Source organism: Staphylococcus sp. HMSC063F05, assembly GCF_001837075.1.
In the GTDB taxonomy this organism is placed as follows: Bacteria; Bacillota; Bacilli; order Staphylococcales; family Staphylococcaceae; genus Staphylococcus; species Staphylococcus epidermidis.
In genome coordinates, this window is record NZ_KV831355.1 from 1 (window position 1) to 42,464 (window position 42,464).

The window sequence follows — 42,464 nt, forward strand, 5'->3', positions numbered from 1 at the left end:
TACTTATCTTGAACCTTTTTGTCCCAGCCTCTTCTTAATATAAAAACTTTGTCTTTTATAATTTTTTTCTTTATTTTTAACAGCTTTTATTACAAAAATGCTCAAGCTTTATAATTTACAAAGCCTGAGCATTTGAATCTTAATTATTTATTTTTAACCATGTTGTCTGCTTCGCCGAATATTTTACGTTTAATTTCTTCGCCAGTAGGTGTACCTGCTAAACCGCCTAAACCTGTTTCTCTTAATGATGCAGGTAAATTACGACCTACTCTATCCATAGCACCTATGACTTCATCAACTGGAATTTGACTTTCAACTCCAGCTAGTGCAAGGTCTGCAGATATTAATGCATTTCCTGAACCAATAGCATTACGCATTACACATGGAATTTCAACTAAACCAGCAACTGGATCGCAAACTAAGCCTAATAAGTTACTAATTGCCAATGCCATGGCATGTCCTGATTGTTCTGGTGACCCGTTAAAAATTGATACTGCAGCAGCTGCAGCCATTGCAGATGCCGAACCCACTTCGGCTTGACAACCACCAGTTGCACCGGCAACGCTCGCGTTGTTTGCAACTACTCGCCCGAATAAAGCTGATGTGAATAGAAAATCTATCATTTGATCTTCAGTGATATTATGAGTTTTTTCTAATTTAAATATTACGCCGGGAATCGTTCCCGAGGAACCAGCTGTCGGAGTAGCACAAATAATACCCATTGCTGCATTGACTTCGTTCGTTGCAACTGCACCTTTGACTGCATCAATCATTTCATGACCTGATAATGCATGATTATTCTCGTTGTAATCTCGAAGTTTAGCAGCATCATGACCTGTATAACCTGTTACACTTTCCACACCATCGCCAGTCGTACCTTTTTCAACTGCCTCACGCATAACATTTAAGTTTTGTCTCATTAAATCACGCACTTCTTCGCGAGATTTACCTTCTCTTTCCATTTCATCATTAATCATCATATCAGCAAAACTGATGTTATTTTCAACTGAATAATCTATTGTCTCTCTAATTGAATCAAACATGTTAATCCCCCTCTATTTGATATAGGAAACGTTTAAATCACTATGTTTATCTTTAATAATATTTAATGCTGATTCTGAGATTGCTTTATTTAAAGGAAATACAACTAAACCTTCATTATCATTTGTTTCTATTAATTCTTCACCTAAGTCTAAGTCCATATCTGATAAATCATTAATAAGATGATTTATTTTAGCTTTATTCATATTTCCATCTATAACTAACATTGGAAGCCCATGATTCAGTTCCACATTTAAACCATTTACATTGATACCTTTTAGTTTGATTGTACCGCCACCAATAGAAATACCTATCACTTCTATATAACGTCCGTCTTTCGTATTTGCTTTGATATAAGCACAGTTAGGATGTTGACCAATACTTTCTCCTTCATCTTCAATAATATCAATTGTAATATTTTCATCTTTTGCTATGTCTAAGGATGATTTAATTCTACTATCGAAAGTGCTGTAGCCCATAGCACCTCCGACAATAGCAACGTCTGTACCATGCCCTTGATGCGTTTTAGCAAAAGATTCATAATAACGAATTTCTATATGCTTAGGCATATCTCCTAACACAGCTCTCGCTGAATTACCAATTTTTACTGCACCTGCTGTATGAGAACTTGAAGGTCCCATCATTACTGGTCCAATAATATCGAAAGCACTTTGATAATCATAGCTTTTAGCCATCATTAAACACTCTCCTTAACTTGGTTTTTTCTACGTGGTAACTTGAATCCGACATTCATCAAGTTAAATTTATTAATAATAGCACTAATAACGTACGCTAATATCACACTTGCAATTGCTACTGCGATAATTGTAATTGTAGATCTTACAGCGTCGTTAAAGCCATAAAGTACAATAGCACCTGCTATAGGTGTTGCCATACCTTTAATATCAATAATTAGTCCACTGTATGTGACAATACAAGCATTTACAACACCAATAATGGCATTCGCACCAAACAGTTGTAGTGGATATTTGGCAATTAAGTCAATTTGAGTTAACGGTTCTACAAATACCGCGAAGGCATTACCTTTATTACCAATTTTTAATTTGCTAAATAAGATTCCATTAACAAAAGATGCTCCTGTACATGTTAATGCACCAATTGCCATTGGAATACCAGTTAAACCTAATAAGCTTGTAAGTACCATTGAGCTTAATGGCGTCATACCAGTTACAGGAATAACAAGTCCTAAAATGACTGCTAATGCATATGGGTTGTTATCACCTACTGAAGTGATTGCACTACCAATTTGTTTAAGTACTGCAATAACCCCTGGAGAAATTAAGTTTGCAAGACCAAATGTAACTGCTGGAGCCAATAAAATAACAACAATTAAATCTAGTCCCTCTGGAACTTTTTTCTCAACAAACTTGATTCCAAATGCAACAACATACGCTGCGATAAACGCAGGTAATAATTTTGAGTCATGTAATACTAAACCTACAATGACTGCAAATACTGGAGACACTTCTAACTTTAGACAAGTTAATATACCAACAGCTATACCACTTAAACTCCCTGCTAGATCACCAATTTCTTGGAAAAATTTAACATGGAATACGCCACCAATTGCGTAACTTAAGAACGCCTGTGGTAAAAACGTGGCACAAGCAGCCCCTGATAAAGCTTGTAAACCTTGTTTACCATATGGCGCAAAATTTAAGAAAAGCGTCATGATAATAAGAACGAGTACTAAAGTCCCTACTCCTAAAATAATATCCATTTCCCCAAAACCTTCTTTCTTTATTTTTAGGCCATAGTTATCGTACACCCTAAAGAAAGCGATTTCAACAATTTATTGAACACAATTAAGTCTATATTGTGAATTAATTCACAAAATCGTTTTAATAGTCTTCCTAAAACATTTATATACACGAATTTTATATTTTACGATAGTTTCAAATTACTTTTTTTAGTTAATTGGTTTTATTTATCTACTTTAAATACTGTAAAAGTAAAAAGTTAATCACAATGATTCAATATTTTGTCAATGCATAACTAAGATGACTCCATGTATTCTAACGCTAAAAGTCATGTTTGTAAAAAATTAGTCACAATTAAAAAAGGAGCGGAACTGAATTCATCTAAAAATTCTATGTCCCGCTCTATCGCTCTTATTGACTGAGTTTATAAAAAACTTAATGAACCAAAAATTCCATTTCAATCAATGATTGCGAAAAGATTGAGAATCTACACGTAATTTTATGGTATAGATTCTAAGCAATATGAATGTTTATGTTAAATAATGTGTTTTAATGACTTAATATCAAATAAATGAAACGAATTTTATCATACTTTAACCTTCTTATAACTTACCTTTCGTACCTTTTATGGTGGTGCTCGACATCTCACTATCAAATATTTTAAGTGTCTATTTAATTTTTTGTATGGCATTGCGAGTAAAAATAATATTGACTCAATGAATATTCTTGTCTCGCGAGATGTTCAGGTAATTGAAATATAAGTAAAAAAAGCTTTTGTATATGGAAAATAAGATCATTCAAAGACGGTATTGTGAAGGTATTTGAGATTTCGAGATATTGGAAATCTCTATGCCATGCGTGGATGCTATATTGTAATGGATATAAATGGTCTTGCTGTTCGTGATAGTTTAAATCAACCTTTATGATATAGTTTGGTAGTTTTATTTCGAAAGAATTATTCTTTAGAGAAACAGGAACTTGACATTTGGTAATTTCGTTGATTAATTTTTGTAATAGACAAATTAAAATATCATTGTCTTAATCAGAGCTTTGAGGTGGTGTAATTTCTTTACGAATAGAATGCTGATCTAAGGGGAATTTGAGCTTTAAACAATGTTTTTGAGATTGTAACTTTAGACTTTTCATTCTAGAATAAGCACTCAAAATTAAATGTATTTGCTGACGTGGATAAAAATGCAGGAAACTTAATTGTTCATTGTTAATAGGGGTCGGAATTTCATCCTTTAAATGAATATAACAATTGTCTACGCGATTCTTAGGCTTCATAATTTTACTTCCTCGCAATGTTTTTCGAAGTTGATGAATCGGTGGAATAGATATTTGATGCTCTTCAATTATCATTAATAAGTTATAATAATCTATTTCATTCAAGTAGGCAAACGTTCTTGGCGTAACATATTGTAACTTTTCATATAATTCTTGTTTTGAAATAAACATAGTATCATCCTCTCGATGCTTATATAGTCTTGATTGCTCAAATCTTAAAAATGATACCTATATTAAACGTATAATTTAAATCAATGTCAATATTCATTTTAATAATTAAATTTTTACTTATCATTTTTAGTAGACAGTTTTTCAATTTTTGAACTTTTCTTCGACAAAATTGTATTTACTGTTAATAAATATAATTATTTTTTTCATTTCCTTATAATTGACTATAATAAAAAGACTCATCGCCATTAAAAGTGAGCGATAAGTCTTTAATATTTTAATTCGTTATCGTTAACAAATCAGCAGTAAGCTGTTTCGTTTGTTTATATATAGCTTCATAAACTGAATAGTATTGTTCATAAAGGTCATGATTTTCATTATTCGGCTCAAACACCTCGTCTACTTTAATAAATGCCTCTACACAAGACTCAATTGTTTTAAACCATCCTAGACCGTATGCCGCTAAAATTGCCGCTCCCATGCTTGGGCCTTCTTCATGCTTCAATCTTTTTATTTGCACATTAAAAATATCAGCTTGAAGTTGTAACCAAAATCTACTCTTAGCACCACCACCGATTGAAGTGATAGAGTTCATTTCATGACCAGCTCGTCTCATAATCTTTATAGAATCATATAAAGAATACGTTATGCCTTCGATTACTGCTCTCGCAAAGTCAGCTTTAGTATGTTGCCCACTGATACCTATAAAACTTCCACGTATTTGAGCATCACCATGTGGCGTACGTTCTCCAGCTAAGTAAGGTGTAAATAGTAGTCCATTGGCACCCATCTTTGAAGATGCAGCTAAATTTAAAATCTCTTCAAAAGATTCATTTTCAAAAAAAGTTTGTTTTAACCAGTTTAAACTATAGCCTGCTGCCAACGTTACTCCCATTGCGTAATAAGTATCTGGAACACTATGATTGAATAAGTGTAAATTACTATCATATGAGGTCACACGTTGGTATTCAACATTTAATACAACACCTGAAGTACCTATGCTACATAATGCACTTTTATCATGGATGACACCAGCACCAATTGCACCACATGCATTATCACCACCCCCAGCATATACAGCAACATCACTAGATAATCCTAATTCTTTAGCCAGTGATGAAGTTACATTTCCAACATACGAATGTGATTTTACTAAGGGTGGATAGATATCACCAATGTTAAATGTATCTCCAACATCTCTTGTCCATTCATAATTCTCAGGATTGAATAATAATGTACTACATGCATCACTATATTCCATATGAATTGTCTGCGTTAAGCAATAACGTAAATAATCTTTAGGCAACATAAAAACCTCAACTCGATTCCAAATTTCAGGTTCATGTTGTTGTACCCATAACATTTTAGGAAGTGTAAATCCTTCTAATATCGGATTGTAATTCAATCTTTCACCATATATATCTTCAATTTGTCTACATTGTATTGAATTTCTAGTATCATTCCATAAAATCGCTTTTCTCAAAGGAATGCCATTATCATCAACTATGACCAACCCATGCATTTGACCTGAAAAAGAAATCCCCTTTACTATCTTATCTGACATTTCTGTTGATTGAATTAATTCTTTTATCCCTTTCTTAGTAGCCTCAAACCATTCATTAGGGTCTTGTTCGCTATAACCAGGATGCTCTTGGTATAACTTTAATGTTTCGCTTACTGATTCAATGACATTTCCTAGTTGATCAACAGCAATAATTTTTATTGCGCTTGTGCCTAAATCAATTCCTAGAACTACTTCTTTCACCATCGTTCACCCTTTGTTTAAAAAGTTAATTAAGTATAAATATATCATAAATAGTTAGAACGAGAATTAAAACTTAAAATTAAAAGGTATTCATTACACTATATGAGGGTGTGGAGAAGAATTCGTGTTAAATTTCGTCATCGTCGTGCAACTGGCTTAATCTGTTCGATTTTTCTATAATCTCTTTTTATTGGGCCTTTGACATTATTTAAACAGTTATAAAATTTAGAGATTCCCTCTTTATAAGTGAAGAAAGTCTGCGACATTATTTCATGTCACAGACTCTTATTTCATTAATTATATTCTGCCTCTACTTCTTTACGTGTTGGTATAGAAGCTTGTGCTCCTTTTCGTTGTACCGTTAGAGACGACGCTTGATTTGCAAGTCGAATAGCCGATTCTAAATTGCTCAAATCTTTATTTAACTCACTTAAAAAAGCACCTATAAATGTATCTCCTGCTGCTGTCGTATCTATTGCTTTTACATTACACGCAGGAATCATTTTGTATTGTTCTTGATATGCACAATACGTGCCTTGCTCCCCTAAAGTAATTAATACTGCAGATATACCTAAATCGAGAAAATATGTTGCTGTTTCTTTCATATCACTTTCATTATTGATTGAAATACCTGTTAATAATTCTGCTTCCGTTTCGTTTGGAATAATTATATCAGTTAACTCTAAAAGTGACTTAGGCAATTCAATTGCCGGTGCAGGATTTAATACAGTAGTGATATTTTGTTTACGAGCAATTTTAAATGCTTGTTCTATCGCCTCAAATGGAACTTCAAGCTGCGCTACAACAAAGTCTGCACCAATAAACGCATCCACACTCATCTCAACATCAGTTGCACTTAATGTCATATTCGCACCACCGTAAACAAGAATCGTATTTTGTCCTGCTTCATCAACAGTGATAAATGCTTGCCCAGTTTCTTCACTTTCTGAAGTTAAAATATATTGTGTATGAATACCTGCTTTTTTGAAATCTTCCAATATAAAGTTGGCATTGCCATCTTTACCAACTTTACTGATAAATGTTGTATCTGCTGCTAATCTACTAGCTGCTATGGCTTGATTGGCTCCCTTGCCCCCACCAAACTCCTTTTGAGCTTGATTAATATGTAATGTCTCACCGGGTTTTGGAAACCTTTTAACATTAAGAAATTTATCTACATTTGTTGATCCAATTACAATCACTTTATTTTTATTCATTTCAACTTCACCTACTTTATCTTTTTAAAAGCACAATCACATGACTATTAAGCTTAAAAAGTCACATTAGATTCTAGGATAATGTTAGAAAAAGGGGTGATTTCACCAGTACGTATATTTCCTTTATTTAAAGGAGATTTTAACATTTCTTTCATCTCAGAATGCGCAATAAATTTAATTTCTACATCATCATTGATTAATTTCTTAATTGCTTTTAATTGCTGTGCATTCGCAGTTTTAATTTCTTCTGCTAAATATATTTTTTGTATTTCCATTTCAGTTAACACTGTCTCCAACACATCAATGAAACATGGCAATGACTTAGTCACTGCTAAATCTATACGTTTGTCATCATTAGGTATAGGCATACCCGCATCATTAATCGTTAATAAATCATAGTGACCTAGTGTGGAGATTGCGCTTGAAATGTGACTATTTAATACTGCTGTTTTCTTCATCTTATTCGTCCCTTCTTAATATTATTTAATAAACACTGTGATTGATGCTGCAACTAAAATAAGAACTAATCCCACAATTGTAATCATTAATTCTTTTGATGTTTTTTTCTGATTTAAGAAAAAAATGCCTGTTAGCGTTGCTAATACTACAGATGTTTGAGATAGAACAAATCCTGTTGCTAAACCATTCATATTAGGTTGTGCTGAAATTAAATAAGTTAAAGCAGCAAACGCAAAGAAAAATCCGGATATTGTTTGTTGCCAACTTACTTTCTCTTTAAAAGCATTACCTTTAGACATATTCATCAACGCATAGATGACAGCCACAATGACCATTCCTATAGCTTGAGGTAAAAAAGCTTTAAATCCACCAATATCCGTTGCTTGAGGTGCAGCAGAATATATCCAATAGCCAATTTCACCTACAAGTAATAAGATCACTGCACTTCGTAGATTTTTACTATATTCTTGTTGCTTTGTTTCAGTCCATACAGTCATACGTGCACCTATAAGGATTACGAGTAAAGCTAGAAATCCAATGATTTTGTTTGTTATACCGGGCCAGTTGCCAAGCGCAAAAACGCCCCATAAAGATGCACCAAGTAATTGAAATGCAGTAGTAATTGGCATCGCTCTTGATGAACCTACTAATTCGAACGCTTTAAAAGTAATAATTTGACCAAATGCCCATCCTGCACCTGATATGAGCGAAAATACTAATGCCATACCTCTTGGTAAACCTATACCTTTAAATAGTGCTAGAACAATTGCGAAGATCAAAGTACCAACAGTAGCACCAAAGATTTGATTGACTGGACGTCCACCAAACTTAGAAGCGATAGTTGGAAATAATCCCCAACCTAATAGTGGCCCTAATCCGATTAAAATAGCTATAAAGTCCATAAGACACCTCTATATATTTCATTTTTATATGTAATTCTTCCACTCAATCATCATACTACTTCTTTCATTCATTGTATACGCTTACACTCTTTGTCAAAAAATTGTCTTAAATTATATTCATATTTAAGTTATTTTTATCGTTAAACTTGAAAACAAATAAATATGTATATAAAATTTATAATTTAATACACACAAAAAAGCACCTTAAATGTTTTCATTACTCATTTAAGGTGCTTATTAAATTAAATATTTATTTTAACGGTTACCTACATCATGACCGACATCTACAGTATTTTTATCTTTATCATAAACAGCACCTTGGACACTGCCAAAGTTTGGATCATTATGCTTTTCTTCAACACCATAACCAAGACTTTTAAAGATATTTATATCTTCATCAGTCATAGCATTTTCGTAAAATATCGTGCCGCCGTCATTATAAAATCTTGGTTTATTAATAGATTCTTGTAATGAACCATCACTGTTTAAATAATCGACAATCACTTCATTAAGAATTGTTGGAATCTTGTTCCCACCTGGTGTACCAATACCCATATAGAAATTAGGGCCAACAATTACTGACGGAGAAATAAATGATCTAGGCGCCTTGTGAGGTTCACCATGATTAGGACTTGATTTATCCTTACTAAAGTCGCCTAAAGAGTTATTCATATAGAATCCCTCTTTCATATAGTCTCCTGTCCCGAAGTAACTGGATAGTGTATTAGTCGTACTTGCTAACTTACCATTCTTATCAATAACTACAAAATGGGTTGTACTTGTATTATCCGTTCTAATTTGATCAAAATCACTGCCATTATCTGTGTTTTCACCAATATTAACTTTGTTAAGTTCACCAAGTAAATAATCATCAGTCAGATGTTGTTCATTACTAGGCTCATTACCATTAACAATGTCTCTATTCTTATACATAACATCACGTGATTTAATCATTGCTGTGATAAAATTATTGCGATCCATATTGTCTACATTTTCTTTTTCATCAATTTTCAATCCTTGAAGCATTAATGTGCCTCCTAAAGGATTAGGTGCTGAATACACTTGATTATTCTTATAATCAGTACTTACCGCTTCTTTTTCTTCTGTTTTAAATTCTTTGAAATCTCTTTCAGTTAATTTATTATCTAATTGTTTTGAAACACTTTTACCAATATCTTCATAGAAGTAATCAGGACCTTTATCTTTGATTTTAGTTAATGTATTAGCGAGTTTGTCTTGTTTTACAATATCTCCTTCGCGAACACTTTTATTTCCTTTATAGAATGGTGAGTTGTGATCAATATCACGACCATATAATTTCAAACTTCTTTCTAGTTCTGAATCTACCTCAAAACCATCTTTAGCAAGCGGAATAACGTAATCTAAAATCTTTTTCTCATCCATTTTTCCTTCTTTCGCGTGCATATCATGTAATCCTCTCACGAAGCCAGGAACTCCAATTTTGTCGCCTTCTTTATATTCATATGAGGACATTGTTTTATATTCATAAGCTTTAGGCGTTTCATTCTCTTTACCATTATATGTAAGTGTCGCACCGCCACCTCCTAGTCCTGATGAATGAGGTTCTGTCACTGCTAGTGCATAAGAAACACCTATTGCCGCATCAACCGCATTTCCACCATCTTCAATAATCTTATTTCCGACTTTCGTAGCTATTTTATTATTAGATGCGACACCATAATTTTTAGGTTTACCTGCTTGTTTATGATTTGTAATTTTGTTTTCATACAATTTATCTTTGTCCACTTTTTTCTCTGTTGTATAAAAATAAAAGAGGAACGAAATGATAATTGTTATAACTAAAATGACAGATAATGTCACTTTATTATATATATTCATAATTAGCTTGCCCCTTTTGAAAGATATTGCTGTTCACCATTATTTAATTCATGTTGCTCATAATTATCTAAACCTTCATTTGCCCTAGCGAAAGTAACTAATAAAAAGATAACAACTACAAGAATGACTACAACAATTGGTAACCAATGCTTTTTAATATTCAAAAGTATAACCTCCATTTTGATCAGATTTTAAATCAATTGATTTATCTTTAATGTTATTTTTGAATCGAATATGATCCATTTTATTCATATTATCTTTAGAGATTTTTCCATCTTTTGATTGAATTGGTGTGATATGGAACTGATTATGCGAACCTTTCCAGTCTTGTTGTACAATCATTCCTTTCTGATTTTTTGATAAGAAGTTATCAGACGTTGTGTTACCTAAACTATAAAAAATAGGCGTTCGCTTATAATTTTCAACTTTTTGAATAACTGTATTATGACCAATAATGACATCTGCACCAGCATTCGCTAACGCATGTGCATATTCTTTTTGACGTGTAGTCACATTTCGTTCATTAGGTATCCCCCAATCTACATTGACTACGACGTAATCATTATTTTCCTTTAATTTTTTTATTAAAGGATAAAATATATCTGGATCTAAACTAATTGACGTCGTGTTTTTTAAAGAGTTAGTATAGTTAGATTCGATATCGGTAAATGAAACATTAGCTATTTTTTTACCTTTAATGTCTTGTTGTACAGTTTTACTATTAATTGGATTTGAACCATTACCTGTTAAAAAATTATAACCTGCTTGGGAATCTATTTTTCTCATCATTGCTGTCGCTTGAATATTATCCATAGATTCGTTGATTAAGTTAACACTTTTAACATTATGCTTGCGTAGAAACATGATATTTTCAATATTTTTATTTATGTTATCTTTTTGATTTCGTGAAAAATCATTTACTATTAATGAACCTGTTGAAAAATCACTATGATCTAAAGTATCTTGAATACCTTTAAAAACATCATTCAAGTTAGTTTGTCGAATATGTTTATTTAAAGTGACGTTACCTAAATAGGTGATACGAATGCTATCTTTGTCTCTCGTATCACTTTTTACAGGTTCTACTTGTATTGATTTAACAGCAAATATGAGTAGAACTAACGCTACTAAAAGTACAATTGCCGTGTAAAGTGTATTTTTCCTTTTATGTCTTTTAGATTGTTTAAGCAACCACTCACTAGGCGATAAACGTTTTTTCTTTGTCATTAGTACGCGCTCCTTGTTCGTGATTAATTAATAAAACTATATAAAAATAAGATGATATATGTAATACATGTTAATAACATTGTTGTAGAAAGTGTAATGACTACACCTTGTTTTTGAATTGTATTCGCAATAATACCAGGAATGACAACACCTATACCTGAAACTTCAACCATTTCAAATGGGGTCAATGGGTACAAGAGATCAAATATAAATTTAATCACCATTCCTGTCAGTATCATGGCAGCGAATTTTCTTCTACCATATAAAATAACCCACTTACTAATACCGTTGCTTACGATAAAATAAGTTAAGCAACTAATGATTAATACTGATAACAACATGATCGGTTGATCAAAAATCAAAGCTAAATAACCTGGAACGACTAACCCTGCTGGATTAATCCCAAATTTCTCAGCAAATATCAAACTGAGTACGACACCTACGAATAAGGAGAAATATAATTCTGAACCTATCATTTTATTCTATCCCTTCTATGAATTCCGCTATTCTACCACCCGGGCCGTGGATGTTTCCTACACAAAATACAAGTGCATTCTCAGCTTCATGTAAAATACCTTTTTCAATCTCTACAAAGTCTCGTCCTTCATAATTGATATATGTTTTTTCTGGCATAGTTTCCATAAACTGTGTCACCATTTGTGTACTTTTTCCTGTACAAATGAGAACATCGTAATCGACTTCACCTAAAAAGTTATCAACAAAGAGTTGTGTTCTATCAACCCTATCTGAACGACAATTGAGAATGATTATTTTCTTATCGTATGGATAATTATATGATTCCACTTTATTTAAAATCGCTTTTGTAGACTGCGGTTCATTAGCAGCGAATGCATTAACAAATACATTTTTTGTGCGATTTGCATGGAAATATTTAATTCTAACAGCACCTGGATCGGCTGGTGCATTTAACATACCTTGTAATGCAGTTTCTTCATCTACACCAACTGCTTGCGCTATTCCTAACACAATAGCTACATTATCAGGAAATACTAAATAATCGAACTTCCGTAAATATGATTCTGGTATGACGTCTTTATCTACAACAATGAGTTCTGAATTACGCTTTTTAGCTTCCTTTGCAAAGAAACTAGTATAGTTATCTTTCATTACAACTAATTTCCCGTTATATGGAATTGTTGCAGTAAAAGCTTGCGCTACATCTTTAAGTGTCGGTCCTAAGACATCCATATGGTCTTCCATCACATTAACAATTACACCGATATTTGCTTTTACTAAATCATTTTGAAAGGTAATTTGATAATCTGGATTTACAGCCATACACTCATTAACTAGGGCATTTGCTTTTTGTTTAACCACCTTACGAATAATATCTCGTTGTTCTCCAATGTTGGCGCCTTGTGGTTTTCTGATTACTGGATATTCCTTTTCAGTAAACCAATAGAGCATTCGTGCATCTGTTCCTGTTGTCTTACCAACAACTCTATACTGGTCCTCACGTAGAACACTGTAAGCCATCCGAGTAATCGTAGATTTCCCACGAATTCCATTTATGTTAATACGTAATGGAATTTTTTCAAGTCGATTTGCATGACGCTTCTTCTCTTTAATTCCTAGCCAAAGAATAAGCGCAACACACGCTATAATGAGTAACAATCTGCTTTACCTCTCTTTTCTTATGTATGTAAATCATGATACTTATAAATCTTTTTAATATTAAATTGTAAATTTTAAAGATAGTTAAATAACCTTAAATCATCAAATATAAATAAACTAACCATTTGTTAATTTAATATTCTACATATTTAAGACATCTACTATAAATGGCTTAATCTTTTGCTAGTAGTAGACTATCACTTCGATATTGATTCAGTTTTAAAAACTTTAAATCAATGTTATGTTAACGTAAATTTATGTAAATTCATACCATAATAACATTTTTTTTGTGAATACAAATTAAATTTCACAGAATTAAATTACGTTAATCACAATAATTATAGCTTATCATAGTTGGGTCATAATAAATTTACTTATAATTTACATTAGATTAAAACAACGATGTTACATTATATATGAAAGATATTACGACTTTAGGAGGAGAGGTATGGAGAAGTCAGTTAAACTTGCTGTTGGCATCTATCTAGCAATTATTTTAATTATTTGTAGTATTTACCTCGCATTTATACTTATTGGAAGCTTAAATGGTAAAGACATGAGTAATTCTGTTTTAGATACTGATCACTCTCGTATCAACAATACTTCAAGAAACAGTAACGAAGATGTTACGTCATCAAATAATGAGTCAAACAATACAAAAGCGCACTCATTTGCAAACTCTGAATATAAAGCTATTAACATAAACGAAGCATTTAAAAATAATAAGCAAATTAAAAAAGCGAATTCGAGTTATCAATACTATTGATAACAAGAGTTCGCTTTATTTTTGGGAATACATAATTATAATCTTTCATTAAGTATCCACATCTCATTTGATTATAACTCTTTTGTGACAATGATTTTTTTAAGCTGTTCTAAAAAGCGTTGACGCTCTGGGATAGGGAATAAGGGATAAATATGAAATAAATTGTAACCTGGGATAAACTGATGCTTTATTCCTTTATCATTTAACATGTGAGAGAACTTAACTGCATCAGGATATAATGTTTCTTTGGTTCCTACAGTAAGTGTAATATGTCCTAGGCCTTCTAAATCACCATTCATTGGAGACATCTTATAGTCATCTAGTGGTGCATCACCAGCCCATAACTCTACAAGATATTTACTGCCATCAATTCCAAGCATTGGATCTTCTTTTTCATATTTTCTTGCTTCTGGATTCTTAAATGTCGCATCAAGCACCGGTGAAATAAGAACAATATGGCCAGGTTGACTGAGTTGCTCTTTTTTTAACATTTGTGCAAAAGCTAATGCAATTTGTCCCCCGGCTGAATCTCCAATGATGACCAAGTTTTCAGGTTCATCAATTTTAGTCAATAATCGCTTATATATTTTTGTTAATAATTCAAATGTCGTACGATAATCTCTGTGTGGTATTTTAGGATATACGGGCATAATCACCCTAGCATCGAGCGCATCAACGAGTAAGTCTAAATATTCAAAATGATTTTCCAAAGGATCTTGGAACCATGCGCCTCCATGTACATATAAGACCGTGCGTTGATCTGGAAGACCATGATCATTAACAACATAGACTAAAGAACCATAATAATCTCTTATTTGAACTTTATGCTTAAATTCATATGTTGTTCCATTATATTTACCTGCAGTTTGATATTTAGTCTCATTCAAAGCTTTTTTCGCGTCATCTATACTTTCAAATGTCTTTTTCATTCCTGATATTCTAATCATTTTCTCTTGTAAAAAACTTTTATAACTACGCTTTTCTTTCACTTTTGCGAATAAAACTGTACCAAATAATGTCGAACCTATTATAGTAGCAATCTTTTTAAACATGAATGTGCCAACCTCCTCAATCTATAACCATTTTAAACCATCAGCGTCTAAACATTGAGTAATTGGCTCAATTTATTAAATCTTATTTAATATTAATAAATCCATTACCTAAGACATCACGCACATCATGAATCACTAAAAAGGCATTTTCATCATATTGATTAACAATCTTTTTTATTGCTCCAACTTGATTTTGGGATACCACGGCATATAGAACTTCTGTATCACTTTTTTGGTAAGCACCTTTACCACTTAATAAGGTTGCCCCTCTTCCAGTCATTTCATATATATCAGCACTGATTTCTTTATTATATTTTGAAATAACTGTCACAGCTTTTTTAGGATTAAATCCTTCAACAACAAAAGACATTGATTTTTCAACAATAAATAGCATCACAATAGTATATAATACATTCGTTATAGGTAAAACAACGATAAATGATAACACGATGATTGCATCTAATATAAGTAGTGCTTGTGACGTCTTCATCTCACTATATTTTGAAATGATACGTGCAATGACAGATGTACCACCCAATGTACTATGAGCAGTAATTACTAACCCAGAACCGATTCCCAACATTAAACCTGCAAAAATTGAATTAATAAAATTATCATGAATACCTAATCCGAATGTGTGAGTTAAATCAAGAAAAATTGAACTTGCGGTGATTGTTATAGCAGTGTAAATCGCTGTCGTTCTACTGAGAAATTTCCAACCTACAATAATTAATATTGCGTTAATGATGAAGGAACTGAGTGCGGGTGAAATACCTAGAGTATAATTCAGAATTAATGAAAGGCCTATAGAACCACCCTCACCTAAATTGCCCGGTATAACAAAACTATTTACTGCGATTGCAATAAGTAATGTCCCTATAAGGCATAAAGATATATTAATCATATGGACTTTATTCTGTTGCTTCTTCATTTTGGCCTCCTTCATCTATTGACTGTTTAATTTAAAATATACGAGATTAATCATAACACGAATGAAGATACAGCCCAATGATTAAAAATACAAAAAAATAAATGCCTGTGAAATCTACCGAATTAATTTCCCAGGCATTTTTAAATTTGCTATTTGATTTTCAATTATTATTTTAGAATAGCTTAATCGATGGCATTTTGCATTATATACAATTGTTTTTCAAACGATTGCATATCGATAAAACGTGCTTGTCTATGCATTTCTTTCCCTTTCAAAAAAATTAAATCAACAGGTACTGTAAAAATAGAAAGTTCTCCGGCAATAGCTTCAACATTAGATTGATTAATCACACCTAATTGTGCTTTCGGATAGTCCTTTAGTAAATCTTGAATTTGGGGTAATACTGCATGACATACTGTACAATTATCTCTCATAATATGAACAACAGCTAAAGCGTGTGCATTTATAAATCGGTAAAAATCTTCAATATTTTGTATATTCTCATACATGATATACACCTACTATCTTTCAAAGACTTAACTCAATCATAAATGATTTAAGTGTAAATGAACAATGTATCGCACTTCACTAATTTAAATACTCTATTTAATTTCATAAAAAACTGAACACACTGAGTAAAATGTATTTTTTCACAAAAATTATATATATCCATTCAACAAACGTGGTATAATTATTGTGAAAAAATTTCACATAATAAATGGAGGTATTGATATGAAAGCTTATGAATACTTAAAACCTGGTCATGCACAACTTACGGATAAAGAGAAGCCAACTATTACGAGCAGTACTGACGCTATTATTCGCATAGTTAAGACGACAATATGTGGTACAGATCTTCATATCATAAAAGGAGATACACCTGAAGTTAAATCACATACGACACTAGGTCACGAAGGTATTGGAATCATTGAAGAAATTGGTGACAACGTTAACAACTTCAAAGTTGGAGATAAAGTGATTATCTCTTGCATTTCATCATGTGGCAAATGCTACTATTGCAAAAAAGGTATCTATGCACATTGTGAAAACGGAGGAGGATGGATATTAGGACATTTAGTGAATGGTACTCAAGCAGAATATGTTAAAGTTCCTTTTGCAGATAATTCTTTATATCACGCCCCTTCAAATTTAAAAGAAGACGCCCTTGTAATGTTATCAGATATACTTCCAACAGGTTATGAAATTGGTGTTTTAAAAGGTAAAGTTAAACCTGGCTGTACAGTAGCCATTGTAGGTGCTGGTCCTGTAGGTTTAGCAGCATTACTTACAGCACAATTCTATTCACCTTCAAAAATTATTATGATTGATTTAGATGATAATAGATTAGAAACCGCTAAAGAACTAGGTGCTACGCATTTAATTAACTCTAAAGAGACTGAAACCGCAATTAAAAAGGTAAAATCGTTAAATCCACGTGGTGTTGATGTTGCTATTGAAGCTGTCGGAATTCCACAAACCTTTGATTTATGTCAAAATTTAATTGGTGTCGATGGTACGATTGCTAATGTTGGTGTGCATGGGTTACCTGTACAACTTGATATAGATAAATTATGGATTAAAAATATTAACGTAACTACTGGTTTAGTTTCAGGAAATACAACTGAAGAATTACTTGAAGCGTTAAAAAGCAAAATAATACAACCAGAACAACTCGTGACACATTATAGTAAACTGAGTGAAATCGAAAGTGCCTATGATTTATTTAGAAATGCAACAGATCATAAAGCGATTAAATTAATCATAGAGAATGATATCACAATTTAACATATAAAATTGACCTGATTAAAAGATAAATCTACTTTTAATCAGGTCTTTATTGTTATGTTTACTATCTAAAATATAGCCATAAATAACCAACAAATACCGGTAATGTTGAAACAGAATTATTCAACATGTGAACCATCATACTATCTTTGATATTACGTCTTCTGTTATAGGCAAGGTATAATACACAACCCATTAGAAAATAAATTGCATATGAAAATATATTTGTTGATAAATGTTGTGAACTAAAAATAATAGAAGATATAATGAATGGTAGCCAAAATCGATATTTCATAAATAATGTTTCTTTAAAAATTCCTCGGAAGAGTAATTCCTCTAAATACGGACCTATAATACATATCATTAAAACAACAGTTGCAACAATTGAAATATGTGGTAAATGGTCTTTTTGTAAAAGTAAATCTAAACTTTCATTGATTTCTTTCTCATTCGCTGTAGTATCGTTGCCAGTAAATATGACCATTAATACACTACTTAGAATACTAAAAACCATTGATAATACCAGAAAACCAATATTAATAAAGATATCTTTTCCCCTCATTGATTGATATTGTCTTTCATATGTATGACTCAAATAATAATTCCTAACTAACCATATGATTAATAGTGCTGTACCAGTTATTAGCATACTTAATGCGATGGATGTTAACTTACTGAATTTCACTGAAAAAGGTAAAGCTATTAGTGACACGCCAATAGGTATTTGAATTAATAAAATCATTCCGATGAATATCAAAATATTAATTATTTTATTACCTTTAGGTTTTTCGTTAGAAGATTGATTTTGTTTCAAGTCATCCATGATTACCATCTTTCCTTTCTCTTTAAAATGATATGTCCAATATCAACATTGCCTATAATTATCACGCTTGTCAACTTTGTAAAATTCCCCTTATTAAAATGAACGCTAAACTAGGATAGAATTCATTGTCCCCTGTCTTCTCCCCAACCCCAACTTGCTTTGTCCGTGGAATTTCTTCGGAAATTCTCTGTGTTGGACTCATCTCATAAGAATCTGTATATACATAAAGAAAGTCTGGGACATAATATATCCTTGTCCCAGACTTATTTGTTTTAGCCATTAAGTTATTCTTATAGGCTTTATTTAATTGTCATAATCGCTTTACCAGGATCGACTTGTTTTACATCTTCAATTGTTAATGTTTTGTCTTCTTGGTTTGTTATGATTACTGGTGTAATAATACTTGGAGCATGTTCCTTTAAGTATTCTAAATCAATCTTCATTAATGGTTGACCTTGTGTTACTGGTTCATCAGTATTTACCAAACTTTCAAAACCTTCACCATTTAATTTAACTGTATCGATACCAATGTGAATTAACACTTCAACACCACTATCAGACTCCAATCCTATCGCATGTTTTGTAGGGAAAATTGTTTTAACTGTACCATCAAATGGTGCTACAATTTCTCCTGAATCTGGTACAAATCCGATACCATCACCCATCATCTTTTCAGAGAAAACTTTATCAGGTACTTCAGATAACGGTATTATCTCACCATGTCCAGGTGCGTAAATTTCTGTTTCTACAATATCTTCCACATGTACAGGATCATCTGACACTTCTTCATCAATTGTTGTTTCACTTGGTTTTGTAATTTCTCCACTTATTATCTTAGCCATATCATGTTTGATTTGATCAGATTTAGGACCGAAAATAGCTTGCATATTGTTACCGACTTCAAGTACTCCTGAAGCACCTAATGATTTAAGGCCGGCAACATCAACTTTTGATTTTTCATTTACTTCTACTCTTAGTCTAGTAATACAAGCATCTAGATGTTTAATATTTTCTTTACCACCCATTGCTTTCAAAACATCGAATGGCAGTTGACTAGCCGATGTAGTTGTTACAGATGATTTTTTATCTTCACGACCTGGTGTTTTATAGTTAAATTTAACAATAAGGAATCTAAATACAAAGTAGTAAATCACTGCATAAATAATACCTACTGGGATGACAAGCCACCATGCTGTTTTATTAGGTAGAATACCTAATAAAACATAATCTATAAATCCTCCAGAGAAAGTATATCCTAAATGTACATTTAACAAGTATAGTGTCAAGAATGATAAACCATCTAATACTGCATGAATTACGAATAAGAATGGTGCTACAAATAAGAATGAGAATTCTAATGGTTCAGTAATACCAGTTAAAAATGATGTTAATGCAGCAGAAATCATTAAACCTGCAACTACTTTCTTATTCTCAGGTTTTGCTGTTTGATAAATAGCCAATGCTGCAGCTGGTAATCCAAACATCATGACTGGGAATTCCCCTTGCATGAATTTACCAGAAGTTAAATGAGCACCTTCACGGATTTGTTCAATAAAAATACGTTGGTCGCCTCTAATTATCTCTCCAGCAGCATTTTTCCAAGAACCAAATTCAAACCAGAATGGTGCATGGAAAATGTGATGTAAACCAAATGGTATTAATAATCGCTTAATAAATCCAAATAAAAATACAGCTAAACCTGTATTTGAATCTAATAACCCCTCACTAAATGCATTTAAACCGTTTTGAATCGTTGGCCAAATAATTGCCATCGGAAAGGCTAAAATGAAAGATGTTGTTGCCATCATAATTGGTACAAAACGTTTACCTGCAAAGAATCCTAAATATGATGGTAAGGTAATATTATAGAATTTGTTATAACACCAGGCTGCTAGTGCACCAATAATAATACCTCCGAACACACCTGTTTGAAGTGTAGGAATCCCTAATACATTTGCATATCCATTAGTTGGATCAGATAATTTATCTGGAGTTACATGCAAGAAAGCCCCCATTGTTTTATTTAAAATGATAAAACCAACAAATGCAGCAATAGCAGCTACACCATCTCCACCTGCAAGACCAATTGCTACACCTAAAGCAAAGATAATAGGTAGATTATCAAATATAATACCACCAGCACCTGTAAGCATATTAGCGATTTGTTGAACAATATCATTTTTTATAAATGGAAGATAATGTTGTAACGCTTCGCCTTGAAACGCAGTCCCAATTGCTAATAGCAACCCTGCAGCCGGTAAAATCGCAACTGGTAACATTAAAGCTTTACCGATACGTTGCATTTGACCAAATAGCTTTTTAAACATAATCAATTCATTCCTCTCTATCTTCTTATTTACGTGCCACAAAAAAAGCATGAACAAATAAGACTATCAATTTCATATCACGAAAGATAGACACTCTTATTTGCTCATGCCTGCATAACCAGTAACACGCAATGATTTTATTTACATCTAGTATACACATTCAATAAAGCGTTTACAATACTTTTTGAAAATTTTACATAAAAAAACTCGACTACTTAGAGTCGAGTTTCTAAAAATGTATTATTATAAGAAACGTTTAGCTGCTACAGAGATTGGTGGGATTTGATCAAAGTCTAAGTTTTTATCTTCAGTAATTGATCTATAAGCCCATTTACTGTAACCAAATGCTTCTTCGTTTACAATTTTACCTGGTAATGGTGCAGCATTAGGATCAACATGAACATCAACGATTGTTGGAACATCTTGAGCCATTGCCTCTTCAACGATGTCGTCAAGACGACTTACATCTCTCACAACATAGCCTTTACCACCAGCAGCTTCAGCAAATTTAGCATGATCCATATCAGAGAAATCAATGGCATACTCTAATTCACCAGCAGCTTGTTGTTCATATTTAATGAATGACAATTGTTTGTTATTTAATACGAAGATTGTCATTGGTAAGTTATATTGAACAGCTGTAGCAAAGTCTTGCATTACCATTTGGAACGCACCGTCACCTGTGATAGCTACTGCTTGACGGTTTGGATAAGCAATTTTAGCTGCCATCGCACCTGGTAAACCACAGCCCATAGTACCTAACCAACTAGAAATAATGAATTTATTATTTACAGATAAGTTTAAGTAACGCGTAGACCATACTGTAGAAGTACCAACATCTGCTGAGATAATTGCATCATCTTTTAAGTTAGCATTGATTGCTTTCATTAAACGTTCTGGACGTAATGGTGAATTGTCATTATTCAAATCTTGTTTCATCCATTTATCCCAAACTGCTTTACGTTCTAATGTCTTATCTAAGAATGGACGTTTTGCAACATGCTTAATGTTTTCAGTTAGTTGATGGAAAGCAACTTTACTATCACCTAAAATACCTACATTAATTTTAAAGCGTGCACCAATATTTTCTTCGTTCGTATCGATTTGAATAGCTTTAATGTTTTTCTTAGGTAAATAGTTAACATACGGATAGTTCGTACCAGCCATAATTAATAAGTCTGCATCTTGAATTGTTTGATAAGATGTTTTAGTACCAATTTTACCTAAGTTACCAATACTATAAGGATGATCGTCAGGTAAGATTGTTTTTGCAGGTAATGTGTGAATAACTGGAATTTTTGCAGCTTCAATAAATTCACGTAATTCATCTTTAGCGTGTTGTGTACCTAAACCAATAAGCATTACTGGTTTTTTAGCTTTATCAATTAATTTAGCTGCTTTTTTAATACTTTTGAATTTTGGTGAAGCTGGTTTTGGTTTAGTTGTATCAACTGCACGATTTGTAGTGTCTTTAATTTTTTGAGTTAATAAGTCATTTGGACAAATGATAACAGAGACACCTTTTTTCTCGTATGCCGTACGAATTGCTTCATTTGTAATTTCAAATACGTTATCACCTTTTTGAATTTGGTGGTGATATACAGCAACATCATCAACCATTTTAGAAATGTTTGTCTCTTGGAAGAATTTTGTACCTAATAATGTACTATTTGTTTGTCCAGCAATAATAAGTTGAGGTACATTATCCATTTTAGCATCGTACATACCATTTAATAAGTGTACAATACCAGGTCCTCCGATACTTAAAGCTACACCAATTTTCCCTGTCATTTTTGTGTAACTTGCAGCAGCTAAACTCGCTACCTCTTCATGACGTACGTGATAGAATTTAAATTGATCTCTGACCGTACGTAAGCTATCAACAACAGCATCTACTGAGTCGCCAGGAATACCATATAAATGATCAATATTCCAGGTTTGTAATGCCTTAACTAATGCTTCATTTGCTTTAATTTGTGCCATTTTTACAAATAGCCTCCCTTTCTATTAATATGAGTAAATCTTTTTCCCTTTAGTAAAACAATAAAATCAGTACTGGTATGAGAACAGAACTAATGACTGCTGTTAAAATCATACCAATTGAACTGAACGCTCCTGATTCAATATCAAGCTCTAATGCTTTTGCGGTACCAAATGCGTGAGAAGCATTCCCATAAGTTAGTCCTCGCGCAATGGAAGATTTAAAACCTCCCATACGTAAAAGCATTGAACCTAAAATACTGCCGATTAAACCTGTAGTTATGATAAAGAGCACAGTAATTGTATCTGTTCCTCCCAATTCTTGAGAAACCTCTATACCTACTGCTGCTGTAATTGATCTAGGTAACAGGGTAACAATTGTGTCTTTAGAATAACCAAAGATTTTCAACGTTGTAAATACTAACACAAAATTGAGAACTACACCAGTCAACACGCTTGTGAAAATAATTGTTAAATATTTTTTTATTTTCTTTTTATTTTGATAAAGTGGGTATGCAAGACATACAACTGTAGCGTTTAAAACATGGTTAATCCAGGTACCACCTTTCATATACCCCTTATAGCTTACTCCGCAAACCAATAAAACAATAATTATTGCAATTGATGCAATAAGAGCTGGATTTAATAGTGGATTATTGTATTTATCTTGAATCTTTTTGGAAACATAGTACAGAACAATAGTTAACAAAATCATTAGAACTGCTTGTAAGTATTCATTCATGAGTGATCAGTTCCTTTACGTGTATTGCTTTTTTCTAGCATTTTTTCAGCGATATAACCTGATGATAGTGCTACAAGGCATGTACCAATTATAATAACAATAAAGAATAATATATAATTCATCGTGATATTAGATGCAACATCCATAATTCCTACCACTGATGGGATAAAGAAGAAAACCATTGTTTTAAGTAAAAAGTCTGCTCCTACATTAATCCATGATTCAGGTACAATTTTAAATTGTAACAATAGGAAAAAAAGCATAAGCCCTACGATACTACCTGCTAGAGGTATATGAAGTAATTTTTGAACTTCTGTGCCTATAAAAGTAATAAGCATGATAAGGGCAAGTTGAAGTATTAACTTAATGACAAATTTTGCTTTTTCCATCAACAACACCCCTTTCTAAAAATGTGTCCAAATTGTTACTGTATTTTTTTAGTGACATTTTCTATTATAGTGTTTGCTATTATATATTAAAAATATTTATTCATGATATTTTATATTCCTTAAATCTATGAAAACGCTAGCAAATTAATAGTGCTGAGAACTAATTGATAGTAAAAAAACGTAGGGCAGAATTAATTTATAATTCAAAACCCTACGTTTTCGTTGTAATATGACTTTGTAAAAACATATTATTTCACATCTTTAACAACTTCGCTCTTTTATTAAATGCATTGTTTGTTATTATATTTATATTATTCTTCGGATAATCTTTCTTTCAAAAATTCTATCCATTTATTTGTAGCATGACTTAAACGTTTATCTTTTTTCCAAACGACACCAAGCTCCCAAGTTGTATGTGCATTTTCCAAATGTACAATTTTGACGTCATCATTAAGTAATTGTGCTATAGTGGCTGGCAATATGGAAATACCTAATTGATTAATGACAAGATTTTCAATCACATTCCATTGTGAGATTTGTGAGGCCATGTTCGGCACGAATCCAGCATTCTTCGCATTTTCAATAATTTTATCGTTGAGATAGAAATCTTCATTAAATAAAATGAAGTTCTCATCAGCTAATTCTTCCATTTTAATAGAAGATTTTTGTGCTAAAGGATGTTCTTTATTTAAAACTACAGTCAGTTCTTCTTTGTTTAAAGATATACATTCAAATTTTTGATGATCTACTGGCAATGTTGTCACACCAATATCCACTTCATCATTAAGTATAAGGTTTTCAGTCGTCTTACCACCACTTTCGATTAAGTTGTACGTAATATTCGGATAAAGTTGATGAAAGTCTCCTAATACGCCAATAAATTTACGCATGCTCATCACTGCAGACATACTAATAGTGATATGACCTGTTTCTAAACCATACAAACTATTAATTTCAGTGGGCAAATTATCATATAGTGCGATGATTTCTTGACATTTCTTGAAAAAAATTTTACCTGCATCAGTAAGTACTAAACTTCTTTTACTCCGGTCAAATAAAGGGACAGCCATCTCTGCTTCAATATCCTTAATTGCTTTACTGATAGTTGGTTGCGCAATATACAAGGATTTTGAAGCGTTTGTCATACCACCTTGTTTGACAACTTCAACAAAGTATTTCATGTGTTTTATATCCATGCATATCCCCCTAGTTTTGATATAATTCAATAGTAAGTTTAATTATACAACAAAATTGACCTTTCTAGCGATTAATATATTTAAAAACTATAATTCAAAACATTTTATTTAGTTTTTCAAGTATTTTAAAAAACGAAAATATGTTAAAATAAAAGTCGGCTCATAAAATATATTATGAGGTGAGATATTGAGCTTTTACGAATTTATGCAAAATTTCCTAGGTGATGACACGCCATTAGGTGAATTGGTTGATTGGATTAATCAAGATATCAATTTCCCTAAAGACGTGACGAGCCAAAAAGAAATCTTGACATATTTTCGAAATCATCCATGTCCGGAAAACATACCAGTGACGAGTATCAAACGGGCACTAGCTGTTTTCAACCAATTCACTAAAGTATAAATTGATGTTATGACATGACTTTAACATTTACGCATACTTATATACATGGAGTTAATCATCTCGTACCTGAGTGAGATTACATTTTATTTGAATGTAGTCTCACTCTTTTTTTACTCAAACGATTATTACGATAAAAATATGTATATTTCATTAATGTTACATTTACTTTGATAATTCATTTCTTATATTGTATAGCGCATTTTTAAATACTATTATTATTACTGTCATTAAATAAATACATTTTTTGGGAGAAAGAAATGAAATTCAAAAAATTATTATCTCGTATTATTATCGCTACAATGATTACATTTACTGGAACACTCTCATATCAAGCTATTGAACAAACGCATATTTCCCATGCTGCACATAATTATTATGGTAAAAAACAATGCACTTGGTGGGCATTTAAACGTCGTGCTCAATTAGGTAAACCTGTATCAAATCGATGGGGTAATGCTAAGAATTGGTATAGCAATGCACGTCGATCTGGTTATGCAACTGGACATAAGCCTCGAAAATACGCTGTTATGCAATCAACGAGAGGCTATTATGGGCACGTAGCAGTGGTTGAAAAAGTATATAAGAATGGAAAAATCAAAATTTCTGAATATAATTATAATGTGCCATTAGGCTACGGCACACGCATTATTAGTAAATCGTCTGCACGAAACTATAATTATATTTATTAATCAAATCAAACAAACCGTCAAATAAGTATATCCTTGAAGCTATATATCAAGATATACCCGTTTGACGGCTTTTTAATTATGACTTTCTTATATTCATCAAGATTTCTTGAGCTTTGGTAGTATTAGCTTGTGATTCATATTTGAGCGCTTCAGCTACTTGCGCAATTTCTTCGCCTTTTGCACCTACAACAATCGCTAATGATTTATATTGTAAACTCATATGTCCTTGTTGTATCCCCTCAGACACTAGCGCTCTACATGCAGAGAAATTTTGTGCTAATCCAACAGCAGCAACAACTTGCCCTAGTTCCTGTGCATTTTCAACATTAAGCAAATTTAATGAGGCTTTAGCAATAGGTAAAACTTTCGTACCTCCACCTACTGTCGCTAAAGTCATAGGAACTTCAATAGTTCCAACCAATTTATTACGTGAGCGATCATATTCCCAAGTAGCTATCCCTCTATAATGACCATCTTTGCTTGCATATGCATGAGCACTTGCTTCAACTCCTCTTGTATCATTGCCTGTAGCCAATACTACAGCGTGTATACCATTCATCACACCTTTGTTATGTGTTGCAGCACGATGTATATCTACTTGTGCAAGAACTGACGCTCGTTCCATACGTTGTGCTACCTCTTCGCCACTTCTCTCTCCTCTATGTAAATCTTCAATATCTATTTCCCCTTGTACTTTTACTACTGATGCTGTCGCATGATTAGATAAAATACTCATTAAAACATTTTGATTTGAAAATTTAACTTTTAGATGTGCAGTGATTGCTTCTAATATTGTATTTAACATATTAGCACCCATAGCATCTTTAGTATCAACAAAAACCTTCAAAGATAATAATCGATGATTAGGGAATGTATCTATTTCAATACGTTGATATCCTCCACCTCTTGCTTTAATAGAAGGGTAAGCTTCATCAGCGATTTGATGAATTTGTGATTCTATTTGATATATTGAGTTAGCTAATGTGCCTGTGTCTTCAACATCATCAAAGACAATTTGTCCAATCATTAGACGTTCACTTGAAATTGTCTTAAATCCACCACTTTGATTAACGAGTTTTGCGCCATAACTTGCTGCTGCTACGACAGAAGGTTCCTCTACCATCATAGGTACTACATATTCTTTATCATCAACTATAATTCGAGGTAATAACCCTACTGGTAGTGCACCTTGACCAATGACATTTTCAATTAAACTGTTTGCGACTTCCTCATTAATTAACGGATGATTAAGTAATATTTCATAGTTTTCATCATCTAGCCAACCGTATTCAACAAGTTTTTTTAATTTATCTTTTCGTGTTAAATGTCTAAATCCTTTATCTAAACTTTTCATTTATGTACTCCTTTAAAATATCTTTATATTACTGTAGTAATGTAACCTTTTAACTTTCGCTTTAAATATCAACTGCTAACATTGTCTTGCACTCAAATAATTCAAAACTTTTCACAATTTTTGTAAAGCGCTTACATATTTATTATATATTCCTGGTCATGTCTGTTATATTTCATTGTATAAAACGAATTTTCTTTGGTATGATACTAGTGCTACTTCAAAAAATGAAAGGATGTCACACCTTATGAATATAGGTATAGATAAAATAAGTTTCTATGTACCCAAATATTATGTAGACATGGCTAAACTTGCAGAAGCGCGCCAAGTCGATCCTATTAAATTTTTAATTGGAATTGGTCAAACTGAAATGACTGTGAGCCCAGTGAATCAAGATATCGTATCTATGGGAGCCAATGCTGCTAAAGATATTATAACAGAAGAAGATAAAAAGAATATTGGTATGGTTATAGTAGCAACTGAGTCTGCGATTGATAATGCCAAAGCAGCAGCCGTTCAAATTCACCATCTTTTAGGTATTCAACCCTTTGCAAGATGCTTTGAAATGAAAGAGGCTTGTTATGCAGCAACACCTGCAATTCAACTTGCCAAAGATTATCTTGCTCAACGCCCTAACGAAAAGGTTCTTGTCATTGCTAGTGACACAGCTCGTTATGGTATTCATTCTGGTGGTGAGCCTACTCAAGGTGCCGGTGCAGTTGCAATGATGATTTCACATAACCCAAGTATTTTAAAACTTAATGATGATGCCGTAGCATATACTGAAGACGTTTATGATTTCTGGCGTCCAACGGGTCATCAATATCCCTTAGTTGCTGGTGCATTGTCGAAAGATGCCTATATCAAGTCATTCCAAGAAAGTTGGAATGAATATGCACGTCGCCATAATAAAACACTCGCTGATTTCGCTTCACTATGTTTCCATGTACCATTCACCAAAATGGGACAAAAAGCTTTAGATTCTATTATTAATCATGCCGATGAAACTACACAAGACCGTCTTAACTCTAGTTACCAAGATGCAGTTGATTATAATCGTTATGTCGGTAATATTTACACAGGGTCCTTATATTTAAGTCTCATCTCTTTATTAGAAACACGTGATTTAAAAGGCGGACAAACGATTGGTCTCTTTAGTTATGGTTCTGGTTCTGTAGGCGAGTTCTTTAGTGGAACATTAGTAGATGGATTCAAGGAGCAATTAGATGTTGAGCGCCACAAATTTTTATTAAATAATAGAATAGAGGTTTCTGTTGATGAATATGAACATTTCTTCAAACGCTTTGACCAATTAGAATTGAATCATGAACTTGAAAAATCAAATGCAGATCGTGACATTTTCTATTTAAAATCTATTGATAACAATATTCGTGAATATCATATAGCAGAATAATCTAAACTCAATTCTTTTGCTTTTTTAATTTTTTAAAATGAAAGAAACGAATTTACTATTCATACTTGCCCCCTAAAAACAACGTCATATAGCTGTTTTTAGGGGGTTTTTAATCCCAAGATAGTGCATTTCATCTATTATAGACCTCTACTATTTATATACTGTTTACCTACTATTCATAGATAAAAACGAATCCTATCCATAGATCAACATTGACAAATAACTAAAGCAATTCTATACAATAACGTATCTCAAGGTTTCGTTGTTTTTTTAGGTCTGTATAAATGTGTCATATCTATTTCTTCCAATTTTAATAATTTTATTTTGTTGTCTAAAGTACCTCCGTATCCTGTTAAATTTCCATCTTTACCAACCACTCGATGACATGGTATAAGTATAGAAATAGGATTACTCCCAACAGCACCTCCTACAGCCTGAGCAGACATTGCTGGCTTATTCATTGCTCGTCCTACTGTTTTAGCAATCTCTCCATATGTTTTAAGTTCTCTATAACGAATTGTCTGAAGTTCATTCCATACCTTCTGTTGAAAATCAGTGCCTTTTGGTGCTAACGGTACTTTTATCTCAGGATAATTCCCTTTAAAATACTCTCTTAACCACGCTTTAGTATCTTTAAAAACATCTAACGTATCCTTTGTTTTAATTCCTTTCAAATGTTGATTAGGGTATAAGACATGTGACAACGAGATGCCATCGTTTGTAATTAATTGCAATAAGCCAACGGGCGAGTCATACATTGATTGATACATATTTCTCCAACTCCTTAAATGTGTATATCATTCTAGTCATATCCTTATAAACTAACGCATTCTATTCTGAACATAATTTTATAATATAGATAATTGCTATATTTATGAAATTGGATAAACATTCGAATAGAATGTGATACACCATTAACGATAACTAAAATTGAAAAATGTCATCATTTATATATTAAGTCAATTATCGACAGGTCATACTTTAAGAAAGTCTGGAACTTTGATTTACGTCCCAGACTGGTCAAGATATAGAATTTAAAGTCCAACTCACCCTTTTGATTAGATATCATTATATTTATTGAAAATTATAAAGTTCATACCCTTTATTTTTTGCATATTCTAATGCGAGAATTTCTAAAACATTAATGAACGCAGGTTCGTCTTTTACTTTTATATATTGAAAAGTGAGGCCGTATTTATCTGCAGTAATGTCTTTTAAATGATTTGGATTTAAGTCCTTATTTTGAGCATAAGCTTTTCTAAATTTAGTCGTACCTGTTTCTGAACGTGAATTGTATTGTCCTAATTTTGTATACAAATCACTATTTATAGGTTGATGTGTGGATGAATATCCTCCAGTTTGACCTACAAACACTGGTTTTTTCTCATCGAAAATCACATAGACACCAAACTTATCCTTAACTTTTCCCCTATCCTCTGGTGTAAACGCCAAAGCCTTTTTATGATCGTACTTAAATAATTTTTTTAGTTTCTTCTGATTATCTTCTAGTAACTCATTTAATTTTTTGCTACCCTTCATACATTTATTCCTCCCCATTAGCAATAAACTTATATACATACATTTTACATGTAGTATATCACTTTTTAAAACTTTTAATCATTATTGTATCGAACTAACATGTCAAAATTTTTATTAATACAAATAACCTCTTTCATTCGTAAATACATTTCTGAATGAAAGAGGTTTGTTATTGTAATTATCTATGACTTAATATGTGGAATATTTAATTTATTTTTATGAGATGAAGTATTCGTATCGCATTTGCAATTAGATTTACACCCACCACAATCACCTTCTTTTGAACGTTTAAAGAATTTTACTAATGTCATTGCTGTATAACCAAAAATCGCTATGAACAATATTGTATTGACTAAAATAAACATGACGAATTCATCCTTTATATAAATAATTGACTAACTTGATAGAATACGAACGTTAATATATATGCTGTTACTATTGGATAAACAACCGCTAGTAATGTCCATTTCCAAGAACTTGTCTCTTTACGAATCGTAGCGACTGTTGAAATACAAGGAACGTAAAGTAAAATAAAAATCATGAATGCATAAGCTGAAAGTGGGGTGAATTGCTGTTGAATGACTTGTGTTAAACCACTTTCGCTAGAAGAGTATAAAATAGCCATAGAACTGATAATCACTTCTTTAGCAAGAAAGCCAGGTATTAAAGTTGCTCCTGCCTGCCAAGAGCCAAATCCTAAAGGTGCAATTAAATTCGCGAACCCTTGACCAATCATATGCATAAAACTTTGATTAATCGGGACATTAACACCGTGCGGACCGATGTATGTGAGTGTCCAAATAACGACTGAACCACCAAAAATAAAGGTACCTGCTTTTTTGACAAAACCTTTTGCTTTTTCCCAAGTACTGCGCCAAAGTGTTTTAAATGATGGAACACGGTATGTCGGTAACTCCACAATAAAAACAGACTGATTATCTTTTAATATCAATTTATTCAATAACGTACTTACTAGTAAAGCGACAACTATACCTAAAATATATAAGCTTAATACAACTAGTGATTGATGTGCTGAAAAGAACGCTCCTACAAAAAGTGCATAAACCGGTAAGCGTGCTGAACATGACATGAAGGGTGCAACCAATATTGTAATCAAACGTTCTTTCTCATTCTCTATACTTCTTGCTGCCATAATACTTGGTACATTGCATCCAAATCCAATAATCATAGGAATAAATGATTTTCCACTTAAACCTATAGATTCCATTGTTTTATCCATTAATACAGCTATTCTTGCCATATAACCTGAATCTTCTAATAAAGAAATAAAAAAGAATAACACAACAATTTGTGGTACAAATACCAATACAGAACCCACACCAGCGATAATACCATCTGTAATAAGATCTTGAAGAAACGACGTAATATGTAATGTATTCATAACAGATTTAATCCATTCTGATAAAGGACCACTTATAAAAGCGTCTAATTGATCAGATAATGGTGTTCCTATCCATGTAAAGGTTGTTTGAAAAATAAGCCACATAATACCTAAAAATATAGGTATACCTAGATATCTATTTAATAATAATCGATCCACTTTTGAAGTAAAGAATTGTTTATCCTCTTCGGGATATTCTACGATATCTTCCAATAGCTGATTAATGTAATCATTTCGCACAGCTTCAATTCTTTGGCGTGTTGATTGTTCTGTCGCGTTACTTAACTTTCGCTTAATGGGTTCTAACTGTTCTAAAATCATGGCATCGAGTTCTTGATAAATTTGAACATTGTCTATTAAATACTGTATGGCTATAAAACGTAAACGTTCTGTTGGATACATATTATCCTGTTTGATAATTGAACAAATTTGTTGAATTGCAGTTTCAATTTCAGTCCCATAATTAATCTTAAATGCACGACGTTGATGTGGTTCTAAATAATTAAGCTCTCCTAAAAGACTATGTGTCCCCTTTGCCTTTCTAGCAACAATTGGAAATACCGGTACTTTTAATTTTCTCATCAAAGCTTGATAGTTAATTTTAATACCTCTTTGTGTTGCAACATCTATCATATTTAAACCAATAATCATAGGTTTGTTGAGTTCCATCAACTGTATTGTAAGATTAAGATTTCTTTTAAGCTGACATGCGTCAATAATGTTAATCATTCCTGTGAATGACGTTGACATTAAATAATCTGTGACAACCGTCTCATCTTTAGAAATAGGTGATAAATCATAAATGCCCGGTAAATCAACTAAATCACCTACATTATCTTTCAATTTTCCTACTTTCTTTTCAACGGTTACGCCACTCCAGTTACCTATATATTCGTAAGAACCGGTTAACGCATTAAATAATGATGTTTTGCCTACATTAGGGTTTCCAAGAATACAGTAGCTTTGAGTCATTATAACTACTCCTCTAATGTTATGAGTCGTGCATCACGTTGTCGTAAACTTAAATGTTGACCATTTACTTCAACAACGCTAGGACCGTTGAGTAAACATTTCTGTTTGATGCTAATTTCACTTCCAATGTTTAAGCCTAATGCCCCTAAACGATACAACATATTTTTATTTGAAATCCCTATATGCTTCACTTTATATTTTTTATTTTTTACCCCATTGTTTACACTAATCATATTGTTCACACTCTCTAATTAATAATCATTATCATTTAACAACAGAATATGCCTTAAACTACTTTTTTACAATAACCAATTAACAGGATGTATGTCTTTTTTGTGAACAATACATTATTTTAAACGTTTATTCATATAGTTAATATTGATGAAAATATTAACTATATGAATAAACGTTCTTCTATCAATTGCAATAATTATTTCCTTTCCAAACTAAAAAGTCGTTGTAAAGTGGCTATAAGTCATCTCCCTCATTCACGCACATTACAACGACATGTTATATATAAATTAAAACATTTCAGAAACAACTTTTTGTTCTAAGAAATTAAGTAAGTAATCTGGACTTCCTGTTTTAGCATCTGTACCAGACATCTTGAATCCACCAAATGGATGATAACCCACTACTGCAGCTGTACAACCTCTATTCAAGTAAAGGTTACCTACATCAAATTCATTCACAGCCTTAATCCAATGTTCACGATGATTAGTAATTACAGCGCCTGTCAAACCATAGTCAGTATCATTAGCTACTTCAATAGCCTCATCAAAATCCTTGACCTTAATAAAGCCTACGACTGGTCCAAAAATTTCTTCTTGCATGATACGATCCGCAGATTGTAGTCCGGAGAAAATCGTTGGTTCAATGAAATAACCGGTAGAATCATCTGTTCCACCACCAGTCTCTAGTTTGCCTTCTTTTTTACCAATTTCAATATAATTTTTGATTTTATCAAATTGTTTTTGATTAATTACTGGCCCCATAAATGTGTTCTCTTCAGTATTACCTAAAGTTAATTTTTGAGTTAATTGAATTGCTTTTTCCAATATTTCATCATGTACGTCTTGATGGACTATGGCACGAGAACACGCAGAGCATTTTTGACCAGAGAAATCAAAAGCAGATGTAACAATTGCTTCAGCCGCTAAATCTGTATCTACATTATTATCTACAACTATCGCATCTTTGCCACCCATCTCTGCAATAACACGTTTTAAAAACTGTTGTCCTTCTTGCACTACAGCACTACGTTCATAAATACGTGTACCTGTAGCTCGGGATCCTGTAAATGTGACAAAATGTGTATCTTTATGGTCGACTAAATAATCTCCAATTTCTTTTGGATCACCAGGAACAAAATTTACAACACCTTGGGGTAAACCTGCTTCTTCTAATATTTCCATTAATTTATAAGCAGTCAAAACTGTATCCTCAGCAGGCTTTAATAATACAGTGTTACCTGCAACAACAGGGGCTAAGGTTGTACCAGCCATAATTGCAAATGGAAAATTCCATGGTGGAATTGTCACGCCTGTACCAATAGGTTTATAAAAATAGCGATTATGTTCACCTTCTCTGTCTAATACTGGCTTACCATCTGCAAGTTCCATCATTGATCTTGCATAATATTCTATAAAATCAATACCCTCAGCTGCATCTCCAACTGCTTCATCCCAAGGCTTGCCGGCTTCATAAACCATAATAGCGGAAATTTCCTCTTTTCGACGACGGATAATTGCGGCTACACGTAACAGTAATTCTGCACGGTCCTTATGCGACCACTTCTTCCATGATTGATACGCATGATTTGCTGATTCGAAAGCTTTTTCAATATCATCTTGCGTTGCTTTAGACACTTTCGCAATGAGCTGTGATGTATTCGCAGGATTCACTGAATTAAAAGTATCAGTTTTAGTAAGTTTTTCTCCGTTAATCACAAGTGGTATATCTTGTCCTAGTTGCGCTTTTACTTTCCTTAATTCTTCATTAAAACGCTCAACATTTGTCTGTACTGAAAAATCAATACCAGGTTCATTTTTGAAAGGTACTACCATTCTAATTACCCCCTATGAATTTATCATTTCTACCATCCTTTGTGCATAAAGGTATGACTTGTCATCTTCTTTTATTTTAAAGATTTTTCTTCGCCATAACCTTTGTATTATTTTACTATGTAAGCTTATATATTTGCAAACGCTTTCATTTTAAAGTAACTGACTTTTAGAACCGTATAACTCTCGCTTTCTATAAATAAATTTACAGTTTTAACATTATCTATGTTTAAATATCTCATTTAACTTATGCTTATCAAGGGAATTTTTTAAAATTAATCGCTTCATGGCCTTATTCTTACGTTACTATCATTGAACGTAAACATTTATTCGATTATTGTATAGACGTCTAATAGAATCAAATCTATTAAAAATGATACTCTTTTCACCCATCTTCTCGTCATATTACATCTATAAAGTCGTTTAATTTCAACTAATCTTTTCTCAAAAATTTAGCACTACTTAGAATGCTAAACATCAGCTCCAAGTAGCGCTATTAATTTTATTAAGATGTGATAAAATCGCCACCATTGACATGAATGACTTGACCAGTAATATAGGAACTATCTGCATGTGTTGCTAAGAAGACATAAGAAGGTGCAAGTTCTGCTGGTTGTCCACGACGACCCATCGGCGTTTTGTCACCTTGATGTTCTACTTTTTCTTCATCAAATGTCGCAGGAATTAAAGGTGAATAGATTGGGCCGGGCGCAACGGCGTTAACGCGAATTCCCTTTTCCATTAAAGTAGTAGCAAGAGAACGGGTAAACGATACTATGGCACCTTTTGTAGCTGAATAATCAATGAGATGCCCCGATCCTCTATATGCTGTGACACTTGTAGTGTTTATAATTGTATCTCCTTCAGATAGGTAAGGTACTGCTGATTGGGATAAAAACATCATACCAAAAATATTCGTCATAAAAGTTTCTTTCACTTGTTGTGGAGTGATATCTTCAAAATGATCGCGTGGAAATTGCACGCCCCCATTATTTACTAATATATTTAAACTACCGAAGTCATTTATGACATCTTTGATTAACTTTTGAGATTGCTTTTCATCTTTTAAGTCATGAGCATAAGCTTTAGCTTTTACACCCATTTCTTGAAGTCGATTAACTGTGTCTTCGGCATCTTGATGTTCGTCATAATAACCAATAGCAACATTTGCCCCTTCTTTAGCATATAGTATTGCTATCGCACGTCCAATACCTGAATCTCCTCCTGTTATTAGAGCAACTTTATTCTCTAACTTTCCTGCTGCTTTATATTCTTCTAATTCTGCAATGGGTTTAGGTTCCATATCCGCTTCAATACCTGGTTGTCTATTTTGAGTATATCCTTTGATTTTGTTGTGAAATTTTAATAAATTCACTTTTCATTACCTCACTTTATGTTTTACATTTAAATTCCCATAAAGTTTTATCATCAAACACGTACAGTAATTATATTAGAAAATCTAATATGCTATTGTTTAATCAAACTAAGGGATGAGTCAATATCCATTCTATAGACGCATGTTTATCATCATAAAAAAATGTACACTCATATATAATTCAATAAAGGAGTTGTATCCTATGAGAAAAATACTTAAGGGTATTATATTATCATTAATAATCATCGGCTTAATCAAAACGTTCAATGAATATGATGTTATACATTGTGCAAATCATTATTTCGAACAAATCAAAAGTGGAAAAATAATTGAAGATATCAAAATCGATCATTTCAATAATTATCATAATATTAATTTTGAAGATCTAAATCCTTCTGACTTTTTTTAACATTTATGTCATGCTAATTGAGAAAAAGATAAAAACATGATGTTATGCAATGTTTCCTGTTAATAAATTAAAACGATGTATTTTGTTATTTTATCCATTAATTATTTATACCTATATAGATTTATTGATTAATTTTTCTTAAAGGTAACACATAATACTATCCCATAATATATAAGCTAAGTAGTTGACTTGTATACCTATAGGGGGTACATTAGATGTGAAATGGAGGCATTTAGATGGCGAATACAACGTTGACTTTGGATATTATTGGTATGACATGTGCTGCGTGCTCAAATCGTATTGAAAAGAAATTGAATCGTATGAATCATGTTCAAGCTAAAGTGAATCTGACTACTGAAAAAGCAACTATCGACTATGAGTCTGACGATTATCATCTCGAAGATTTTGTAGAGCAAATTCAAAGTCTCGGCTATGATGTTGCAGTTGAGCAAGTAGAATTAAATATAAATGGTATGACATGTGCTGCATGTTCTAATCGTATAGAAAAGGTTCTAAATCAAACGCAAGGTGTACAACAGGCAACAGTAAACTTAACTACCGAACAAGCACTCATCAAATATTACCCTAGTGCTACGAACACGGAAGCATTAATTAAGCGTATTCAAAATATTGGATACGATGCTGAAACTAAAACTTCATCAAAAGCGCAATCAAATCGTAAAAAACAAGAGTTAAAACATAAACGCAATAAATTAATCATTTCAGCTATTTTATCGTTGCCACTATTATTAGTAATGGTGGTGCATATCTCACCTATTTCCATTCCATCCATTTTGGTCAATCCTTGGGTACAATTAATTCTTTCAACACCTGTCCAATTTATTATTGGGTGGCAATTTTACGTTGGCGCGTATAAAAATTTGCGAAATGGTTCAGCTAACATGGATGTATTGGTTGCTGTTGGTACCAGTGCCGCATATTTTTATAGCATTTATGAAATGATGATGTGGCTCACACATCAAACACATCACCCGCATTTATATTTTGAAACAAGTGCTATTTTAATTACGTTAATTCTTCTTGGTAAATATTTAGAAGCACGTGCCAAATCACAGACTACCAATGCATTAAGCGAATTGTTAAATTTACAAGCGAAAGAAGCACGAGTAATTAAAGAAAATAAAGAAATTATGCTTCCACTTGATAAAGTTAAAGTCGGAGATACTTTACTAATAAAACCCGGCGAAAAGATACCTGTAGATGGCAAAGTCACTAAAGGTGATACTTCTATTGACGAATCCATGCTAACTGGTGAGTCTATACCTGTTGAAAAAAGTAGTGGCGATTCAGTGATTGGTTCTACCATGAATAAAAATGGTTCAATCATGATTGAAGCAACTCAAGTAGGTGGTGATACTGCATTATCACATATAATTAAAGTGGTTGAGGATGCTCAAAGTTCTAAAGCACCGATTCAACGCTTAGCTGATATTATTTCTGGATATTTTGTTCCGATTGTAGTTAGCATTGCGGTTATTACTTTTATCATATGGATTATATTCGTTCACCCCGGGCAATTTGAACCTGCACTTGTTTCAGCAATATCTGTTTTAGTTATTGCTTGTCCCTGTGCACTTGGTTTAGCAACGCCTACATCTATTATGGTAGGTACAGGACGTGCTGCAGAAAATGGCATATTATTCAAAGGAGGCCAATTTGTAGAACGTGCACATTATGTTGATACAATCGTGCTAGATAAAACAGGCACAATTACTAATGGTCAACCTGTAGTAACTGATTATGTTGGTGACAATGATACATTACAACTTTTAGCAAGTGCTGAAAATGCTTCAGAACATCCTCTTGCTGATGCTATTGTTACTTATGCTAAAGATAAAGGTCTTAATTTACTTGATAATGACACTTTTAAATCAATTCCGGGACATGGTATTAAAGCTACGATTCATCAACAACAAATCCTTGTGGGCAATCGAAAATTAATGAACGATTACAATATATCTATTAGTAATAAATTAAATGACCAATTAAATCACTATGAACATTTAGGTCAAACGGCAATGATGATTGCCGTGGATAATCAAATTAATGGAATCATTGCTGTTGCTGATACAGTAAAAAATGATGCTAAACAAGCGATAAAAGAACTAAGAAATATGAATATCGACGTGGTTATGCTGACTGGTGATAACAATCGAACAGCTCAAACCATCGCCAAACAAGTTGGCATTGAACATGTAATTGCAGAAGTGTTGCCCGAAGAAAAGGCACATCAAATCTCTTTATTACAAGACAAAGGTAAACAGGTTGCCATGGTCGGTGATGGAATTAATGATGCGCCTGCACTTGTAAAAGCCGATATTGGAATGGCTATAGGCACTGGAGCTGAGGTAGCGATTGAAGCTGCAGATATTACGATTCTTGGTGGTGACTTGCTATTAGTTCCAAAAGCTATCAAAGCAAGTAAAGCTACGATTAAAAATATTCGACAAAATTTATTTTGGGCATTTGGATATAACGTAGCTGGCATCCCAATAGCTGCTTGTGGTTTATTAGCACCTTGGATTGCCGGTGCTGCTATGGCATTAAGTTCTGTTAGCGTAGTTATGAATGCATTAAGACTGAAAAAAATGAAACTATAGCATATATAAGATGATGATAAATATCTTACAAAATGATTTACTTTCTAAACAATCTATACATAAAGCTTTAAAAATTTACATTTAAGCTTTATGATAATATGTAATATGCGGAGTAAAAAGGAGTGATAATTATGACACAAAAAATCATAAAAGTTGAAGGAATGAGTTGCGAACATTGTAGAAACGCCGTAGAATCGGCACTAGCTAAACTAAATGGCGTATCAAGTGCTGAAGTAAATTTAGATGAAAATCATGTACGCGTTGAGTATAATGATTCAAAAGTTACATTTGAAAATATGAAAGAAGCAATTGAAGAACAAGGTTATGATGTTAAATAATTGCTAACGTTAAAAAGCATAAAGGGAATGCTTCTCATTACCCTTTATGCTTTTTAATTTACTCTTAACTCCGTCGTGCCAGTATTTAATACTTCCATTGTTGCATCTAAAGCATCAAAAATAAGATGTTTGATTGCCTCTTCAGTATAAAATGCTATATGCGGTGTAACAATAATATCTTCTCTAGTAATTAATTCCTCTAAAAGTGGGTCATTCAAACCTTCTTCACTTCTATCTGTCGTATATACTCCAATTTCATATTCATAAGTATCAAGTGCTGCACCTTTAATTTGACCTTGCTCTATTGCAGATAACAAATCCTTGGTATCTACTAAGGATCCTCTAGCACAATTTACAAACACAGCACCCTTTTTAAACATTTGAAACATGTTTTCATTAAACAGGTAATTGTTATATTGTGTTGACGGCATATGTATTGTGACAATATCTGCCTCTTTAATTGCCTCATTTATACTTTGTTTATAGGTAACGTAAGGTTTCACATGTTCACTTGGAAAAGGATCATACGCTACAACGTCACATAGATATCCTTCTGAGAATATTTGTGCAACAATGCCACCAATATGTCCCGTGCCAATAACCGCTACCTTTAAATCTTTGATTGATTGAGATAAAATTGATGCTTCCCACCTAAAATCGTGCAATCTCATTTTTCTTTGAATATGATTAAAGTGACGTACAATATTGATGGCTTGAGTCACGGTAAACTCAGCAATGCTTCGAGGTGAATAGGAAGGCACATTAGATATAATAAGACCATATTTAGATGCTAACTCTAAATTATAACCATCAAATCCAGCACTTCGTTGAGCGATCTGCCGAATTCCAAGTTGATTTAATTTATTATAAATTGTTTCTGATAATGGTAATGTTTGAGACAATGATAGTCCATCAAATCCTTCAATAGATTGGACATTGTCTTCAGTTAACTGTTCTTTCGACATATCCACTTCCACTTCATGTTGTTGTGACCACATTTCAATATAATGTTCATCTTCTTCTCTGACACCCATTAATTTAATTTTAGTCATTTTATAACTCCTTTATCTTTCATACAAATACCGTAATTGTGTTAAGCGATTCGCCGCTTCTTCTAATTGTTTATCATCGAGCGCCAATGAAACCCTCACATATTGATTACCATTTTCACCAAATGGTTTACCAGGTGCAACTAAAATTGACTTTTCTTTTAATAACAACTGTTCGAATGCTTCACTATCATAACCCGGGGGTGTATGTAACCAAATGTAAATACCTCCCTTAGAGTGAACAAACGGTAAATGTGCATGTTTTAGTTGTGATTCAAAATTATCACGTCTACGTCTAAATATTTCATTTTGCTTTTCTAAAAACTCATCATAATGATTGAGTGCATACGTAGCAGCATCTTGAAGTGCTCCAAACATACCTGCATTTGTATGAGTTTGATACTTCTTTAACGCTTGAATCATTTTTTTATTACCAACAGCAAACCCAACACGAAAGCCTGACATATTATAACCTTTAGATAAAGAGAATATCTCGATAGCAACATCTTTTGCATTTTTAGAAGCTAATATGCTTGGATTTTTGGCGTCAAATCCAAAAGCACTATATGCAAAGTCATGAACTATCTTTGTTTGAGTACCTTTAAAACGATGAATCGCTTCATCAAAATCATCTTGTGTCGCTGTCGAACCGGTAGGATTATTGGGATATGTTAAATAAATTAGCTTAGTCTTCTCAAGAACTTTAGCACTTATAGTATTCCAATTCGGCAAATAATTTGGTGGCGACAATTTTAAAGGGAGTGGCTTAGCATCAGCTAACATGACCCCCGCTAAATAATCTGTATATCCCGGATCAGGTAAAAGTACAATTTCACCAGGATTAACAACACAAGTAGGTAATGCAACAAGACCATTTTTAGTCCCATATAAAATACAAACTTCATCTTCTTTGTCTAATTCAACATCGTAATGTCTTTGGTAGAAGTTAACAATAGCTTGTTTAAAGGCATCTTTGCCGTGAAATGGACCATACTTTTGATTTTCTGGAATACATAGCGCCTCTGAAAAATGATTGATAATACCCTTTGGCGTTTCTCCATCTGGAATTCCAACTGCCATATTTATAAGTGGTAAAGGACCATGTTCAACTATACGGCCCATTGTTTTGCCAAAGTAGCTATCAGGAATTGAAGCTAGCCTTTCTGACATTTCCATGCTATGCCTCCTCATTAAAATAATTTAATTAGTAAGTACTTTATATTATAACAATAGTTAGAATTTTCTGAAATAAGAAAACAGCATTATATCTCATAAACTATTGAAGCAGCCTGAAAAAGCACTAGTGAACCATATCAAAAAATGTATCGGTCGTCCAAACAGCATAATATTGCGTTCCATTTTTTAGAAATTCTAACATTTGATACACAGCAATTACAAAACTTATTGATACTAAACTTATTAGAAATAAAAAAGCATTAAACAACATCATACAATGTTAGTTTAATGCTTTAAATATCAGTATATTATTAATCACATATGATTAGTGAATATAGTTATATGAAGCAGCTTGGCTCGCAGAGATTGTACGTGAAGTGACAACACCTG

40 protein-coding genes and 1 pseudogene are annotated in these 42,464 nt (G+C 32.7%); 8 read left to right on the forward strand and 33 right to left on the reverse strand.

Going from position 1 to position 42,464, the window contains the following annotated elements; genetic code table 11:
- Nucleotides 1-143 precede the first annotated feature (143 nt).
- From sdaAA to pgsB, 13 genes and pseudogenes are all read right to left on the reverse strand, one after another.
- Nucleotides 144-1,043, reverse strand: a complete 900-nt coding sequence (gene sdaAA / locus HMPREF2576_RS08290; RefSeq protein WP_001832363.1) for an L-serine ammonia-lyase, iron-sulfur-dependent, subunit alpha — start codon at nt 1,041-1,043, stop codon at nt 144-146.
- A 12-nt stretch (nt 1,044-1,055) separates the two neighbouring features.
- Nucleotides 1,056-1,736: an L-serine ammonia-lyase, iron-sulfur-dependent subunit beta gene (gene sdaAB / locus HMPREF2576_RS08295; RefSeq protein WP_002493287.1), complete on the reverse strand. Its 681-nt coding sequence runs from the start codon at nt 1,734-1,736 to the stop codon at nt 1,056-1,058.
- A gap of 2 nt (nt 1,737-1,738) precedes the next feature.
- Nucleotides 1,739-2,782, reverse strand: a complete 1,044-nt coding sequence (locus HMPREF2576_RS08300) for a PTS sugar transporter subunit IIC (protein WP_001832326.1) — start codon at nt 2,780-2,782, stop codon at nt 1,739-1,741.
- A gap of 652 nt (nt 2,783-3,434) precedes the next feature.
- Nucleotides 3,435-4,220, reverse strand: a pseudogene (locus tag HMPREF2576_RS08305) (hypothetical protein).
- A gap of 274 nt (nt 4,221-4,494) precedes the next feature.
- Nucleotides 4,495-5,985: a xylulokinase gene (xylB, locus tag HMPREF2576_RS08310; protein WP_002484493.1), complete on the reverse strand. Its 1,491-nt coding sequence runs from the start codon at nt 5,983-5,985 to the stop codon at nt 4,495-4,497.
- Nucleotides 5,986-6,275: 290 nt separating this feature from the next.
- Nucleotides 6,276-7,199, reverse strand: a complete 924-nt coding sequence (rbsK, locus tag HMPREF2576_RS08315; protein WP_001832325.1) for a ribokinase — start codon at nt 7,197-7,199, stop codon at nt 6,276-6,278.
- A gap of 53 nt (nt 7,200-7,252) precedes the next feature.
- Nucleotides 7,253-7,657 carry a D-ribose pyranase gene (gene rbsD / locus HMPREF2576_RS08320; protein WP_001832333.1) on the reverse strand — a complete coding sequence of 135 codons (405 nt, stop codon included), beginning with the start codon at nt 7,655-7,657 and terminating at the stop codon, nt 7,253-7,255.
- Nucleotides 7,658-7,678: 21 nt separating this feature from the next.
- The gene (gene rbsU, locus HMPREF2576_RS08325) at nt 7,679-8,560 is read right to left on the reverse strand and encodes a ribose/proton symporter RbsU (RefSeq protein ID WP_070856395.1); all 882 of its coding nucleotides are present in this window, start codon (nt 8,558-8,560) and stop codon (nt 7,679-7,681) included.
- A gap of 255 nt (nt 8,561-8,815) precedes the next feature.
- A complete protein-coding gene (locus tag HMPREF2576_RS08330) occupies nt 8,816-10,420 on the reverse strand; it encodes a gamma-glutamyltransferase (RefSeq protein ID WP_001832324.1) in 1,605 nt (534 codons plus the stop codon).
- 2 nt (nt 10,421-10,422) lie between these two features.
- Complete coding sequence (locus HMPREF2576_RS08335; protein WP_001832373.1) at nt 10,423-10,584, reverse strand: hypothetical protein; 162 nt, start codon at nt 10,582-10,584, stop codon at nt 10,423-10,425.
- On the reverse strand, nt 10,574-11,647 hold the full coding sequence (locus HMPREF2576_RS08340) for a CapA family protein (RefSeq protein ID WP_002467717.1): 1,074 nt from the start codon (nt 11,645-11,647) through the stop codon (nt 10,574-10,576). The genes HMPREF2576_RS08335 and HMPREF2576_RS08340 overlap by 11 nt, the downstream gene beginning before the upstream one ends.
- 23 nt (nt 11,648-11,670) lie before the next feature.
- Nucleotides 11,671-12,123: a poly-gamma-glutamate biosynthesis protein PgsC gene (gene pgsC, locus HMPREF2576_RS08345; RefSeq protein WP_001832320.1), complete on the reverse strand. Its 453-nt coding sequence runs from the start codon at nt 12,121-12,123 to the stop codon at nt 11,671-11,673.
- A gap of 1 nt (nt 12,124) precedes the next feature.
- Nucleotides 12,125-13,282: a poly-gamma-glutamate synthase PgsB gene (pgsB, locus tag HMPREF2576_RS08350; RefSeq protein WP_001832369.1), complete on the reverse strand. Its 1,158-nt coding sequence runs from the start codon at nt 13,280-13,282 to the stop codon at nt 12,125-12,127.
- 448 nt (nt 13,283-13,730) lie between these two features.
- On the opposite strand from pgsB, the gene HMPREF2576_RS08355 reads away from it, so the two are divergent.
- A complete protein-coding gene (locus tag HMPREF2576_RS08355; protein WP_001832368.1) occupies nt 13,731-14,048 on the forward strand; it encodes a hypothetical protein in 318 nt (105 codons plus the stop codon).
- Between the two features lie 71 nt (nt 14,049-14,119).
- On the opposite strand, the gene HMPREF2576_RS08360 is transcribed toward HMPREF2576_RS08355, so the two are convergent.
- The 3 genes from HMPREF2576_RS08360 to HMPREF2576_RS08370 all read right to left on the reverse strand — a co-directional run bounded on the left by HMPREF2576_RS08360 (nt 14,120) and on the right by HMPREF2576_RS08370 (nt 16,540).
- Complete coding sequence (locus HMPREF2576_RS08360; RefSeq protein WP_002469072.1) at nt 14,120-15,100, reverse strand: alpha/beta hydrolase fold domain-containing protein; 981 nt, start codon at nt 15,098-15,100, stop codon at nt 14,120-14,122.
- Nucleotides 15,101-15,182: 82 nt separating this feature from the next.
- The gene (locus tag HMPREF2576_RS08365; protein ID WP_001832362.1) at nt 15,183-16,031 is read right to left on the reverse strand and encodes a YitT family protein; all 849 of its coding nucleotides are present in this window, start codon (nt 16,029-16,031) and stop codon (nt 15,183-15,185) included.
- A gap of 182 nt (nt 16,032-16,213) precedes the next feature.
- Complete coding sequence (locus HMPREF2576_RS08370) at nt 16,214-16,540, reverse strand: thioredoxin family protein (RefSeq protein WP_002469040.1); 327 nt, start codon at nt 16,538-16,540, stop codon at nt 16,214-16,216.
- Between the two features lie 223 nt (nt 16,541-16,763).
- Here HMPREF2576_RS08370 and HMPREF2576_RS08375 point away from each other — a divergent pair, with 223 nt between their 5' ends.
- Nucleotides 16,764-17,816 (forward strand): zinc-dependent alcohol dehydrogenase family protein, encoded by a 1,053-nt coding sequence (locus HMPREF2576_RS08375; protein ID WP_001832329.1) that lies wholly within the window; start codon nt 16,764-16,766, stop codon nt 17,814-17,816.
- A 64-nt stretch (nt 17,817-17,880) separates the two neighbouring features.
- Here HMPREF2576_RS08375 and HMPREF2576_RS08380 read toward each other — a convergent pair whose 3' ends face one another.
- From HMPREF2576_RS08380 to HMPREF2576_RS08410, 7 genes are all read right to left on the reverse strand, one after another.
- Nucleotides 17,881-18,648, reverse strand: a complete 768-nt coding sequence (locus tag HMPREF2576_RS08380; protein ID WP_001832343.1) for a CPBP family intramembrane glutamic endopeptidase — start codon at nt 18,646-18,648, stop codon at nt 17,881-17,883.
- 61 nt (nt 18,649-18,709) lie between these two features.
- Nucleotides 18,710-18,919, reverse strand: coding sequence for a hypothetical protein (locus tag HMPREF2576_RS12660; protein ID WP_044555367.1), 210 nt, complete (start codon nt 18,917-18,919; stop codon nt 18,710-18,712).
- A 19-nt stretch (nt 18,920-18,938) separates the two neighbouring features.
- Nucleotides 18,939-20,966 (reverse strand): glucose-specific PTS transporter subunit IIBC, encoded by a 2,028-nt coding sequence (gene ptsG, locus HMPREF2576_RS08390; RefSeq protein WP_001832339.1) that lies wholly within the window; start codon nt 20,964-20,966, stop codon nt 18,939-18,941.
- Between the two features lie 243 nt (nt 20,967-21,209).
- Entirely contained in the window at nt 21,210-22,949 is a 1,740-nt protein-coding gene (locus HMPREF2576_RS08395) for a pyruvate oxidase (RefSeq protein WP_001832342.1), read from the reverse strand.
- Nucleotides 22,950-22,998: 49 nt separating this feature from the next.
- Nucleotides 22,999-23,688: an LrgB family protein gene (locus tag HMPREF2576_RS08400; protein WP_001832367.1), complete on the reverse strand. Its 690-nt coding sequence runs from the start codon at nt 23,686-23,688 to the stop codon at nt 22,999-23,001.
- A complete protein-coding gene (locus HMPREF2576_RS08405; RefSeq protein WP_001832353.1) occupies nt 23,685-24,077 on the reverse strand; it encodes a CidA/LrgA family protein in 393 nt (130 codons plus the stop codon). The genes HMPREF2576_RS08400 and HMPREF2576_RS08405 overlap by 4 nt, the downstream gene beginning before the upstream one ends.
- A 311-nt stretch (nt 24,078-24,388) precedes the next feature.
- Nucleotides 24,389-25,273 carry a cidABC operon transcriptional activator CidR gene (locus HMPREF2576_RS08410; protein WP_001832366.1) on the reverse strand — a complete coding sequence of 295 codons (885 nt, stop codon included), beginning with the start codon at nt 25,271-25,273 and terminating at the stop codon, nt 24,389-24,391.
- A gap of 187 nt (nt 25,274-25,460) precedes the next feature.
- On the opposite strand from HMPREF2576_RS08410, the gene HMPREF2576_RS08415 reads away from it, so the two are divergent.
- On the forward strand, nt 25,461-25,676 hold the full coding sequence (locus tag HMPREF2576_RS08415; protein ID WP_001832364.1) for a sterile alpha motif-like domain-containing protein: 216 nt from the start codon (nt 25,461-25,463) through the stop codon (nt 25,674-25,676).
- 257 nt (nt 25,677-25,933) lie between these two features.
- A complete protein-coding gene (locus HMPREF2576_RS08420; protein WP_002438102.1) occupies nt 25,934-26,365 on the forward strand; it encodes a CHAP domain-containing protein in 432 nt (143 codons plus the stop codon).
- Nucleotides 26,366-26,441: 76 nt separating this feature from the next.
- On the opposite strand, the gene HMPREF2576_RS08425 is transcribed toward HMPREF2576_RS08420, so the two are convergent.
- Nucleotides 26,442-27,719 (reverse strand): hydroxymethylglutaryl-CoA reductase, degradative, encoded by a 1,278-nt coding sequence (locus HMPREF2576_RS08425; RefSeq protein WP_070856397.1) that lies wholly within the window; start codon nt 27,717-27,719, stop codon nt 26,442-26,444.
- Nucleotides 27,720-27,963: 244 nt separating this feature from the next.
- Here HMPREF2576_RS08425 and HMPREF2576_RS08430 point away from each other — a divergent pair, with 244 nt between their 5' ends.
- Nucleotides 27,964-29,130 (forward strand): hydroxymethylglutaryl-CoA synthase, encoded by a 1,167-nt coding sequence (locus tag HMPREF2576_RS08430; RefSeq protein ID WP_070856399.1) that lies wholly within the window; start codon nt 27,964-27,966, stop codon nt 29,128-29,130.
- A 251-nt stretch (nt 29,131-29,381) separates the two neighbouring features.
- Here HMPREF2576_RS08430 and HMPREF2576_RS08435 read toward each other — a convergent pair whose 3' ends face one another.
- The 7 genes from HMPREF2576_RS08435 to HMPREF2576_RS08465 all read right to left on the reverse strand — a co-directional run bounded on the left by HMPREF2576_RS08435 (nt 29,382) and on the right by HMPREF2576_RS08465 (nt 36,481).
- Entirely contained in the window at nt 29,382-29,900 is a 519-nt protein-coding gene (locus HMPREF2576_RS08435) for a methylated-DNA--[protein]-cysteine S-methyltransferase (protein ID WP_002456694.1), read from the reverse strand.
- Between the two features lie 304 nt (nt 29,901-30,204).
- Nucleotides 30,205-30,669, reverse strand: a complete 465-nt coding sequence (locus HMPREF2576_RS08440; RefSeq protein WP_001832331.1) for a hypothetical protein — start codon at nt 30,667-30,669, stop codon at nt 30,205-30,207.
- Nucleotides 30,670-30,851: 182 nt separating this feature from the next.
- Nucleotides 30,852-31,034 carry a FeoB-associated Cys-rich membrane protein gene (locus HMPREF2576_RS08445; RefSeq protein ID WP_001832330.1) on the reverse strand — a complete coding sequence of 61 codons (183 nt, stop codon included), beginning with the start codon at nt 31,032-31,034 and terminating at the stop codon, nt 30,852-30,854.
- Nucleotides 31,035-31,048: 14 nt separating this feature from the next.
- Nucleotides 31,049-33,043 carry a ferrous iron transport protein B gene (gene feoB / locus HMPREF2576_RS08450; RefSeq protein WP_002456696.1) on the reverse strand — a complete coding sequence of 665 codons (1,995 nt, stop codon included), beginning with the start codon at nt 33,041-33,043 and terminating at the stop codon, nt 31,049-31,051.
- A 5-nt stretch (nt 33,044-33,048) separates the two neighbouring features.
- Nucleotides 33,049-33,276, reverse strand: a complete 228-nt coding sequence (locus HMPREF2576_RS08455; protein WP_001832332.1) for a FeoA family protein — start codon at nt 33,274-33,276, stop codon at nt 33,049-33,051.
- Between the two features lie 288 nt (nt 33,277-33,564).
- Nucleotides 33,565-35,109, reverse strand: coding sequence for an L-glutamate gamma-semialdehyde dehydrogenase (pruA, locus tag HMPREF2576_RS08460; protein WP_070856401.1), 1,545 nt, complete (start codon nt 35,107-35,109; stop codon nt 33,565-33,567).
- A gap of 502 nt (nt 35,110-35,611) precedes the next feature.
- Nucleotides 35,612-36,481 (reverse strand): SDR family oxidoreductase, encoded by an 870-nt coding sequence (locus HMPREF2576_RS08465; RefSeq protein WP_070856403.1) that lies wholly within the window; start codon nt 36,479-36,481, stop codon nt 35,612-35,614.
- A gap of 202 nt (nt 36,482-36,683) precedes the next feature.
- Here HMPREF2576_RS08465 and HMPREF2576_RS08470 point away from each other — a divergent pair, with 202 nt between their 5' ends.
- The 3 genes from HMPREF2576_RS08470 (at nt 36,684) to copZ (ending at nt 39,849) form a co-directional block, all read left to right on the forward strand.
- Complete coding sequence (locus HMPREF2576_RS08470; protein WP_002467715.1) at nt 36,684-36,890, forward strand: hypothetical protein; 207 nt, start codon at nt 36,684-36,686, stop codon at nt 36,888-36,890.
- 236 nt (nt 36,891-37,126) lie between these two features.
- Entirely contained in the window at nt 37,127-39,511 is a 2,385-nt protein-coding gene (locus HMPREF2576_RS08475; RefSeq protein ID WP_001832365.1) for a heavy metal translocating P-type ATPase, read from the forward strand.
- A gap of 131 nt (nt 39,512-39,642) precedes the next feature.
- Nucleotides 39,643-39,849: a copper chaperone CopZ gene (gene copZ / locus HMPREF2576_RS08480; protein WP_001832344.1), complete on the forward strand. Its 207-nt coding sequence runs from the start codon at nt 39,643-39,645 to the stop codon at nt 39,847-39,849.
- 53 nt (nt 39,850-39,902) lie between these two features.
- Here copZ and HMPREF2576_RS08485 read toward each other — a convergent pair whose 3' ends face one another.
- Complete coding sequence (locus HMPREF2576_RS08485) at nt 39,903-40,901, reverse strand: D-lactate dehydrogenase (protein WP_010959289.1); 999 nt, start codon at nt 40,899-40,901, stop codon at nt 39,903-39,905.
- A 12-nt stretch (nt 40,902-40,913) separates the two neighbouring features.
- Complete coding sequence (locus HMPREF2576_RS08490) at nt 40,914-42,074, reverse strand: aminotransferase class I/II-fold pyridoxal phosphate-dependent enzyme (RefSeq protein WP_001832328.1); 1,161 nt, start codon at nt 42,072-42,074, stop codon at nt 40,914-40,916.
- Nucleotides 42,075-42,464: the final 390 nt, after the last annotated feature.

Excerpts from the sequence above, each read along its gene's own strand:
- sdaAA (WP_001832363.1), bottom strand. The coding sequence starts at position 1,043 with ATGTTTGATTCAATTAGAGAGACAATAGATTATTCAGTTGAAAATAAC.
- sdaAB (WP_002493287.1), bottom strand. The coding sequence starts at position 1,736 with ATGGCTAAAAGCTATGATTATCAAAGTGCTTTCGATATTATTGGACCA.
- HMPREF2576_RS08300 (WP_001832326.1), bottom strand. The coding sequence starts at position 2,782 with ATGGATATTATTTTAGGAGTAGGGACTTTAGTACTCGTTCTTATTATC.
- xylB (WP_002484493.1), bottom strand. The coding sequence starts at position 5,985 with ATGGTGAAAGAAGTAGTTCTAGGAATTGATTTAGGCACAAGCGCAATA.
- rbsK (WP_001832325.1), bottom strand. The coding sequence starts at position 7,199 with ATGAATAAAAATAAAGTGATTGTAATTGGATCAACAAATGTAGATAAA.
- rbsD (WP_001832333.1), bottom strand. The coding sequence starts at position 7,657 with ATGAAGAAAACAGCAGTATTAAATAGTCACATTTCAAGCGCAATCTCC.
- rbsU (WP_070856395.1), bottom strand. The coding sequence starts at position 8,560 with ATGGACTTTATAGCTATTTTAATCGGATTAGGGCCACTATTAGGTTGG.
- HMPREF2576_RS08330 (WP_001832324.1), bottom strand. The coding sequence starts at position 10,420 with ATGAATATATATAATAAAGTGACATTATCTGTCATTTTAGTTATAACA.
- HMPREF2576_RS08340 (WP_002467717.1), bottom strand. The coding sequence starts at position 11,647 with ATGACAAAGAAAAAACGTTTATCGCCTAGTGAGTGGTTGCTTAAACAA.
- pgsC (WP_001832320.1), bottom strand. The coding sequence starts at position 12,123 with ATGATAGGTTCAGAATTATATTTCTCCTTATTCGTAGGTGTCGTACTC.
- HMPREF2576_RS08355 (WP_001832368.1), top strand. The coding sequence starts at position 13,731 with ATGGAGAAGTCAGTTAAACTTGCTGTTGGCATCTATCTAGCAATTATT.
- HMPREF2576_RS08360 (WP_002469072.1), bottom strand. The coding sequence starts at position 15,100 with ATGTTTAAAAAGATTGCTACTATAATAGGTTCGACATTATTTGGTACA.
- HMPREF2576_RS08365 (WP_001832362.1), bottom strand. The coding sequence starts at position 16,031 with ATGAAGAAGCAACAGAATAAAGTCCATATGATTAATATATCTTTATGC.
- HMPREF2576_RS08370 (WP_002469040.1), bottom strand. The coding sequence starts at position 16,540 with ATGTATGAGAATATACAAAATATTGAAGATTTTTACCGATTTATAAAT.
- HMPREF2576_RS08375 (WP_001832329.1), top strand. The coding sequence starts at position 16,764 with ATGAAAGCTTATGAATACTTAAAACCTGGTCATGCACAACTTACGGAT.
- HMPREF2576_RS08380 (WP_001832343.1), bottom strand. The coding sequence starts at position 18,648 with ATGGTAATCATGGATGACTTGAAACAAAATCAATCTTCTAACGAAAAA.
- HMPREF2576_RS12660 (WP_044555367.1), bottom strand. The coding sequence starts at position 18,919 with ATGGCTAAAACAAATAAGTCTGGGACAAGGATATATTATGTCCCAGAC.
- ptsG (WP_001832339.1), bottom strand. The coding sequence starts at position 20,966 with ATGTTTAAAAAGCTATTTGGTCAAATGCAACGTATCGGTAAAGCTTTA.
- HMPREF2576_RS08395 (WP_001832342.1), bottom strand. The coding sequence starts at position 22,949 with ATGGCACAAATTAAAGCAAATGAAGCATTAGTTAAGGCATTACAAACC.
- HMPREF2576_RS08400 (WP_001832367.1), bottom strand. The coding sequence starts at position 23,688 with ATGAATGAATACTTACAAGCAGTTCTAATGATTTTGTTAACTATTGTT.
- HMPREF2576_RS08405 (WP_001832353.1), bottom strand. The coding sequence starts at position 24,077 with ATGGAAAAAGCAAAATTTGTCATTAAGTTAATACTTCAACTTGCCCTT.
- HMPREF2576_RS08410 (WP_001832366.1), bottom strand. The coding sequence starts at position 25,273 with ATGGATATAAAACACATGAAATACTTTGTTGAAGTTGTCAAACAAGGT.
- HMPREF2576_RS08420 (WP_002438102.1), top strand. The coding sequence starts at position 25,934 with ATGAAATTCAAAAAATTATTATCTCGTATTATTATCGCTACAATGATT.
- HMPREF2576_RS08425 (WP_070856397.1), bottom strand. The coding sequence starts at position 27,719 with ATGAAAAGTTTAGATAAAGGATTTAGACATTTAACACGAAAAGATAAA.
- HMPREF2576_RS08430 (WP_070856399.1), top strand. The coding sequence starts at position 27,964 with ATGAATATAGGTATAGATAAAATAAGTTTCTATGTACCCAAATATTAT.
- HMPREF2576_RS08435 (WP_002456694.1), bottom strand. The coding sequence starts at position 29,900 with ATGTATCAATCAATGTATGACTCGCCCGTTGGCTTATTGCAATTAATT.
- HMPREF2576_RS08440 (WP_001832331.1), bottom strand. The coding sequence starts at position 30,669 with ATGAAGGGTAGCAAAAAATTAAATGAGTTACTAGAAGATAATCAGAAG.
- HMPREF2576_RS08445 (WP_001832330.1), bottom strand. The coding sequence starts at position 31,034 with ATGTTTATTTTAGTCAATACAATATTGTTCATAGCGATTTTTGGTTAT.
- feoB (WP_002456696.1), bottom strand. The coding sequence starts at position 33,043 with ATGACTCAAAGCTACTGTATTCTTGGAAACCCTAATGTAGGCAAAACA.
- HMPREF2576_RS08455 (WP_001832332.1), bottom strand. The coding sequence starts at position 33,276 with ATGATTAGTGTAAACAATGGGGTAAAAAATAAAAAATATAAAGTGAAG.
- pruA (WP_070856401.1), bottom strand. The coding sequence starts at position 35,109 with ATGGTAGTACCTTTCAAAAATGAACCTGGTATTGATTTTTCAGTACAG.
- HMPREF2576_RS08470 (WP_002467715.1), top strand. The coding sequence starts at position 36,684 with ATGAGAAAAATACTTAAGGGTATTATATTATCATTAATAATCATCGGC.
- HMPREF2576_RS08475 (WP_001832365.1), top strand. The coding sequence starts at position 37,127 with ATGGCGAATACAACGTTGACTTTGGATATTATTGGTATGACATGTGCT.
- copZ (WP_001832344.1), top strand. The coding sequence starts at position 39,643 with ATGACACAAAAAATCATAAAAGTTGAAGGAATGAGTTGCGAACATTGT.
- HMPREF2576_RS08485 (WP_010959289.1), bottom strand. The coding sequence starts at position 40,901 with ATGACTAAAATTAAATTAATGGGTGTCAGAGAAGAAGATGAACATTAT.
- HMPREF2576_RS08490 (WP_001832328.1), bottom strand. The coding sequence starts at position 42,074 with ATGGAAATGTCAGAAAGGCTAGCTTCAATTCCTGATAGCTACTTTGGC.